The organism is Mycolicibacterium gilvum (assembly GCF_900454025.1).
Classification (GTDB): Bacteria; Actinomycetota; Actinomycetes; order Mycobacteriales; family Mycobacteriaceae; genus Mycobacterium; species Mycobacterium gilvum.
On sequence record NZ_UGQM01000001.1, the window covers coordinates 1 to 57,671 of the forward strand.

Annotated in this window: 50 protein-coding genes, 4 tRNA genes and 6 pseudogenes (1 of these 60 running past the window's edge); 35 read left to right on the forward strand and 25 right to left on the reverse strand. The window is 67.0% G+C overall.

All coding sequences use genetic code 11. The annotated features are described in order from the left end of the window. The first annotated feature begins 6 nt into the window (after positions 1-6). The 12 genes and pseudogenes from dnaA to DYE23_RS31150 form a co-directional block, all read left to right on the forward strand. Entirely contained in the window at positions 7-1,479 is a 1,473-nt protein-coding gene (gene dnaA, locus DYE23_RS00005; protein WP_041788299.1) for a chromosomal replication initiator protein DnaA, read from the forward strand. Between the two features lie 565 nt (positions 1,480-2,044). After that, the gene (gene dnaN, locus DYE23_RS00015; protein WP_115326136.1) at positions 2,045-3,241 is read left to right on the forward strand and encodes a DNA polymerase III subunit beta; all 1,197 of its coding nucleotides are present in this window, start codon (positions 2,045-2,047) and stop codon (positions 3,239-3,241) included. A gap of 33 nt (positions 3,242-3,274) precedes the next feature. Continuing rightward, positions 3,275-4,168: a phosphogluconate dehydrogenase (NAD(+)-dependent, decarboxylating) gene (gnd, locus tag DYE23_RS00020; RefSeq protein WP_115326137.1), complete on the forward strand. Its 894-nt coding sequence runs from the start codon at positions 3,275-3,277 to the stop codon at positions 4,166-4,168. 12 nt (positions 4,169-4,180) lie between these two features. Beyond that, positions 4,181-5,350 (forward strand): DNA replication/repair protein RecF, encoded by a 1,170-nt coding sequence (gene recF, locus DYE23_RS00025; protein WP_115326138.1) that lies wholly within the window; start codon positions 4,181-4,183, stop codon positions 5,348-5,350. Beyond that, complete coding sequence (locus tag DYE23_RS00030) at positions 5,347-5,913, forward strand: DUF721 family protein (RefSeq protein WP_115326139.1); 567 nt, start codon at positions 5,347-5,349, stop codon at positions 5,911-5,913. Before recF ends, DYE23_RS00030 begins: the two co-directional genes overlap by 4 nt. A 235-nt stretch (positions 5,914-6,148) precedes the next feature. After that, positions 6,149-8,176, forward strand: a complete 2,028-nt coding sequence (gene gyrB, locus DYE23_RS00035) for a DNA topoisomerase (ATP-hydrolyzing) subunit B (RefSeq protein WP_011891727.1) — start codon at positions 6,149-6,151, stop codon at positions 8,174-8,176. Between the two features lie 31 nt (positions 8,177-8,207). Further along, positions 8,208-11,291, forward strand: a complete 3,084-nt coding sequence (gene gyrA, locus DYE23_RS00040) for an intein-containing DNA gyrase subunit A (RefSeq protein WP_115326140.1) — start codon at positions 8,208-8,210, stop codon at positions 11,289-11,291. Beyond that, complete coding sequence (locus tag DYE23_RS00045; protein ID WP_115326141.1) at positions 11,292-12,251, forward strand: DUF3566 domain-containing protein; 960 nt, start codon at positions 11,292-11,294, stop codon at positions 12,249-12,251. 71 nt (positions 12,252-12,322) lie between these two features. Continuing rightward, positions 12,323-12,396, forward strand: a tRNA-Ile gene (locus DYE23_RS00050). Between the two features lie 143 nt (positions 12,397-12,539). After that, positions 12,540-12,597, forward strand: a tRNA-Ala gene (locus DYE23_RS00055). A gap of 64 nt (positions 12,598-12,661) precedes the next feature. Further along, positions 12,662-12,732, forward strand: a tRNA-Ala gene (locus tag DYE23_RS00060). Between the two features lie 80 nt (positions 12,733-12,812). Next, positions 12,813-13,151 (forward strand): annotated as a pseudogene (locus DYE23_RS31150) (hypothetical protein); the annotation flags it as partial. Here the strand turns inward: DYE23_RS31150 and DYE23_RS00070 are convergent. The 6 genes and pseudogenes from DYE23_RS00070 to DYE23_RS00090 all read right to left on the reverse strand — a co-directional run bounded on the left by DYE23_RS00070 (position 13,079) and on the right by DYE23_RS00090 (position 20,293). Further along, a complete protein-coding gene (locus DYE23_RS00070) occupies positions 13,079-13,474 on the reverse strand; it encodes a recombinase family protein (RefSeq protein WP_235660285.1) in 396 nt (131 codons plus the stop codon). The pseudogene DYE23_RS31150 and the gene DYE23_RS00070 sit on opposite strands and share 73 nt — an antisense overlap. Positions 13,475-13,741: 267 nt before the next feature. Continuing rightward, on the reverse strand, positions 13,742-15,997 hold the full coding sequence (locus tag DYE23_RS00075) for a SulP family inorganic anion transporter (protein ID WP_115326143.1): 2,256 nt from the start codon (positions 15,995-15,997) through the stop codon (positions 13,742-13,744). Between the two features lie 243 nt (positions 15,998-16,240). Beyond that, positions 16,241-16,318: pseudogene (locus DYE23_RS31155) on the reverse strand (hypothetical protein); the annotation flags it as partial. 307 nt (positions 16,319-16,625) lie between these two features. Next, positions 16,626-17,807: pseudogene (locus DYE23_RS00080) on the reverse strand (IS1634 family transposase); the annotation flags it as partial. Positions 17,808-17,866: 59 nt separating this feature from the next. Beyond that, positions 17,867-19,175: pseudogene (locus DYE23_RS00085) on the reverse strand (IS701 family transposase). 161 nt (positions 19,176-19,336) lie between these two features. After that, the gene (locus DYE23_RS00090; protein ID WP_115326144.1) at positions 19,337-20,293 is read right to left on the reverse strand and encodes a dipeptidase; all 957 of its coding nucleotides are present in this window, start codon (positions 20,291-20,293) and stop codon (positions 19,337-19,339) included. On the opposite strand from DYE23_RS00090, the gene DYE23_RS31670 reads away from it, so the two are divergent. Both DYE23_RS31670 and DYE23_RS31915 read left to right on the forward strand, forming a co-directional pair. Continuing rightward, the gene (locus tag DYE23_RS31670; RefSeq protein ID WP_115326145.1) at positions 20,292-20,549 is read left to right on the forward strand and encodes a GNAT family N-acetyltransferase; all 258 of its coding nucleotides are present in this window, start codon (positions 20,292-20,294) and stop codon (positions 20,547-20,549) included. The genes DYE23_RS00090 and DYE23_RS31670 overlap by 2 nt on opposite strands. After that, positions 20,546-20,776: a GNAT family N-acetyltransferase gene (locus DYE23_RS31915; RefSeq protein ID WP_115326146.1), complete on the forward strand. Its 231-nt coding sequence runs from the start codon at positions 20,546-20,548 to the stop codon at positions 20,774-20,776. Before DYE23_RS31670 ends, DYE23_RS31915 begins: the two co-directional genes overlap by 4 nt. A 440-nt stretch (positions 20,777-21,216) precedes the next feature. On the opposite strand, the gene DYE23_RS00110 is transcribed toward DYE23_RS31915, so the two are convergent. Beyond that, positions 21,217-22,317, reverse strand: a complete 1,101-nt coding sequence (locus DYE23_RS00110; protein WP_115326148.1) for an ImmA/IrrE family metallo-endopeptidase — start codon at positions 22,315-22,317, stop codon at positions 21,217-21,219. A 268-nt stretch (positions 22,318-22,585) separates the two neighbouring features. On the opposite strand from DYE23_RS00110, the gene DYE23_RS00115 reads away from it, so the two are divergent. Genes DYE23_RS00115 through DYE23_RS00130 form a run of 4 tightly spaced genes read left to right on the forward strand, consistent with a single transcriptional unit; the run spans position 22,586 to position 26,802 of the window. Continuing rightward, the gene (locus DYE23_RS00115; protein ID WP_235660286.1) at positions 22,586-23,290 is read left to right on the forward strand and encodes a hypothetical protein; all 705 of its coding nucleotides are present in this window, start codon (positions 22,586-22,588) and stop codon (positions 23,288-23,290) included. Continuing rightward, the gene (locus DYE23_RS00120; RefSeq protein ID WP_115326150.1) at positions 23,287-24,399 is read left to right on the forward strand and encodes a tyrosine-type recombinase/integrase; all 1,113 of its coding nucleotides are present in this window, start codon (positions 23,287-23,289) and stop codon (positions 24,397-24,399) included. Before DYE23_RS00115 ends, DYE23_RS00120 begins: the two co-directional genes overlap by 4 nt. A gap of 46 nt (positions 24,400-24,445) precedes the next feature. Then, positions 24,446-26,392, forward strand: a complete 1,947-nt coding sequence (locus DYE23_RS00125) for a tyrosine-type recombinase/integrase (RefSeq protein WP_115326151.1) — start codon at positions 24,446-24,448, stop codon at positions 26,390-26,392. Then, positions 26,389-26,802 carry a DUF6262 family protein gene (locus DYE23_RS00130; RefSeq protein ID WP_115326152.1) on the forward strand — a complete coding sequence of 138 codons (414 nt, stop codon included), beginning with the start codon at positions 26,389-26,391 and terminating at the stop codon, positions 26,800-26,802. Before DYE23_RS00125 ends, DYE23_RS00130 begins: the two co-directional genes overlap by 4 nt. A 76-nt stretch (positions 26,803-26,878) precedes the next feature. On the opposite strand, the gene DYE23_RS00135 is transcribed toward DYE23_RS00130, so the two are convergent. Continuing rightward, the gene (locus tag DYE23_RS00135) at positions 26,879-28,198 is read right to left on the reverse strand and encodes an NAD(P)/FAD-dependent oxidoreductase (protein ID WP_115326153.1); all 1,320 of its coding nucleotides are present in this window, start codon (positions 28,196-28,198) and stop codon (positions 26,879-26,881) included. Between the two features lie 105 nt (positions 28,199-28,303). Between DYE23_RS00135 and DYE23_RS31675 the strand changes: the two are divergent. The 3 genes and pseudogenes from DYE23_RS31675 to DYE23_RS30695 all read left to right on the forward strand — a co-directional run. Next, positions 28,304-28,486: pseudogene (locus DYE23_RS31675) on the forward strand (TetR family transcriptional regulator); the annotation flags it as partial. A gap of 33 nt (positions 28,487-28,519) precedes the next feature. Beyond that, positions 28,520-28,927: a TetR-like C-terminal domain-containing protein gene (locus DYE23_RS00140; RefSeq protein ID WP_235660532.1), complete on the forward strand. Its 408-nt coding sequence runs from the start codon at positions 28,520-28,522 to the stop codon at positions 28,925-28,927. Between the two features lie 289 nt (positions 28,928-29,216). After that, entirely contained in the window at positions 29,217-29,384 is a 168-nt protein-coding gene (locus DYE23_RS30695; protein WP_172527677.1) for a hypothetical protein, read from the forward strand. Between the two features lie 12 nt (positions 29,385-29,396). Here the strand turns inward: DYE23_RS30695 and DYE23_RS00145 are convergent, their stop codons facing one another. Together DYE23_RS00145 and cwsA are read right to left on the reverse strand one after the other, a co-directional pair. Next, positions 29,397-30,755, reverse strand: a complete 1,359-nt coding sequence (locus tag DYE23_RS00145) for an L-serine ammonia-lyase (protein WP_115326155.1) — start codon at positions 30,753-30,755, stop codon at positions 29,397-29,399. 17 nt (positions 30,756-30,772) lie between these two features. Next, a complete protein-coding gene (gene cwsA, locus DYE23_RS00150) occupies positions 30,773-31,174 on the reverse strand; it encodes a cell wall synthesis protein CwsA (RefSeq protein WP_011891723.1) in 402 nt (133 codons plus the stop codon). A 90-nt stretch (positions 31,175-31,264) separates the two neighbouring features. On the opposite strand from cwsA, the gene DYE23_RS00155 reads away from it, so the two are divergent. Then, a complete protein-coding gene (locus DYE23_RS00155; protein WP_011891722.1) occupies positions 31,265-31,810 on the forward strand; it encodes a peptidylprolyl isomerase in 546 nt (181 codons plus the stop codon). 51 nt (positions 31,811-31,861) lie between these two features. Here DYE23_RS00155 and DYE23_RS00160 read toward each other — a convergent pair whose 3' ends face one another. Both DYE23_RS00160 and crgA read right to left on the reverse strand, forming a co-directional pair. After that, on the reverse strand, positions 31,862-32,284 hold the full coding sequence (locus DYE23_RS00160; protein WP_011891721.1) for a PH domain-containing protein: 423 nt from the start codon (positions 32,282-32,284) through the stop codon (positions 31,862-31,864). A 157-nt stretch (positions 32,285-32,441) separates the two neighbouring features. Then, positions 32,442-32,723: a cell division protein CrgA gene (crgA, locus tag DYE23_RS00165; protein ID WP_011891720.1), complete on the reverse strand. Its 282-nt coding sequence runs from the start codon at positions 32,721-32,723 to the stop codon at positions 32,442-32,444. A 110-nt stretch (positions 32,724-32,833) separates the two neighbouring features. On the opposite strand from crgA, the gene DYE23_RS00170 reads away from it, so the two are divergent. Together DYE23_RS00170 and DYE23_RS00175 are read left to right on the forward strand one after the other, a co-directional pair. Further along, the gene (locus DYE23_RS00170) at positions 32,834-33,595 is read left to right on the forward strand and encodes a DUF881 domain-containing protein (protein ID WP_011891719.1); all 762 of its coding nucleotides are present in this window, start codon (positions 32,834-32,836) and stop codon (positions 33,593-33,595) included. A 34-nt stretch (positions 33,596-33,629) separates the two neighbouring features. Next, positions 33,630-34,334, forward strand: coding sequence for an aminodeoxychorismate/anthranilate synthase component II (locus DYE23_RS00175; protein WP_011891718.1), 705 nt, complete (start codon positions 33,630-33,632; stop codon positions 34,332-34,334). Here the strand turns inward: DYE23_RS00175 and pknB are convergent. From pknB to DYE23_RS00210, 7 genes are all read right to left on the reverse strand, one after another. Continuing rightward, positions 34,312-36,189, reverse strand: a complete 1,878-nt coding sequence (gene pknB, locus DYE23_RS00180; RefSeq protein WP_011891717.1) for a Stk1 family PASTA domain-containing Ser/Thr kinase — start codon at positions 36,187-36,189, stop codon at positions 34,312-34,314. The two genes, DYE23_RS00175 and pknB, sit on opposite strands and share 23 nt — an antisense overlap. After that, positions 36,186-37,496, reverse strand: a complete 1,311-nt coding sequence (locus DYE23_RS00185) for a protein kinase domain-containing protein (RefSeq protein ID WP_115326156.1) — start codon at positions 37,494-37,496, stop codon at positions 36,186-36,188. The genes pknB and DYE23_RS00185 overlap by 4 nt, the downstream gene beginning before the upstream one ends. Beyond that, a complete protein-coding gene (pbpA, locus tag DYE23_RS00190) occupies positions 37,493-38,968 on the reverse strand; it encodes a D,D-transpeptidase PbpA (protein ID WP_011891715.1) in 1,476 nt (491 codons plus the stop codon). The genes DYE23_RS00185 and pbpA overlap by 4 nt, the downstream gene beginning before the upstream one ends. Beyond that, the gene (locus DYE23_RS00195; protein ID WP_011891714.1) at positions 38,965-40,377 is read right to left on the reverse strand and encodes a peptidoglycan glycosyltransferase RodA; all 1,413 of its coding nucleotides are present in this window, start codon (positions 40,375-40,377) and stop codon (positions 38,965-38,967) included. The genes pbpA and DYE23_RS00195 overlap by 4 nt, the downstream gene beginning before the upstream one ends. Positions 40,378-40,450: 73 nt before the next feature. After that, the gene (locus tag DYE23_RS00200; protein WP_013470282.1) at positions 40,451-42,007 is read right to left on the reverse strand and encodes a PP2C family protein-serine/threonine phosphatase; all 1,557 of its coding nucleotides are present in this window, start codon (positions 42,005-42,007) and stop codon (positions 40,451-40,453) included. Then, positions 42,004-42,471, reverse strand: a complete 468-nt coding sequence (locus DYE23_RS00205) for an FHA domain-containing protein FhaB/FipA (RefSeq protein WP_013470283.1) — start codon at positions 42,469-42,471, stop codon at positions 42,004-42,006. The genes DYE23_RS00200 and DYE23_RS00205 overlap by 4 nt, the downstream gene beginning before the upstream one ends. A 126-nt stretch (positions 42,472-42,597) precedes the next feature. Next, complete coding sequence (locus DYE23_RS00210; protein WP_115326157.1) at positions 42,598-44,034, reverse strand: FHA domain-containing protein; 1,437 nt, start codon at positions 44,032-44,034, stop codon at positions 42,598-42,600. A 245-nt stretch (positions 44,035-44,279) separates the two neighbouring features. On the opposite strand from DYE23_RS00210, the gene DYE23_RS00215 reads away from it, so the two are divergent. The 4 genes from DYE23_RS00215 (at position 44,280) to DYE23_RS00230 (ending at position 47,109) form a co-directional block, all read left to right on the forward strand. Beyond that, positions 44,280-44,362: transfer RNA gene (locus tag DYE23_RS00215), tRNA-Leu, on the forward strand. A 242-nt stretch (positions 44,363-44,604) separates the two neighbouring features. Beyond that, positions 44,605-45,057, forward strand: a complete 453-nt coding sequence (locus tag DYE23_RS00220) for a DUF732 domain-containing protein (RefSeq protein WP_235660287.1) — start codon at positions 44,605-44,607, stop codon at positions 45,055-45,057. Positions 45,058-45,200: 143 nt separating this feature from the next. Next, entirely contained in the window at positions 45,201-46,535 is a 1,335-nt protein-coding gene (locus DYE23_RS00225) for an HNH endonuclease signature motif containing protein (RefSeq protein WP_115326158.1), read from the forward strand. Between the two features lie 226 nt (positions 46,536-46,761). Further along, positions 46,762-47,109, forward strand: a complete 348-nt coding sequence (locus DYE23_RS00230) for a hypothetical protein (RefSeq protein ID WP_115326159.1) — start codon at positions 46,762-46,764, stop codon at positions 47,107-47,109. 61 nt (positions 47,110-47,170) lie between these two features. Here DYE23_RS00230 and DYE23_RS00235 read toward each other — a convergent pair whose 3' ends face one another. Continuing rightward, on the reverse strand, positions 47,171-48,535 hold the full coding sequence (locus DYE23_RS00235) for a PucR family transcriptional regulator (protein WP_115326160.1): 1,365 nt from the start codon (positions 48,533-48,535) through the stop codon (positions 47,171-47,173). Positions 48,536-48,677: 142 nt separating this feature from the next. Here DYE23_RS00235 and DYE23_RS00240 point away from each other — a divergent pair, with 142 nt between their 5' ends. From DYE23_RS00240 to DYE23_RS00260, 5 genes are read left to right on the forward strand one after another with little or no spacing between them, the layout of a single operon-like run. Next, a complete protein-coding gene (locus tag DYE23_RS00240) occupies positions 48,678-50,129 on the forward strand; it encodes an APC family permease (protein WP_099962237.1) in 1,452 nt (483 codons plus the stop codon). Beyond that, positions 50,122-50,814, forward strand: a complete 693-nt coding sequence (locus tag DYE23_RS00245; protein WP_115326161.1) for an SDR family NAD(P)-dependent oxidoreductase — start codon at positions 50,122-50,124, stop codon at positions 50,812-50,814. Before DYE23_RS00240 ends, DYE23_RS00245 begins: the two co-directional genes overlap by 8 nt. Continuing rightward, a complete protein-coding gene (locus DYE23_RS00250; protein WP_115326162.1) occupies positions 50,811-51,575 on the forward strand; it encodes an SDR family NAD(P)-dependent oxidoreductase in 765 nt (254 codons plus the stop codon). Before DYE23_RS00245 ends, DYE23_RS00250 begins: the two co-directional genes overlap by 4 nt. After that, positions 51,572-52,555, forward strand: a complete 984-nt coding sequence (speB, locus tag DYE23_RS00255; RefSeq protein WP_172527868.1) for an agmatinase — start codon at positions 51,572-51,574, stop codon at positions 52,553-52,555. Before DYE23_RS00250 ends, speB begins: the two co-directional genes overlap by 4 nt. Beyond that, on the forward strand, positions 52,555-53,418 hold the full coding sequence (locus tag DYE23_RS00260; protein ID WP_099962240.1) for a polysaccharide deacetylase family protein: 864 nt from the start codon (positions 52,555-52,557) through the stop codon (positions 53,416-53,418). Before speB ends, DYE23_RS00260 begins: the two co-directional genes overlap by 1 nt. Before the next feature lie 3 nt (positions 53,419-53,421). Here the strand turns inward: DYE23_RS00260 and DYE23_RS00265 are convergent, their stop codons facing one another. Continuing rightward, on the reverse strand, positions 53,422-53,952 hold the full coding sequence (locus tag DYE23_RS00265; protein WP_099962241.1) for a lipoprotein LppJ family protein: 531 nt from the start codon (positions 53,950-53,952) through the stop codon (positions 53,422-53,424). 7 nt (positions 53,953-53,959) lie between these two features. Then, on the reverse strand, positions 53,960-55,837 hold the full coding sequence (locus DYE23_RS00270) for an alpha/beta hydrolase (RefSeq protein WP_115326163.1): 1,878 nt from the start codon (positions 55,835-55,837) through the stop codon (positions 53,960-53,962). Between the two features lie 60 nt (positions 55,838-55,897). On the opposite strand from DYE23_RS00270, the gene DYE23_RS00275 reads away from it, so the two are divergent. Continuing rightward, a complete protein-coding gene (locus tag DYE23_RS00275; RefSeq protein WP_099962243.1) occupies positions 55,898-56,167 on the forward strand; it encodes a YdeI/OmpD-associated family protein in 270 nt (89 codons plus the stop codon). A 6-nt stretch (positions 56,168-56,173) separates the two neighbouring features. Here the strand turns inward: DYE23_RS00275 and DYE23_RS00280 are convergent, their stop codons facing one another. Beyond that, entirely contained in the window at positions 56,174-56,593 is a 420-nt protein-coding gene (locus DYE23_RS00280) for a ChaB family protein (RefSeq protein ID WP_115326164.1), read from the reverse strand. 35 nt (positions 56,594-56,628) lie between these two features. Next, positions 56,629-56,840: pseudogene (locus DYE23_RS00285) on the reverse strand (DUF3072 domain-containing protein). A 95-nt stretch (positions 56,841-56,935) separates the two neighbouring features. Here DYE23_RS00285 and DYE23_RS00290 point away from each other — a divergent pair. Then, entirely contained in the window at positions 56,936-57,433 is a 498-nt protein-coding gene (locus DYE23_RS00290; protein WP_099962247.1) for a pyridoxamine 5'-phosphate oxidase family protein, read from the forward strand. A 4-nt stretch (positions 57,434-57,437) separates the two neighbouring features. Here DYE23_RS00290 and DYE23_RS00295 read toward each other — a convergent pair whose 3' ends face one another. Beyond that, positions 57,438-57,671, reverse strand: the final stretch of a protein-coding gene (locus DYE23_RS00295; RefSeq protein ID WP_115326165.1) for an acyl-CoA thioesterase domain-containing protein. 573 nt of this gene lie beyond the right edge of the window; 234 of the gene's 807 nt are visible here — the last part of the coding sequence; its start codon lies beyond the right edge, outside the window — the gene reads right to left on this strand; it ends in the stop codon at positions 57,438-57,440.

A 57,671-nucleotide genomic window follows, 5' to 3' on the forward strand; every position in this document is an offset into this window, starting at 1 on the left:
GTGTCGTTGACAACTGACCCCGATCCCCCCTTCGTCGCGATCTGGGACAACGTCGTCACCGAATTGAACGGCACCGGCGGCACCCAGAACGGCTCCCTCACTCCGCAACAGCGGGCCTGGCTGAAACTGGTGCGTCCCCTCGTCATCACCGAGGGTTTCGCGTTGCTGTCCGTCCCGACGCCGTTCGTCCAGAACGAGATCGAACGACACCTACGCGAACCCATCGTCGCGGCGTTGAGCCGGCAGCTCGGTCAGCGCGTCGAGCTGGGGGTGCGCATCGCCGATCCCGCCGCCGACGACGTCAACGACGGCGCCGCGGTGACAGCGTCGCCAGTGCCCGCCGACACCGACGAGGTCGACGACGATCTGGCCGCCAGGGCCAGCGCCGAGGAGAGCTGGCCCTCGTACTTCAACCGGGCCAAGACCTCCGCCGAAGACGACAGCCTGTCGGTCAACCTGAATCGTCGCTACACCTTCGAGACGTTCGTCATCGGAGCCTCGAACCGCTTCGCGCACGCTGCGTCCCTGGCCATTGCCGAAGCGCCCGCCCGCGCGTACAACCCGTTGTTCATCTGGGGCGAATCGGGTCTGGGCAAGACCCATCTGCTTCACGCCGCCGGCAATTACGCGCAGCGTCTCTTTCCCGGAATGCGGGTCAAGTACGTCTCCACCGAGGAATTCACCAACGACTTCATCAACTCGCTGCGTGATGACCGCCGTGCCTCGTTCAAGCGCACCTATCGCGACATCGACGTGCTGCTCGTCGACGACATCCAGTTCATCGAGGGCAAAGACGGCATTCAGGAAGAGTTCTTCCACACGTTCAACACCCTGCACAACGCCAACAAGCAGATCGTGATCTCCTCCGACCGGCCGCCCAAGCAGCTGGCCACGCTCGAGGACCGGCTCCGCACCCGTTTCGAGTGGGGGCTGATCACCGACGTCCAACCGCCCGAGCTCGAGACCCGAATCGCGATCCTGCGCAAGAAGGCCCAGATGGATCGTCTCGACGTGCCCGACGACGTTCTGGAACTCATCGCGAGCAGGATCGAACGCAACATCCGCGAACTCGAGGGTGCGCTCATCCGCGTCACCGCTTTCGCCTCGCTGAACAAGACCTCGATCGACAAGTCGCTGGCCGAGATCGTGCTGCGCGATCTCATCTCCGATCCCGGCACGATGCAGATCAGTACCGCGGCCATCATGGCGGCCACCGCCGAGTACTTCGAGACCAGCGTCGACGAGCTGCGTGGCCCGGGTAAGACCCGCGCGCTGGCGCAGTCCCGCCAGATCGCGATGTATCTGTGCCGCGAGCTGACCGACCTGTCACTGCCGAAGATCGGCCAGGCGTTCGGCCGCGATCACACCACAGTCATGTACGCGGAGAAGAAGATTCGGGCCGAAATGGCCGAGCGGCGTGAAGTCTTCGACCACGTCAAGGAACTCACCACACGGATCCGCCAGCGCTCCAAGCGTTGAGCCGAACCCCCGTATCCCTCACCCCGTGCGCTGCCCCCGTTGGGCGTGTCGCACGCGTGTCGCGGCCCGACTGTCATTTCGCGCTGAAAATCTTCTGTCACAGCGGTCCCAACAGCCACGCCACGGCATGTGCACGGCCCTGTGCACAACCTGCGGTCAACCCGTGCACGACGGCATCGGCATTCCCCAGCCGGCTGTCCATCCACAATTGCTCCGCAGCCGCCGCACAGCTGTCCACAGGTTGCGCACACCGCAGATGCGCCGCTGGCCTGCACGGAAGCGCCCTCATCCCCAATCTGCACAACCCCTACTACTGATACTTGTTTATCTCTCGAGAAATCCTTTAGAAGAAGGGCCCTGGGGAATGTTGTCGTTCATGGCTCTGACATGCCCCGACTCGCCCGCCTGTCAGCCCGATCGTTTAGCTTTCAAGTTGGAGCGGAAAGCTCTACGGTGGTTCAGCGGCAGCCGTTCCGGTCGTCGCGGCGCAGTTCGACCGGTGTGCCGCGGCATCTGCCGAAACCGCTGGTGAAGGCTTTGGCTTGGTGTGCATCGAAGGGACGCTATGAACGTGGCGACAACGGCTGGTCTGTCGGATCTGAAATTCCGGCTGACTCGCGAAGACTTCGCCGACGCTGTCGCATGGGTCGCGCGCAACCTGCCCTCCCGACCCACCGTCCCCGTCCTGGCCGGTGTGCTGCTGACCGGATCCGACGAGGGCCTCACCGTGTCGGGATTCGACTACGAGGTCTCGGCCGAGGTGCAGATCCCCGCCGAAATCGCTTCTCCGGGAAGCGTTCTCGTGTCAGGGCGGTTGCTCTCCGACATCGTGCGGTCGTTGCCGGCTAAGCCGGTGGACGTCAGCGTCGAAGGTACCCGCGTGTCGTTGACCTGCGGAAGCGCCCGCTTCTCGCTGCCCACCATGGCCGTCGAGGACTACCCCACCCTGCCCACCCTGCCTGACGAGACGGGCGTCGTCTCGGCCGATCTGTTCGCCGAGGCGATCGGTCAGGTCGCCGTCGCCGCAGGCCGCGACGACACGCTGCCGATGCTGACGGGAATCCGGGTCGAGATCTCCGGCGAGAAAGTCGTTTTGGCCGCCACCGACAGGTTCCGTCTGGCGGTCCGCGAGTTGACCTGGTCCGCGGGTGCCGCCGGAGTGGAAGCAGCGGTGCTGGTTCCGGCGAAGACGCTCGCCGAGGCCGCCAAGGCCGGAACCGACGGCACCGATGTGCATCTGGCCCTCGGTCAGGGTCCGACGGTCGGCAAGGAAGGTCTGCTCGGTATCCGCAGCAAGGGCAAGCGCAGCACCACGCGTCTGCTGGATGCGGAGTTCCCGAAGTTCCGCCAGCTGCTGCCCACCGAACACACCGCCATCGCGACCATCGGTGTCGCCGAGCTGACCGAAGCCATCAAGCGCGTGGCGCTGGTCGCCGACCGCGGTGCGCAGGTCCGGATGGAATTCGCCGACGATGTGCTGCGTCTTTCGGCCGGCGCCGACGACGTCGGTCGCGCCGAGGAAGATCTTCCCGTGCAGTTCTCCGGGGACCCGCTGACCATCGCGTTCAACCCGTCCTACCTGACCGACGGTCTGGGGTCGCTGCACGCCGAGCGGGTGACGTTCGGCTTCACCACCCCCAGCCGTCCGGCGGTGCTGCGTCCGGCCGGTGATGATGACGGGAGCGCCACAGGCAGCGGACCGTACCCGGCAGCCCAGACCGACTACGTGTATCTGTTGATGCCGGTGCGCCTTCCGGGCTGACCGGGTTCACTCGACACGAGAGGGAGGCTCACCATGCAGCTGGGTCTGATCGGTCTCGGCAAGATGGGTTTCAACATGCGCGCGCGGTTGCGCGACGGCGGCCACGATGTCGTGGGGTACGACCCGCGACCCGAGGTGTCGGATGTGGAGTCCCTCGAGGAGTTGGCGCAACGACTGGACGCCCCGCGAGTGGTGTGGGTGATGGTGCCCTCGGGCACGGTGACCGACAGCACGATCACCGAGCTCGCTGAGGTTCTCTCCGAGGGCGACCTCGTGATCGACGGCGGCAACTCCCGCTACACCGAGGACCAGCCACACGCGAAAATGTTGGCGCAGAAAGGAATCGGATTCGTCGACGCCGGTGTGTCCGGTGGTATCTGGGGTCTGACCGAGGGCTACGGGCTGATGGTCGGAGGCAGCGACGCCGACATCGCCCGCGCCATGCCGATCTTCGACACGCTGCGCCCGCCGGGTCCGCAGGAGGACGGGTTCGTCCACGTCGGACCCGTGGGAGCCGGGCACTTCGCCAAGATGGTGCACAACGGCATCGAGTACGCGCTGATGACCGCGTACGCCGAAGGCTACGAACTGCTGGCCGCCGAAGAACTCGTGAAAGATCCCCAGGCTGTCTATCAGGCCTGGACCAATGGCACGGTGGTGCGGTCCTGGCTGCAGCAACTGCTGGCCAAGGCTCTCAAAGAAGATCCCGATCTCAGCGAGATCAGCGGCTACACCGAGGATTCCGGCGAAGGACGCTGGACGGTGGAGGAAGCCATCCGGCTGCGGGTACCGGTTCCCGGCATCGCCGCGTCGCTGTTCGCCCGGTTCCTGTCCCGTCAGGAGGAATCCCCGACCATGCGGGCGGTGGCCGCGTTGCGGAACCAGTTCGGTGGCCACGCCGTCAAGCGCGTCAGCGAATCAGGCTGACAAGGTGTCCCCGTGTACGTTCGTCACCTTGCGCTGACCGATTTCCGGTCGTGGTCGCGCGTCGAACTCGAGCTGTCGCCGGGACGCACGGTGTTCGTCGGCCCCAACGGCTTCGGTAAGACGAATCTTGTTGAGGCACTGTGGTATTCGGCGACACTTGGTTCGCATCGGGTGGCCTCGGACGCGCCGCTGATCAGGGCGGGCGCGGAGCGCGCGGTGGTCTCGACGATCGTCGTCAACGAGGGGCGCGAACTCGCCGTCGATCTCGACATCACCTCGGGGCGGGCCAACAAAGCCCGGCTGAACCGCTCCCCTGTCCGTTCGGCCCGCGAGATTCTCGGTGTGCTGCGGGCCGTGTTGTTCGCACCAGAGGATCTCGCCCTGGTGCGCGGAGACCCGGGCGACCGCCGGCGCTACCTCGACGAGCTCGCCACCACCCGCCGACCGCGGATCGCCGCGGTGCGTGCCGACTACGACAAGGTGGTGCGGCAGCGCACCGCACTGCTCAAGACCGCATCGTCGGCGAGGTTTCGCGGGGATCGCGGGGCGCTCGAGACCCTCGACGTCTGGGACGGCCACCTGGCCGCCCACGGCGCCCAATTGATCGCTGCACGTGTCGATCTCGTCCACGAGCTGGCCCCGGAGGTCGAGAAGGCTTACCAGCTGCTGGCCCCGGCGTCACGTCCGGCTGCCGTCCGGTACCGCAGCGGCGTCGAGGTGGTGGAGGCCGAAGCCGCGGCAGGCAACAGCGACCCGGAGGTGTTCGAGGCCGCCCTGCTCGATGCACTGAGTCGGCGTCGGGACACCGAGTTGGAGCGTGGAGTGTGCCTGGTCGGACCGCACCGCGACGACCTCGAGCTGAGGCTGGGAGATCAGCCCGCGAAAGGTTTTGCCAGCCACGGGGAATCGTGGTCGATGGCGTTGTCGCTGCGGTTGGCGGCCTATGAGCTGCTCCGGGCGGACGGGAGCGATCCGGTGCTGCTGCTCGACGACGTGTTCGCCGAATTGGACAGTGCGAGAAGGCAGGCGCTGGCCCAGGTGGCGGCGTCGGCGGAGCAGGTGCTGGTCACCGCCGCGGTCGTCGAGGACATCCCCGTCGACTGGGATGCCCGGCGGATCGAGATAGCGATGACAGACAGCGACCTCGGCAGGGTTTCGGTGCTTTCGGGGGTGACGCAGTGAGCGATGACGACGACAACAACATCGGGCCACCCCCGCACCTCGAGGGACTCAAGGGAATGGACCTGGTCCGTCGCGCACTGGAGGAGGCGCGGGGTGCCGCGCGGCAGCAGGGAAAGAACGTCGGGCACGGCAGGACCGCACCGAGCGGTTCGCCCCGTCGGGGCACCGCCCGCTCACGACGTCGATGGTCGGGTCCGGGACCGGACAACCGGGACCCGCAGTTGCTCGGTTCCCTCACCGGTGATCTGGCGCGCGCCCGCGGCTGGTCGGGACGCGTGGCCCAGGGTGCGGTGTTCGGGCGGTGGCGCGCCGTGGTCGGAGATCAGATCGCCGACCACGCCTCCCCCACCACTCTCACCGAGGGCGTGCTGACCGTATCGGCGGAGTCGACGGCCTGGGCGACGCAGCTGCGGATGGTCCAGTCGCAGATTCTGGCCAAGATCGCCGCGGCGGTGGGAGACGGTGTCGTCACGTCGCTGAAGATCGTCGGTCCGGTGGGGCCGTCGTGGCGGAAGGGGCCGTACAACGTGCGGGGGCGGGGTCCCCGCGACACGTACGGCTGACCGGGATTTTCACAGTGGGCTGAGAGCCGCCAGAACACAACAGGACACTTCTCTCGCCGTCAAGACCTAACTACGACCGAGAAATTCCGCGCACGGCGCGAATAGCTATGTGGAAACACCCCCGCAGAATCGGTCCTGACGGTGTGTGAAGGTAGACTGTGACGGTGATCCGCGAGCGGTCGTCGGCTGCTCCGCAGGCGATTCCCTGCCAAAGAACCGAGGAGACGCGTCCAACGTGGCTGCCCAGAAGAAAAATGCTCCCAGTGAGTACGGCGCCGATTCCATCAAGGTGCTCGAAGGTCTCGAAGCGGTCCGTAAACGTCCGGGCATGTACATCGGCTCCACCGGCGAGCGCGGTCTGCACCACCTTATCTGGGAGGTAGTGGACAACGCCGTCGACGAGGCGATGGCGGGCTTCGCCACCAAGGTCGACGTGCGCATTCTCGAGGACGGCGGTGTCCAGGTCACCGACGACGGCCGAGGTATCCCGGTCGCGATGCACTCCACGGGAATTCCCACCATCGACGTGGTGATGACCGTGCTGCATGCCGGCGGCAAGTTCGAAGAGGGCGCCTACCAGGTGTCGGGCGGTCTGCACGGTGTCGGTGTGTCGGTCGTCAACGCGTTGTCCAGTCGGCTTGAGGCCGACGTGCGCAAAGACGGACACGAGTGGTTCCAGACCTATGACAGGTCGGTGCCGGGGACTCTGCGCAAGGGAGACCCGACCGACAAGACAGGTACCACCATCCGGTTTTGGGCCGACCCCGAAATCTTCGAGACCACCAACTATGACTTCGAAACCATCGCGCGGCGCCTGCAGGAGATGGCATTCCTGAACAAGGGACTCACCATCGAGCTGACCGATGAGCGGGTCGCCCCCGAGGAGGTCGTCGACGACGTGGTCAGCGATCACGCCGAGGCACCCAAGTCGGCTGAGGAGAAGGCCGCCGAGGCGAGCGCACCGCAGAAGGTCAAGCACCGGGTGTTCCACTACCCCGGTGGTCTGGTCGACTTCGTCAAGCACATCAACCGGACCAAGACCGCGATCCAGCCGAGCGTCATCGACTTCGACGGCAAGGGTGAGGGCCACGAGGTCGAGATCGCGATGCAGTGGAACGCCGGCTACTCCGAATCGGTGCACACGTTCGCCAACACCATCAACACCCATGAGGGCGGTACCCACGAAGAGGGATTCCGCGCAGCGTTGACGACCGTGGTGAACAAGTACGCCAAGGACAAGAAGCTCCTCAAGGAGAAGGACCCCAACCTCACCGGCGACGATATCCGGGAAGGCCTGGCCGCCGTCATCTCGGTGAAGGTGTCACAGCCGCAGTTCGAGGGGCAGACCAAGACCAAGCTGGGCAACACCGAGGTCAAGTCGTTCGTGCAGAAGATCTGCAACGAGCAGCTCAACCACTGGTTCGAGTCCAATCCCGCCGAGGCGAAAACCGTCATCAACAAAGCGGTCTCGTCCGCGCAGGCGCGCATCGCCGCCCGCAAGGCGCGCGAACTGGTGCGGCGCAAGAGCGCCACCGACATCGGCGGGCTGCCCGGCAAGCTGGCCGATTGCCGCTCCACCGACCCGACGAAGTCGGAACTGTATGTGGTGGAGGGTGATTCGGCCGGCGGCTCCGCCAAGAGTGGTCGCGACTCGATGTTCCAGGCGATCCTGCCGTTGCGCGGCAAGATCATCAACGTCGAGAAGGCCCGTATCGATCGGGTGCTGAAGAACACCGAAGTGCAGGCGATCATCACCGCGCTCGGCACGGGTATCCATGACGAGTTCGACATCTCCAAGCTGCGCTATCACAAGATCGTGCTGATGGCCGACGCGGACGTCGACGGTCAGCACATCTCGACGCTGCTGCTGACGTTGCTGTTCCGGTTCATGAAACCGCTTGTCGAGAACGGCCATATCTTCCTGGCCCAACCACCGCTGTACAAGCTCAAGTGGCAGCGCACCGATCCCGAGTTCGCCTACTCCGACCGCGAACGCGACGGTCTGCTCGAGGCCGGCCGTGCCGCGGGCAAGCGCATCAATGTCGAAGACGGCATCCAGCGGTACAAGGGTCTCGGTGAGATGGACGCCAAGGAACTGTGGGAGACCACGATGGATCCGTCGGTGCGCGTGCTGCGCCAGGTCACCCTCGACGACGCCGCCGCGGCCGACGAGCTGTTCTCGATCCTGATGGGTGAGGACGTGGAGGCACGTCGCAGCTTCATCACCCGCAACGCCAAAGACGTTCGCTTCCTGGATGTTTAAGACGATCTTCGCGATTGAGGACTGAAACCATATGACTGACACCACCCTGCCGCCCGGCGACGAGGCCGGCGACCGCATCGAGCCGGTCGACATCCAGCAGGAGATGCAGCGCAGCTACATCGACTACGCGATGAGCGTGATCGTCGGCCGCGCGCTGCCCGAGGTCCGCGACGGTCTCAAGCCGGTGCACCGCCGCGTGCTGTACGCGATGTTCGACTCGGGCTTCCGTCCCGACCGCGGACACGCGAAATCCGCACGCTCCGTTGCCGAGACGATGGGCAACTACCACCCGCACGGTGACTCGTCGATCTACGACACCCTGGTGCGCATGGCCCAGCCGTGGTCGCTGCGCTACCCGCTCGTCGACGGCCAGGGCAACTTCGGTTCGCCGGGCAACGACCCGCCGGCCGCGATGCGGTATTGCGTCACGGGCGACGCGATGGTGGCCTTGCCAGAAGGCAAGTCCATTCGCATAGGTAAGGTGCTGCCGGGAGCCCTACCGCACACTGACAACTCGATCGAGCTCAAAGTTCTCGATCGTCACGGTGAGCCGGTTCTCGCTGATCGCCTGTTCCACTCCGGCTATCACCAAACATGGACCGTGCGTACAGAAGCCGGACACTCGGTCACTGGCACGGGCAACCACCCATTGTTGTGCCTCATCGATCTCGGTGGCCTGCCCACACTGCTGTGGAAGCTCGTCGAAGAGATCGAACGCGGTGACATCGTGGTGATGCACGCCGAAAGTACGGTTGTTGAAAGAAATCGGTCCGATGAGGTCATAAACTGTGCACTCGCGAGGCTCAACGACCGCTTTCCGGACGATCCCGATGTGCGTTCGATCGCCACCGAGCTCACGGATGGACGCTTCTACTATGCGCGCGTGGCCTCCGTCAGCGACGCCGGCGTGCAACCCGTGTACAGCCTCCGAGTGGACACCGACGACCATTCATTCATCACCAACGGTTTCGTCAGCCATAACACGGAAGCCCGCCTCACCCCGCTGGCGATGGAGATGCTGCGCGAAATCGACGAGGAGACAGTCGATTTCGTCCCTAACTACGACGGCCGGGTGCAGGAGCCGACGGTTCTGCCGAGCCGGTTCCCCAACCTGCTGGCCAACGGCTCCGGCGGCATCGCCGTCGGTATGGCCACCAACATGCCTCCGCACAACCTCCGCGAGCTCGCCGAGGCGGTCTACTGGTGCCTGGACAACCATGAGGCCGACGAGGAAGCCACCCTCGATGCCGTGTGCGAGCGGGTCAAGGGCCCCGACTTCCCGACCTACGGGCTGATCGTCGGCTCGCAGGGCATCGACGACACCTACAAGACCGGGCGCGGTTCGATCCGCATGCGCGGCGTCGTCGAAATCGAAGAGGATGCGCGCGGGCGCACCTCTCTGGTGATCACCGAGTTGCCGTATCAGGTCAACCACGACAACTTCATCACCTCGATCGCCGAGCAGGTGCGCGACGGCAAGCTGACCGGGATCTCGAACATCGAGGACCAGTCCAGCGACCGCGTGGGTCTGCGCATCGTCGTGGAGATCAAGCGTGACGCCGTGGCCAAGGTGGTGCTGAACAACCTCTACAAGCACACCCAGCTGCAGACCAGCTTCGGCGCGAACATGCTCTCGATCGTCGACGGCGTCCCCCGCACGCTGCGGCTCGACCAACTGATCCGGCACTACGTCAACCACCAGTTGGACGTCATCGTGCGCCGCACCCGGTACCGGCTGCGCAAGGCCAACGAGCGCGCCCACATCCTGCGCGGTCTGGTCAAGGCACTCGACGCCCTCGACGAGGTCATCGCGTTGATCCGGGCATCGCAGACCGTCGAGATCGCCCGCAGCGGCCTGATCGAGTTGCTCGACATCGACGAGATCCAGGCCCAGGCGATCCTCGACATGCAGTTGCGGCGCCTGGCCGCTCTCGAGCGCCAGCGCATCGTCGACGATCTGGCCAAGATCGAGGCCGAGATCGCCGACCTCGAGGACATCCTGGCCAAGCCGGAGCGTCAGCGCGCGATCGTGCACGACGAGCTCAAGGAGATCGTCGACAAATACGGTGACGACCGCCGCACCCGGATCATCCCGGCCGACGGCGACGTCGCCGACGAGGACCTCATCGCCCGCGAAGAGGTCGTCGTCACGATCACCGAGACCGGCTATGCCAAACGCACGAAATCCGACCTGTACCGCAGCCAGAAACGCGGCGGCAAGGGTGTTCAGGGTGCGGGCCTCAAGCAGGACGACATCGTCAATCACTTCTTCGTGTGCTCCACCCACGACTGGATCCTGTTCTTCACCACGCAGGGCCGCGTCTACCGGGCCAAGGCCTACGACCTGCCCGAGGCGTCGCGGACCGCGCGCGGTCAACACGTCGCGAACCTGCTGGCCTTCCAGCCGGAGGAGCGCATCGCGCAGGTGATCCAGCTCAAGACCTACGAGGACGCGCCGTACCTGGTCCTCGCGACCCGCAACGGGCTGGTCAAGAAGTCCCGCCTGGTCGACTTCGACTCCAACCGTTCCGGCGGCATCGTCGCGGTGAACCTGCGTGACGGCGACGAACTCGTCGGCGCGGTGTTGTGTTCGGCCGACGACGATCTGCTGCTGGTGTCGGCGAAGGGTCAGTCGATCCGCTTCTCGGCGACCGACGAGGCGCTGCGGCCGATGGGCCGCGCCACCTCGGGTGTGCAGGGCATGCGGTTCAACGAGGAAGACCAGCTGCTGTCGCTCAACGTGGTCCGTGAGGGGACGTATCTGCTGGTGGCCACCTCCGGCGGTTACGCCAAGCGCACCGCGATCGAGGAGTACTCCGCGCAGGGCCGCGGCGGCAAGGGCATCCTCACGATCCAGTACGACCGTCGTCGTGGCACGCTGGTCGGAGCGCTGATCGTCGACGACGACACCGAGCTGTATGCCATCACGTCCGGGGGCGGTGTCATCCGGACGGCGGCGCGGCAGGTTCGTAAGGCCGGGCGCCAGACGAAGGGTGTTCGGTTGATGAACCTGGGCGAGGGCGACACACTGATCGCGATCGCCCGGAACGCTGAAGCCGGCGACAGCACGGACGAGGTCGAGACCGACCCGGACGCGACGGATGAGGAGTCGTAGGTGAGCTCTCCGAAAGAGCCCGGGCCCGCCCATGCGGGTGACGGTGCGGCCCCTGCCGAAGGTCCCGGGAACGGATCTGCGGCTCCCGGTCACGACGCCGGCGCGCGGCCTGCGCACGTCGCCGACACGACCGAGCTGCCGCCGTGGCAGCGGGGCCCGGCCACCCGGGCCAGGCAGCAGCCCCAGGCTCCGGGGTCACCTCGTCCCGACGGTCCGCGCGGAGGCAATCAGGGCGGGCTCGACGCCCGGTTGAACCGGTTCATGGCAGGGGGATCCGCCCCGTCGGGTGCACCGGACGCTCCCCCGCGCAACGAGCCACCTCGCAATGACGCACCCCGCAACGAGCCGCCGCGCAACGAGCCGGCCCCGCGGAACGACCGCACCGACGTCGTCCGCCCCGAGCCGAAGCCGCGGCACGAGGGCGGCCGGCCCGAGGGCGCCGCGTACGCCAGCGAACTGCCGGACCTGTCGGGCCCGCGGCCGCCGCAGCCGCCGCGCAAGCCCATCGAGCGACCGTCGACGGAGTCGAAGCCGCCGGCCAAGGGTTCGCCGTCACCGGCGGGGCGGGTGCAGGTGGCGTCGCGGCAGCACCGGGGTCCGGTGCGCGCCAGCATGCAGATCCGTCGCGTGGATCCGTGGAGCACGCTGAAGGTCTCGCTGCTTCTGTCGGTGGTGCTGTTCTTCGTGTGGATGATCGCGGTTGCGTTCCTGTACCTCGTGCTCGGCGGCATGGGCGTGTGGAGCAAGCTCAACAGCAACGTGGGCGATCTGTTGACCAGCGCCAGCGGAAGCTCCGGCGGGGAGTTGGTGTCCAGCGGCACCATCTTCGGCGGGGCGGCACTGATCGGCCTGGTGAACATCGTCCTGCTGACGGCCGGAGCGACGATCGGCGCGTTCATCTACAACCTCACCACCGACCTGGTGGGCGGTGTGGAGGTCACGCTGGCCGATCGCGACTGAGGTCACCACTTCGCGGTTTGGGAGACGGGTTGTCCGTGAGGTAATCTCGCTGCTCGGCCCGTGAGGTTGACGGGGCTATAGCTCAGGCGGTTAGAGCGCTTCGCTGATAACGAAGAGGTCGGAGGTTCGAGTCCTCCTAGCCCCACAGGAAGGTACGTCGATGAAGCTGGTGCTGGCGCTCGCTGCGGGCGCCGCGGTGCTCGCCTCGTTGGTCGTGTGGCGAACCCAGCACGGTGCCGAGGTCTGGCACCGACTCGACGAGACGCCTTCCTGACGGCGAGGGGCCTTAGCTCAGTTGGTAGAGCGCTGCCTTTGCAAGGCAGATGTCAGGAGTTCGTGCCTTATCTGTAGGAGAGTGAGTTCGAAGTGGGGATGACCAGCGGTGACACCGTCACGGTCATGTCCGTGACGGGGCCATAGTTCAACGGTAGAACGGGGCCTTTGCAAGGCTCAGATCGGGGTTCGATTCCCCGTGGCTCCACGAATGGAGTACAGACGAATTCATATCTGAGACCTCCTTCCCGACGAGCAAAAGTGTCATACCCGTGGAGTACCACCGGATGCGGCCTTGATCAGCACCAGGTCCGGCGCTGGCGCTCCTGGCACCGCTGGACCACCCTGGCCATGCTTGCCCACGCCTTCCTGGCGGTGGCCACCGCGATCGAACGCGACACCACGGCCACCCCGGCAGGCCTGATCGCGTTGACCGTCAACGAGTTTCGACGTCTCTTCGACGCCCTGCTCCTGGCCACCACCCACACCATCGAAACCCTGCTGGCCTGGTCACGATGGCGACGACGACACCAATACCGAGCACGCCTTTCCCACTACAAACGGCGCGAACACTCCGCCAGCGAGCCGAGGACGCCAATCATCATGCGCCCCGCCGGTGTGGAGTAGTCGATGCCGTCGGTGACCGACACCAGGGTGATGCCTCGCTCGGTCAACTCTTTGACGGTCTGAAGGACGTGAAGCATGTTGCGGCCCAGCCGGTCGAGTTTCCACACGACGACCGTGTCGCCCTCACGGACGTAGTCGAGGAGGGCAGCGAGGCCGGGCCGGTCGTCGCGGGAACCCGACATCACATCGGAGAACATCTTGCTGACCCCGGCGGTGGTGAGTGCCTCGTTCTGCTGATCAAGCGTCTGGGCCACGGTCGAGACGCGGGTGTAGCCGATGCGGGTGCCCATGGGCTTGGCGGAGGCGTCCGCGTACTGACTCATAACAGCGCCAACGCGATTATCGAGACGCCTATTTCTGCGACCAACATTCGAGACACGTCGACCTGGTCCTTCTTGGCGCTGCGAGCCGTGCAGCGCCCAGTCTCAGGTGTGATCCATTTCGAGACACGCCTGGCAGTGACTAGCAACAGTAGAAACGTCAGTCGCCTCAACTGCAAAGTCTGGGCAGAGCATCAGAGTCTGACCTGAGTTAGGACATTTTGCTTAGTGCCCCGGTTCCGGGGATGCCGAGGCGGACCAATCGTGGCGTCAGACGGGCGTCGCGTTGAGGATTTCAACGTCGACCTCGGTAACCCGTAACACCCGGCTCGACCCGATGTCGAAGAAGAGCCCGGCCAACTCGACTCGTTGCTCCGTGGTGGCGGGTCCGACGACGGGATGGCCCCTCAGAGTGTGCAACTGCTGAGCCACGTTCACCATGGCCAACTGGTCGCAGGGATCGAATCCGGCGGCGGCTGCCGCCCGGCCGACTGGGTGGCCGGCGCGAAGCGCATGCAGACTCGGCGCCGCCTGGTCAACCCATGCTGCGACCGCAGCCGGGATACCGTCGTTATGACCGGCTTCGACAAGCAACGCTTTCATCGCCCCGCACCCGGAATGTCCACAGACGATGACGGTGTTGACGTCTAACTCGATGACGCCATACGCCAGCGCCGCTTCCACCGACATGTCGGCACCGTTCGGCGGGACGATATTGCCGAGGTTGCGCACGGTGAAAAGGTCGCCCGGTCCACTGGCGGTGATCAGGTTGGGTACGACGCGCGAGTCGGCGCACGTCAGAAACAGGGCGTGCGGTCGCTGCCCGTGGCGTAGATCATCGAAATGTCCAAGAAGCAGCGGAGCGTGTCGGCGGTGATAACGCGCGATGCCCTCCAACACCGGGGCGAGTGTCGAACCGGTCCCGTCGTCGTGGTGGCTGTGGGCACGCCAGGGCAAGAGTAAGCGCGCGATTCCGGGCTGCGGCCGGCGAATCGGCGGTCCGGCGGTGGCTTCTGTCATCGCGGTCCCGCCGATCTCGTCGATGACGACGGTCCCGCCGGTCGCGCGGTGCCGTCGGGCCCAGTCCTCAATGACCTCATAGGCGGCGTGGTCGAGGAAGTCGACGGTTATCTCGACGGTGACGTGGCTGCCGTCCGGGACCGAGGCCAGCACATGCGACAACCGAGGCAACGACAGGAAGCTAAGTGTCCCTTCCAGGGTGACACGCCAGCGGTTAGAACCCTGCTCGCCGATCGGCTCGGCATGCACCGATGCGCGTACCACCCGCCACAACACCACCACGAGGGACACCGCGATGCCGAGGGCGACCCCTTCCAGCAGGTTCAAGAACATTACCCCGGCGACCGTGACGGCATACACCCCCAGGTCGCCGGTGCGGTGAGCCAGCCGGATGTGCGCCAACTTGACCAGCTGGATGCCGATCACAACCAGCAACCCGGCCAGTGCCGCCTTCGGTATCTGCTGCACCAGACCGGCCAACAGCAAAGAAAACACCATCACCCACACGCCGTGCAGGATCGCCGAAGCTTGAGTGCGCGCACCTGCGGTGACGTTGGTGGCGCTGCGGACGATCACGCCGGTCACCGGCAGGCCCCCGAGCATCCCCGACGCCATGTTGGCCGCCCCCTGACCGATGAGCTCGCGGTCCAGATTCGCCTTGCGGCCGCCGTGCATCTTGTCGACCGCGACGGCCGACAGCAGGGTCTCCACACTGGCGATCAACGCGAACGTCAGCACGGCCAAAGCGAACGCGAACCATCTGCCGTCCGGCAAGGCCGGCAGGCCGACCGCGTCGAAAATCGAGCCGTTGAATTCAAGTCTGTCGGCGTTGACCGGCGGAATCAGCGACACCAGCGTGGCGGCGACGATCGCCACCAGCGGCCCGGGCAGTTTCTGTAACCAGGCCGGCATCCACTTCCAGCCCAGCATCACCGCGACTACGACCAGCCCCACGGCGACGTCGCTGAGATGTGGGGAACGAATCTGATCCGGCAACGCCGACAAGTTGCCCCACACCGAACTCATAGACGTGTGGCCCATCAGAACGTGGACTTGCTGGAACGCGATCGTGATGCCGATTCCGGCGAGCATCGCGTGCACCACTATCGGCGATATGGCCAGCGCTGTTCGCGCGATGCGGCTTAGACCGAAGATGATCTGCAACACGCCCGCCGCGACCGTGATCGCGGTGGTGACTTTCCAGCCGAAGGTGTCCACAGTCTGGGCCACCACGACGGTCAACCCAGCTGCCGGGCCTGCTACCAGCAGCGGCGCCCCGCCCAGTACTCCGGCGATGATCCCGCCGACCACCGCGGCAATCAGGCCCGCCATGATCGGCGCGTTGGAGGCGATGGCGATGCCCAACGACAGCGGCAACGCCACCAAGAACACCACGATCGACGCCGGCACGTCGTACCGCACTACGGATCTCAGCAGGTCACGGAGCGCCGTCGGCTGGCGGACGGGTGCGTCGTCAGCTGTGGCGGTCGAAGCGGGTACGGGCATGGCAAGTCATCCTATCCGTGCGTCGTCAAACACCCAGTGTGCCGAAGAAAGTGGACATGGCAAGTCATCCGATGTACCCGACGCCCCGCTCGCCACCCAGACCCTTGCTGAGCGCGCGACGGTGCGGGCCAGACCTACCCTGATCTCGTGACCACCACGGTGCTGGTCGTCGATGACGAAAAGAAGTTGCGGCCTGAAATACCAATAGGCGTAAGCGGCGAACCAGTTGTTGTTGCCGCCCTAGAGGATCACCGTGTCGTCGTTGGAGATGCCGCGCTCGCTGAGCAGCTTGGAGAACTGGTCTCGATCGACGAAGTCGCGGCACCATCTACTGACCTTAATAGTGGATCACCTACGGCAGTGCTACGTAGACCTCACCAAGCTGGAAACGGATCCCTCACCGCATTCTGAGAGTCGCCTCTCACGGCAGGCCGAACCAGCGCTCTCGGCGCTGGGGGGCGAAGTCCCGCTTCTCGGCAGCCAGTGCGGCGGATGGTCCCTCCAGAACCCCGGTCGGTTTGGCGCCGCTCAGGAAGTTGGCGTGCACCTTGCCGACCTCGCCGCGGCCGAACTCGATGAAGCAGTCACCAGCTCCGTCGTACGGCGGCGGCCGCGGTGTCCCCCGCAGTCGCGCGGCGATGTCGTCGGCGACGACCGCGCGGGCGCGGGTCTCTTGGGCGTAGAGCGTCTTCTGATCGCGCCGCGCTCGTTTGGCCGAATACGCCCAGATCGCCCGCCACGCCCCCTGATGATCGTCGGGGTTCCACACCGGTTCGGCTCGGTGCGCGATGTCGTTGACGGTGCTGTTGGCGTGCCGAGGTGTGACGGTGTCGATGATCTGCCGATCGGTGAAAACGTCACCGTTCCAATGGAAATGCGAGGCAAGGTCGATCGGGACCTTCACGCTGCGTGACCCAACGATGAACCCCAACCCGGCCTCATCGAGTGCGGTGAGGTTCGACGCCCAGAGCATGCCGGCGTCCGCGGCCACCACCATCGGAGTATCGGTCAGGTCGTGACGTTCGGCGAAGGCGGTGATGATCGGCACCAGGGTGGTGGACTCGGCGGTGTTGCCCTCGAAACAGCCGATCTCCAAGGGGAACCCGGTGCGATCGACCAACAGACCGATGACGATCTGGGGGTCGATGCGGCGTTCCCTGGAGTACCCGACCTTGCGCAGGTCGTCTTCGTTCTCGGCCTCGAAGTACAACGTCGTCACGTCGTACAACAACAGGCTCAACCCGCCCCGGTCGGCGGCGTGGGTGAAGCACTTCCCAGCGATGGCGTCGCGGTACTTGCCGGTGTTGATCTTCACCAGGTGACGTTGAATCGTCCTGTACGACACCGTGTCTGCGCCCAGATCGGTCAGCACCCGCGCCGCGTCGACCTTGCTGGTGGGCTCCACGATCCGAGCGATCACCAACTCCCTGAACACGCCGTCATCGACCTCGTCGAAACCGAGCCAGTCATAGACCACGCCGATAATGTCGTAGAGCAGCCGCGAATGGGTCGAGGTGGTACGCCCCGGCGGCGCCGGGGCACCCTTGGGCCGGGTCGTCGCGGGAATCAGCGCACCGGCCCGCCAGTCTGCGATCCCATCGACGGATTGGGTCCGGGCCGCCACCTCGATATCGAGAACACCTTGATCCTCGGCGGCCATGCGGCGGGCCCGCTCGAGCAAGATCCCCAGCTGCGCATCGGTATGGGCTGACCCCACATGAGCCAGGATCGTCCGTTGACCTCGATGTTTACGCACGACCTGCACCGCCACCGCACCCGAGGCCGTGCGCACCCTCCGCACGTACGCCACCGCCTGAACTTACCCATTTAGTGCCCCAACCAGGGCACTAAAGCCAGGAAACCCGCAGGTCAGTCCATCGGCAATCCAAAAACCAACCGGCCGCGTCCTAATACTGCAGCCGTAGATCGGGAGCATTGGTGTTCGCGCCGTTTGTAGTGGGAAAGGCGTGCTCGGTATTGGTGTCGTCGTCGCCATCGTGACCAGGCCAGCAGGGTTTCGATGGTGTGGGTGGTGGCCAGGAGCAGGGCGTCGAAGAGACGTCGAAACTCGTTGACGGTCAACGCGATCAGGCCTGCCGGGGTGGCCGTGGTGTCGCGTTCGATCGCGGTGGCCACCGCCAGGAAGGCGTGGGCGAGCATGGCCAGGGTGGTCCAGCGGTGCCAGGAGCGCCAGCGCCGGACCTGGTGCTGATCAAGGCCGGTGAGTCCTTTGGCTGCCTGGAAGGACTCCTCGAAGCGCCAGCGCTGCCCGGCCACGGCCACCAGCGTGCGCAGTGGCACCGGGCGCGGGCTGTAGCAGCGTAGGTAGGCGTGCTCGCCGGTAGTGTCGTTGCGGCGGATCAGCAAATGGTGCACACCAGTGTCGGTGTCGTCTTCGGCCAACAGGCGAAACCAGGTCCAGGAGTACAGACGTGGGCCGTGCGCCCCGGCGCCGGCGGAGTGTTTCCGCCAGGCGTGTGCCGGGATGAGCGCGGGTAACTCGTCGACACGGATCGGACCCGCGTGGGTGGGCACGCGCCGATTGGCCGCTACAGCCAGCACGTAGCCCAGGTCATGACCACGAATGGTTGCGCGCAGGCGCGGGTCGGCGCCATAGACTTCGTCGCCGGCCACCCACGCCGCGGGAACCTTCGCGGCCACCGCGCGGTCGATCAGCGTGACAGCCAAGGCAGGTTTGGTAGCGAAACCCCGCTTATCCGCAGGGATTCCGGGCATCGGTGCACCGGTCATCGTCGTCGGCCCAGCTACGCAGAAGATACAGCGCCCGATCGATCAAGGCGTGCCCGCGCGGTGCTGCATACATCAAATACACCGCGACTTGAGAGTTCTCGATACGCCCAGCAGTGCCACTGTACTGACGTTGCACCCCGACACTGTGGATGCCCTTCTTCACGTCGCCGGTCTCGTCGACCACCAGAATCGCGCCTCGGTCGCCGAACGCATCGACGACATAGTCACGCAGATCGTCGCGGACATCGTCGGCGCCCCAGCTCGCCCGTGCCAGCAGGTGCTGTAACCCGTCGGGACTGACAGCGCCACGGTGCTCGGCGATGGTCCAGCAATTCTTGCGATCCAGGCCCGAGACCATCCCCGACATCAACTCCGCGGCATGCAGAAGTGGTTCGTAGCGACGAAATCGCGGCGCGATCCGGTCGATCACCGCAGAGAACTCCGTCTGCCACCGATCAGGGTCTACGCTGTGAACCGCGGCGCCGCGGCGTATTCGGTTGTCTTCACAAACTCTGAACAATGCCGCGGTCACCGCTCCTACCAGCGCAGACACGCCAGCATCACTAATCCCTATCTACGGCTGCAGTACTAGGCCTGCCAGGCGCGTTGCGCTACGCGATAGAAGTTGCCTCCAAGGACTGCCCGAATGTCTTCGTCGGACCAACCCCGTTCCGTGAGGTGCTCACCAAGAGTTAGAAGCGTTTCGGGTGGCATCCACTGAATCGCTCCCCACCGGGTATAGCTGGCATCGAACAGGTGAGGGTTGCGGGTGAGTTCTTCGACGAAGTCCGCGTAGTCGAAGGAAAAGTCGGTGCTGATGCCGACGTGGTCGATGCCCACCAGGTCGACGGCGTACTCGAGGTGGCGTGTCATCGCCTCCAGCGTCGGCGTGTTGGGGCCCAGGAAAATACCGACGCCGGTGATTCCTATAACCCCACCGGTGGCGGCGCACGCCCGTGCCTGGTCATCGGTGATGTTGCGCGGGTGATCCCAGACTGCCCGCATGCAGGAGTGGCTGTAAATGACCGGGCCGCTTGAGGTGTCGCACATGTCGAGCCCGGTGCGAGGGCTGCAGTGCGAACCGTCGGGAACGATGCCGACAGCGTTCATTTCGGCGATGATCGCCCGGCCCCACGCGGTGAGACCACAGTCGGTGGTGTCCAGGCAGCCATGGCCGGCGCGGTTGGCGTGGTTGTAGGTCGGCAACAACGTGCGCACGCCGAGCTCAGAGAGCGTGACCAGGTTGTCGAGGTTGTTATCGAGGGGCCGTGAGTCTTCGAGGTCGAACACCACGGCGATACGTCCAGCGCCGGTAATCGCGGCGACGTCATCGGAACTGGCCGCCAGTTCCATCGATGGGTGCGCATCGACCGCGGCACGATAGTGCGCCAGCAGCGCCATGGTGGCGTTGAAGCTGTGCGGCGAATACCCTGCATTGACGGACACGAATGCGCCGCCATCACGCTGATACCGGGTCAGCAGGTCCACGTCGGCCACGGGCTGCAAGGGCAGACAGGTGTGCTGATCCCAAAGGAGCGAGGTCATGGCTATCGATCCTGCATCATCGGGGCCGCCAATCGCCTTACCTTTTCGCACCGAGCGGCTGACCATTCGGCCCCTGACGCTAATCGACGTCGAGGCCATGCATGTCGTGTATTCCGACCCCGCGGTCACGCGGTTCATCCCGGGCGGGGTGCGCGACGCGGACGGAACGCGCCAACGTGTCATCGACTTGATCGCCCACCATGAGTGTTATGGAGTGAGCAAATGGGCTGTGACGCTGAATGATTCGGGTGTTTGATCGGTGACTGCGGGTTGCAGTTCTTGCCTGGGCGGCCGGATTTGGAACTGGGGTTTCACCTCGCTCGGGAGTATTGGGGACACGGGTGTGCCACGGAAGCCGCTTCAGCGTGCCTGGGCTGGGCGTTAATCAACCGAACCGAACGGGTCGTGGCCATCGTTGACCCCCAACACCGGACCTCGCAACGGGTTCTGACCAAGCTTGGGCATGCAGCCCGTGGGACGTGACCACATACTTTGACCGAACCTGGATCGTCTATGAGGCCACCGGTGAGCGGGAGTAGCCCAGGCCATGATGCCCAGCATCACAGTGACAATCAAATGGCGTCTCTCGCTGGAGGAGGGCTTTCGGTCAGGCCATTGCTGTGTGCGTGTCGCCAGCCGGCGGCGAGGTTGGCGGTTCGGTTCTTGGCGGAGACCTCGCAGAGGTACTGGCTGCATTGCTTGTTGTTGGTCTGCCACCGCAGTTCGGCGTACAGACGCCGGTTTCTGCGTTGGAGGACCACCCGTCCGAGGGCTCGTGCGCTGTCTCGTACCACGCGGTGATGGCGGCCGCCTGCGGCGCGGTCCTGCTCAAGAGCTTGCCCCTGCTTAGTCCAATGGACCGGCGCCCTCCACTGCTCGTCGCGGACCGGGGTGCGGTTCCAGCCCACGATCGCGCCCGATAGCTAGACCATGCTGAGGTGCCGGGCGCGGGGCCCGTTGCTTGCCGATCCGAAGAGAGCGCCGCGTTGCGCGCTGGTGAGCAGCGTGATGTCGTCGAGTTCGTTGCTGGTGTAGCCGGCGGCGGTGAGTTGGTCGAGTACGGTGCCAACGAGCTGGGGCACCTCCTCGGCCACGCCCGGGCGTGGGCCGTACATGCGGCCGGTCTCATTGAGCAGCCGGAACATCGACCGGTACTGATATCCGGACAGCACACCGCGCTCGTGGGCCCGCACGACCAGCGACGACGCGCTCACACCCCAAGTGAGACGCAGCTCGTCGAGTTCGTGCACGGTCCGCACCGACACGCGGTCCAAGTCGAAGCCGATATCGCCGATAGGTGCAAGGAACTCGGCGGCGAAACTGTTGGCCCGGCGCTCGACTTCGGCGGGGCTGACCAGTGTCATCGCGTCCATGACGAGATGACCGAGTTCGTGGGCCAGCGTCATCCGCATGCGGTCGGGCGGCCGGGCCGCGTTGACATACACCAGGTGCGGGTGATGCTCACTTGCACGCAGGGTCACCGCGTCGATCTCGTCGTCGAGAAAGTCGTCGACCACAACGAACACGCCTGCGGCTTCGAGCAATTCGGTCATGGACCGGATCGGGCCGGCGATACGCCACAAGCGGCGCAGAACCTGGGCGACGGTGATCTCGCCGAGCTCGGACGCGAAGTCGGCCGGGTCAAGATCGGGAAGCGCGAGCTTGGGGTTGATGTCGGCGTGCGACACCAGGCGGCCGATCCGCATCGCGACAAGATTCGCCCGGGCCCACACGCGGTCACGCTTCCACTCAGCCGCACTCAGGTTGGCCCGGAAATGGCTGCCCTGAGCGGGGGACCGGGTGAAGGGCACACACAACGCCTCCGGCCGGCATCCCATGGCCTGCGCGTAGTCGAGCAAGGCCTTCCCCGCCAGGGGCAGCAGTCCCGCCTCCACTCTGCTGACGTGTGAGGCGGATACCGCGGCCTCGTCGGCCAACCGCTTTTTCGACCATCCACACGACAGTCGGGTCAACTGCACCATCACGCTGTTCGCCGCGTCGTCGTACGGATTCGGTGCCGTCACAGATCGCCTCCCATCCGTCTCGGTGCTGTCTTCCGACACTAGCCCGTCGTTGCCGCGGAATCGCGTAGAAACACCGTTTGATCTGCGTTTTCCCAGTTCACACTCGCTATCCGGCGTGGGACGTGTGTGGCTGGTGTGACGATAGCCAATTTTCGGCCCGGGCGCTCGCCAAACTGCGGCCCCGTGCGCGAACGGCGTGTCTTCCAGACCAAAACCTTACCACGGTCTGCACGATTCTATGCAAGGTTTTCGGCTGAAAGGCGGGGTCGTGACAGCTCCGATGGATCAACCCACCGCACCCGAGGGTCCGGTCTCTCGCAAGGAGGCCCGGCGGCTGCTCAAACAGGTGACGGTCGGGGTGGGAGCGATGCTGCTGGCTGCGGTCGATGACTGGAATGCGTTGTCGGCGAGGCACTCCGCGCATCTTCGGACGGTGATGCAAGGGCTCGGACGCGGCGCTTATGTGGCGGCCGCCGTTGCGGCGGGCACCGATGTATGGCTGAGCACGCACGGAATGCATCCACCCGGACACACCGTCGTGAAGCCCTACCGCTGGCCCGAGATCAGCAGCCGCGGGAAGACACACATGATGATCCACCACAACGAGATGGAACCGACCACCCCGCGGCGGACCGCGTTCTTCACCCAGGACTCGGCGACCCTGGGCCTGGTCGGCGATCCCACTCATTGCGAGCTCACGTGGGACTACGACATCGTCACCGACACCCACATCCGTCGGATCTGGGTCAGCGCCCCGGGTGTCGACTGGGACCGCTTCGAGGTCCCCATGGCCAAAGTGCAGGCCCAATACGCGACGTGGCGCAATCGTGACATGAAATGGCTGCCCGGGGCGCTGCCCACTGACACCGCCGCAGCCGAGCCGATGCCGTCTCGCGAACCGCAGGAAGACCTGCGGCCCGACATCCAGGTGCGGCGGCCCCGGCGCCCCGAGGAAACCCGGGATGCCGAGTGAGGGCGGCACCGGTGTCCATCCACGGACGGGCGACGTGGACCGTGGTGGACGCATCGGGCCTACCGATCGGGGAGGTCGAGCAGTTCCTGCACTGGCTGCGCGCGGTCGGTCGTTCCCAGAACACCGTCCGCTCGTATGCACGCCACCTGAGCTTGTTCTACCGGTGGCTGGGCGCGCGCGGAATCCCCTGGGACGCCGTGGTATTCGACGCACTGTGCGATTTTGTGGGCGCCCTGTCCGCCGGTTTGCCGCCTCTGCCGACCCGCACGGGCAGCCGGGCGCCGGGAACGGTGAAGGCGGTCAGCGCGGCCGTCCGCGAGTTCTACGAGTTCCATCGTGTAGAAGGCCGCGGACCGCAGGATCTCGTGTTGACCCGCAACCCATCTCGGCTCCCGCGCCGGTCACACAACTTCCTGTCCCACATCGAGCAACGACACCCGAGTGCGGTCTCCCGGTTGACCCGGCCGGGCAAACAGCCCGCGGAGACCGTGCAGACGATCGACTTCGAGGCGGACTTCGCGACGTTGCTGGCGGCGGCGTCGACCTGCCGCGACCGGCTGCTGCTCTCCGCGCTGTATGACCTGGGGCTGCGGATCGGGCAGGCGTTGGGGTTGCGGCACGCCGACCTGGACCCGATGCGCAAGCGAGTTCAGGTATGTCGCCGGGAAGACAACACCAACGGGGCGCTGTCAAAGCAGCGCGCACAGTTCGCGGTGGACGCGCCCCGCCGGTTCTTCGACCTGTACGCCGCCTACCTACTCGGTGAGATCAGCGGCATAGACAGTGATTACGTCTTCGTCAACCTGTCCCGGCCCCCGATCGGCGGACCGCTGTCGTACTCGAACGCCTACCAGATCATCGAACATATCGGCTCGGCTGCGGGTCTCGACGGGCTGCACCCGCACATGCTGCGCCACACCCACGCCACCGCCCTGGCGAAGGCCGGCTGGACATCGGCCGAGATCGCCGCCCGGCTCGGGCAATCTCACGCCGCCAGCGCCGACGTCTATATCCACCTCGCCAGCGACGACCTGGCAGACCGGCTGCGCCGCACCGAGCGTCTGGTGTGGGCGCCACCGCAGCCCGGGGCAGGCCGTGAGAAACGTTGAATCCCAGCGAGGCTCCTCCCGGGGAGGTCGCCGTTCGCCGCTACAGGTGCCCGACGGGCCGTGGTGTCAGCCGACGTGGCAGGTCGTCGAAACAGCCGGAGACCGCCGCCGCCGGGCCACCGACCCCTGCGCCGTCGACGCATGCAAGAGCGAGCGGTACTGGCTTGGCGGCCCCCAGACCACCGGCGAACGACGCGGATTGTGCTACGCGCACTACTTCCAATGGTTCCGCGCCGGCCAGCCCGCCGACTTCACCGCTTGGGCGAACTTCGAAGCCCGGCCGGTCGGAGCCCCGCGCGGCTACCTCTCGGCCCAGGTCGTCGACTTCCGGCGGTTACCGCAGGTCGCGGCCGATGAGATCCGGTTCGTCGTTGCCACCAAAGTCCGCCGCGGCGACTGGACCCCCAACACCAGCCTCCGCCGCTTCCTCATGGTGCTGATCGACACCGCCGACGGGCGAATCACCGACTCGCTTACCGAGCGACCCACTGAGGACTGGCTTCTGCTGTGCCGGCAACATTGGCCGCACACCAGCTCGTTCGACTCGCTGTGCGCGCCCTACCTTCGGCGCTTCTTCCGGCTCCTCGACGGCGCCACCAACCCCAACCTGTGGGCCGACGACCATTGGCACTGGCGAGACGGATTCGAATTCGTCCTCGACGCAACCCAATCCGGATCGACACACACAGCCGTGGACTGGTCCACGGTGCCCCTGCCGTGGCTGCGGACTGCGGTCAAAGAACTCGCACGACGACAGCTCACCACCGCCACCATGTCGTGGGGAACGCTGACCCAGTGGGTGCGCGCCACCCGCCAACTCGCCCGGTTCCTCACCCGCGACGACGAGCAGCCGGAGCCGTGCGCGGTGACCAGGCCGGTCTTCCTTGACTACCTGGCGTGGACGCGTCGACCGGACACCGAAGCGGACTCCCGGCTCGCCAATACCGCTGCCTACCTGCTGGAGTCGCTGCACGACACCCAGATCGTGCCCGATCTCGGGGCGGCGGTGTTCCTCCGACGAGGCGAAAACGTGCACCGCAAGACCCGCAGCCCCCGCCCGTTCCCGCCGGACGTGATCGACCGCGTCGACACACTGATCGTCGACAACCCCGCAACCGACCCCACCCTGCGGTCGATGATCGCCACGACCCGGTGGGCAGGCTGCCGCATCTCCGAACTGGTCGCACTGCCCATCGACTGCCTGCACCGCTCCGACGCGGGCTACTGGATCGAATACTGGATGCCCAAAACCCGAGCATGGCGCCGATTCCCCATCCCCGACAGCCTCGCAACAATCGTCCTCGACCAGCAGACCCGCGTCCGCGACACCTACGGACCCGACGCCGAACACCTATTCCCAGGCGCTCGGTCGAACGCCGCCGCCGGCCGCACCCAACCCTGGTCGACCAGCGGCCTCCGGCACCGACTCGCCGCCCTGTTCACCGAACACGGGATCACCACCTCAACCATCACCGGCGAGCCGATCTCCGGCGGCGACGTGCACCGCTTCCGGCACACCATCGGAACCACGCTGCTCAACAACGGGTGGACCCAACAAGAAGTACGTGACTTCCTCGGCCACCACAGCGACACCATGACCTCTGCATACGCCCGCATCACCGACGACACCCTCGCCCGCAAAGCACGCGAATTCTGGGACAGCGCCACCGCCGACACGACCAACACCGATGCCGATGTTGAGCGACTCCGGGCCCGATTCACCATGGCTCTGCCCAACGGATTCTGTACTCTCCCAACGGCACAACGCTGCGAATTCCGGCCCAACCCCTGCCTCGACTGCTCCTTCCACGACCCCGGCGGCCGCGTCTTCCTCGGCGCCCACATCGCCCACCGCGACCAACTGCAACGCCTCACCGCGGACGCCCGCGAATGCGGCGACACAGCCGCCGTCGAGTTGAACACGGCGATGCTCGACAAAGTCACCAAGCTGATCAGCGAAATCGACCCGAAGACCTCGCAGGACGCCCAGTGAGCGCCGGTGACCGCGAACGCCGCACCGCCCGCCTGGGCGAAGCTGCCGCCGCTCGCACCGCAGACGCCGCAGCGCGCGCCCGCAGGGCGATCACAAAACTGCGCAACACCGGTGAACCCGTCACCTTCGTCGCCGTCGCCCGTGAGGCGAGTGTGTCAACCAGCTTCCTCTACCAGCACAGCCAACTCCGCAATGACATCACCACTCTCAGGACCACCGCCAGTGCCGCGGCGGCGACCGGAGTTAAATCCGCCGCCAGCATCGAATCGCTCCGCACCAAACTGGCAGCCGCCATCGCCCGAAACCGTGAGCTCACCGAAGAGATCGCACAGCTACGCACCGAAAACGAAGCGCTCCGCAGCCGACTCCTCGAAATCCGCACTCCCGCAGCAGCAACTTGTCCGTCTTAGCGCCGTCAGCAGCCGCCCACGGTTGGATTGCCCGCTAACGGGGACCAGTCGTGTCCGGATGGCTTGTGCACCAATCTTAGTCGCGCTGTCCGATGCGATGATTGCGGCCTCGTGAGGAACTTAGTCTGGCGCGGAACTTCTCAATCTCCGTTGCGAGTTGGGCCCTGATCTCGGCGAACGTAGCCCGCCGCTGCTCCGGGTGATTGAGAAGTGTCGTACAGGCTGCGGCGAGCAGGCGCGAGGTGGTGAACAGCTTGGTCGACTGAAGGTCGCGGTTGATCACTCGCAGCAGGGTGGCCGCGCCGTCCGGATCGTTTGCAACCCGCCGGAGGAGCTCGGTGACCAGCGGTGAAGGTGCCCCTGGTGGGGCCATCTGCATGGCGAACCAGTACATGTCGTAGGAACTGCGGTCGCGGTGCTGCCACCAGCGTTTCATCGCCTCGTCTTGGGCGGTCGCCGAGCCGGCCGATGCGCTGATGGCCGTCGACAGCGCCTTGGCCTGGCAGAGCGCGTCGGAGATGCCCTGACCGGGGGTGAAATCCTTGAAATGCCCGGCATCCCCGACCAGTACCCACCCCGGTCCGGCCGATTCCCGAAAGTAGCTGTGCCAGTTCGCCATCACCCGCAGCGGACCGTCACGTTCGGCGCCGCCCACGATGTCATCGAGCTCAGGCCAGGCGCGAATTGCGTTGCGGAAATTGGCTTCTCGATCCCGATGGAAATTGTGCGCAGCGTCATGGTCGACAGCGACCGTCGCCATGTACAGGCCCGAGTCTGTCGGGCTGGCGAGGAAGGCCAGGTTGCCTTTTCGACCGATCCGTAGTCGGGGTTCGTGCGGCCCAGTGGCAAAGTAGCCCCAGACCGGTATACGCCCCGCAGGTTTTACCAGGTACTTGTGCGCGCCCACCGACTCGGCAATCACCGACCCGCGGCCGTCAGCCCCGACCACCAGACCAGCTTCCAGTGGCCCGTGCGCGGTGTCGATACCGATGACTCTTCCGCCGGACCTGCGGGCACCGGTGACTCGGCATCTGGTTCGCACATCGGCACCGGCGTCCCTGGCTATCTGCAGCAAGGCCTGATCGAGGATCGTCCGGCGCACGTTTAGTCCCGGATGTGTGTATCGGTCATCGAGGACACCGTCGATGCGGATGTCGTCGATCACCACGCTGAATCGGTCCAACTGTGCCGCACTGCGAGCCAGCAGCGGCTCCAACGCGCCGAGTTCGTCAAGGATCGCCACGCCCCGGGGCTGCAGCACATGGGTGGACGGTGTCTCACTCGGAAAGGCAGCCTTATCGATAAGGCAGACCCGCATGCCGGCCCGCGCCAAGTAAATGGCGAGCGCTGAACCAGCACAACGCGCACCCACCACGACAACGTCGAACGATTCCATGGGCACTTCTCCGCGCGGCTCGCCTGACGAACTTACCAATGGTTAAAGTAGCGATGATCTGCAAACTTATCAATGGCAAAATCGTCTACGCAGTATCCTGCAGCAATGTCTGAAGCTGGGGAGCACCGGCACTACCACCACGGTGACCTCCGAGCAGCGGCGGTCGCCGCGGCGGTCGCCGAGGTCGAGGAAGTGGGCATTTCGGCAGCTTCGATGCGCCGAATCGCACGAAGGGCGGGTGTGACACACGCGGCCCTCGCTCATCACTTCGCCCACAAAACCGGTCTGTTCACCGCCGTTGCCACAGAAGGATTTAGGCGAATGGCGGAGGCGATCGAGCCAGCCGCATCTGGTGATCGGGGATTCCTGTACGGGGGCGCGGAGTACGTGAGGTTCGCACTCGAGAACCGTGGGTTCTACGAGGTGTTGTTCCGCCCCTACCTATGCCATCAGGACGACCGAGACCTCAAGCAGGCTCGGACAGCGGCCTTCGACATCCTCTACGGAACCGCCCGGCGAAGCCTAGCCAGTGTTTGCGATGCCGATACCCTCACCGATGCCGACGTTGCCAGCCTCGTCATCGCCGGCTGGTCGATGTCTCACGGCTACGCGACCCTCCTGGCGACCGAAAACCTCGCCGACCGGCCGTCCGGAGACATCCTTCGCGGAGTCGAGCTCCTCGCCAGGCTGGTCGGTAGTCCGCCGAACGACAACGAGGCGACGCGCTAGCTCCAGTTGTCGAGATGGACAGGGGGCTCGGCGCGACTGAACACGAGCAGCGCCGCCGTCAACGACTTCCTAGAGATAATCCGTCCACGACGACGGGCCGACGCTTCGCTGTGGGCCCGTCGTGGACGTCGACTCCACGCTCGGGCCTCCTAGAGATATCGAATCTCCTAGGCTCCACAATCTTTCCCCAGGCCGAACCTCCGCCATGTGAGGTTCGCCTCTCCCCCGTGCGGGTAGCCCCCTGAAGTGCCGCGACGACGCGGCGACCATATTCGAGGAGGGGCACGAGATGGCTGAATCCGCCGACGTGGAGAAAGAAGCCAGGGACGCGCTGCTCGAGGCGATCCGCGCGGCTACCCCGAGCGCGTCCACGACCGGGCTGCAGGAGCTGGCGACCGCGTATGCACTCACCGTCGGCGCCCGCGGTGGCCATCTTCCGGGGGTCGCGGCCTCCTAGCGGCCGCTGCGGTCAGCATTCGACGACGTTGAGGGCCAGGCCCCCCAGCGACGTCTCCTTGTACTTCTCGGCCATGTCCGCGCCCGTGTCGCGCATGGTCTTGATCGCGGTGTCGAGGCTGACGCGGTGCGTGCCGTCACCGAACAGTGCCAGGCGCGCGGCGGCGATCGCCTTCACAGACGCGATCGCATTACGCTCGATGCACGGGATTTGGACGAGCCCGCCGACCGGATCGCAGGTCAGGCCGAGGTTGTGTTCGATCCCGATCTCGGCGGCGTTCTCCACCTGGGCCGGCGTCCCGCCGAGCACCGCGGCCAGCGCACCGGCCGCCATCGAGCACGCCGATCCGACCTCGCCCTGACAGCCGACCTCCGCGCCGGAGATCGACGCGTTGGCCTTGAACAACTGTCCGATCGCTGCGGCGGTCAGCAGGAACTCGACCACCCCGTCCTCGTCCGCCTCCGGGACGAACCGCCAGTAGTAGTGCAGGACAGCGGGAATGATGCCGGCAGCGCCGTTGGTCGGTGCGGTGACGACCCGTCCGCCCGCGGCGTTCTCCTCGTTGACCGCCAGCGCGTACACCGTCACCCAGTCCATCGCGTACAGCGGATCGCTGCGGTCCCGCTCCAGCGCCTCGGCCAGCACGTGTGCCCGTCGCTGGACGTGCAGGCTGCCCGGCAGGGTGCCGTCGGTGGCCAATCCCCGAGCGACGCAGTCGCGCATGGCCGACCAGATCCGCAGCAGGCCAGTTCGTAGCCGTGCGCCGTTACCGAGGGCCTGCTCGTTGGCGCTCACCAGATCTGCGATGCGGCAACGATTCTCCTCGGCGAGGCGGACCAGCTCGGCTCCGGTGTGGAACGGGAACGGAAGCGCGACCTGCTCCGGCGCGTCCTCCGCAGCCTCGTCCTCGTCGACGACGAACCCGCCGCCCACCGAGTAGTAGACACGGCGCAGTACGGGGGCGCCGATGGAGTCGAACGCGGTGAAGACCATGCCGTTGCTGTGAAAGTCCATGGCCCGCAGGGACAGAACGATGTCGGCCGCCGGGTCGAACGCGATCGCGTGCTCCCCCGCCAGCAGCAACTGCCGCCGCTCCCCTATCTCGGCGACGCGGTGTCGCGCCTCGTCGGGGTCGACGCTCTCGGGGTCGGCGCCTTCGAGCCCCAGCATCACCGCACCCGGGGTCCCGTGTCCCGCGCCCGTCGCGCCGAGTGACCCGTACAGCTCCACCTGTACGCCGGCGACGCCGGCCGGCGACCCGTCATTCTCCAACAGGCCGACGAAACGCCGGGCGGCCCGCATCGGTCCCACGGTGTGTGAGCTCGATGGGCCGATGCCGATCGAGAAGAGATCGAACACCGAGACCGCCACGGTCGTAACCCTTTTCGTTAGGGCTTCGGGGTGACCTCGACGCTGGGCGGCAGCGGCGAGGGATCGGGTTGAGCGGATCGGCGCAGGATCGAGAACGTCACCGCGCCGCCGGCGAGCACCGCGACGGCGACGCCGGCCAGCAGCAGAGGGCGTACCCGTCGGCGCGGCTTGCGGGCGTTCTGCACGACCTCGGGCAGGTTCGCGACGACCTGCTGGGCCGCGGCGAGCTCCGTGCGCAGCTGACGGGCCACCTTGCTGCGGCGGTACCGGTCCCCGGCCCACGAGGCGGACGACCGCGCCGACTCCACGCCGAGTCCCACCGCTCCCCTGGTGACGTCGACCGGACCGACGGTCGAGTACTTCAGGCCGCGGCTCAGCCGCTGGCGGGGGGTCAGGCGTTCGCGGGTCGTGGAGCTCATGTCCCACCTCTTTCTCGATGGACGGATGTCGCGTGTTCAGCCTGCCATCTGCGCCGAGCGCACGGTGCCCGGTTGGCCCGCAGACCGCGCGTGGCAGACTTGATTCCCGTGACGAGTCCCATTCAGACCGCGACCGCAACCCTGCACACCAACCGCGGCGATATCAAGATCGCTCTGTTCGGAAACCACGCCCCCAAGACCGTGTCCAACTTCGTCGGACTGGCCCAGGGCACCAAGGAATACAGCACGGAGAATGCGTCGGGTGGCTCGTCGGGGCCGTTCTACGACGGCGTGATCTTCCACCGCGTCATCGAAGGCTTCATGATCCAGGGCGGCGACCCCACGGGTACCGGCCGCGGCGATGCGGGCTACAAGTTCGCCGACGAATTCCATCCCGAGCTGCAGTTCGACAAGCCCTACCTGCTGGCGATGGCGAACGCCGGGCCGGGCACCAACGGTTCGCAGTTCTTCATCACCGTGACCGAGACCCCGCACCTGAACCGTCGCCACACCATCTTCGGTGAGGTCGTCGATCCGGAGTCGCGCAAGGTCGTCGACGCGATCGCCACCACGGCGACAGATCGCAGCGACCGTCCGGTCGAGCCGGTCGTCATCGAGTCGATCACCATCTCCTAGCAGTGATTCGGGTGTAGTTGGTCAACCTCACGTTGACCAACTACACCGAAATCACCCCGGGCCGGGGGCGAAACCGGCCTCGGTCAGTGCGTCGAGCACGTTCAGCGGGTCGGTGGACAGGTCCCAGCGACTCAACACGTAGAGCTTGTCGTCGGTCGTGTCGATCTCCAGGAGCCGGACTTTGCGTCCGATCCGGCGGAACTCCGTGATCCGGATGCGCTTGATGTCGGCGGTCGTGATCCGCCGCGCTGTGAACCACCCGCGGTAGACCAGAGCGTCATCGGAGATTGCCAGCTTCGGCCGGGCCCGCCACGACATCAGTGCAAACACAATTAATCCGACCGCGGCAAAACCGATCAGGATGCGGCCGGGAGCGTCTGTGACCAGCGTCACAGCGCCTACAGCGAGCACGACACCCAAGATCGCCTGGACGACAAGTCCCGCCGTCTGCGGCTGCCAAGAAGTTTGCTGCACGGGTTCTTCACACCCCTCTACCGCGTCAAACGGTGGTTATCCACAAGTGCTATCCCCAATGGGGATGAATCACATCCGTGTGATCCGGTGACAGCCTGGTTGCGGCCAGGAGAACGGCAGGCGTCCAAGATGAATTCATCCGGGGCACCGCGCCCGGTCACCGCCAGCGCATCGTGAGCAACAGCCCCGTGATCATGAAGGCAAACGCGATCGCGTAGTTCCACACGTTCAGGTCGGCCATCCACTGCAGGAAGCCCGGGACTTCGGGCCCACTGCCGGCGAGCTGGAACACGATCAGCCAGACCAGACCGATCAGCATCAGACCCACGAACAGCACGACGAACCAGGTGCTCGACGGGCCGGCCTTGACCTTGACCGGAGTCCGGCTCACCGGGTTGATGGTGAAGTCGTTCTTCTTACGGACCTTGGACTTGGGCATGCTTACCTTCGGACGTTCGGCGCCGCGGCTGGAGCCGGTGTCGTGAACGACCGGTCAGTGCGACGATGTGTAGAGGAAAGCCTAACGCAGGACAGGAGTGGCACCTCCCGATGACCGACCGGCGCGAACTTCCGCGGAAACGCTCCGTGTGGCGTTTCGGCGTCCCGGTGGTCTGCGTGGCGGCCGGCCTGCTTCTCGGCACCACCTACGGGGTGTCCGGTGGCGACGAGATCCGCCGTAGCGATGCGCCCCGCCTGGTCGACCTCGTCCGGGAGGCCCAGCAGTCCGTCGACCGGTTGAGCGCCGAGCAGGGCGCACTGGCCCTGCGGTTCGACAACCACCACGGCGGCTCGCCGGGCGCCGCCGCCGCACTGACCGCCATGACCGACCGCGGCAACGCCCTCGCCGCCCAGGCCGGGCTCACACCGCTGCGCGGACCGGGCCTGGTGGTCACCCTCAACGACGCGCAGCGCGACGCACAGGGCCGGTTCCCGCGCGACGCCTCCCCCGATGACCTCGTCGTGCACCAGCAGGACATCCAGGGCGTCATCAACGCGATGTGGAGCGCGGGCGCCGAAGGGATCCAGGTGCAGGACCAGCGGATCATCGCAACGTCGGCGCCGCGGTGTGTCGGCAACACGCTGCTGCTCAACGGCCGGACCTACAGCCCGCCGTACGTGATCTCGGCGGTCGGAGATCCCGGCGCGATGCAGGCCGCCCTCGCCGAGTCCCCGCTCGTCACGCTCTACAAGCGCTATGCGGTCCGATTCGGCCTCGGGTACACCGAAGAGACTCGCGACGTGGAGCTCGTCGGACATTCCGAATCGGTCCGGATGAAGTTCGCCCAGCCCATGGGCCCGCTCGGCTACTGAACCGCGCCGTACCCCTGGCGGTAACCTGTGCAGAATGCAGGTCCTCGTCGTCGACAACTACGACAGCTTCGTGTTCAACCTGGTCCAGTATCTGGGTCAGCTGGGCGTCGAGGCGAAGGTCTGGCGCAACGACGACGAGCGCCTCGTCACCGACGCGGACATCGCGGAGGTCGCCGGCGACTTCGACGGTGTGCTGCTCAGCCCCGGACCCGGTACGCCCGAGCGCGCGGGTGCCTCCATCCCGCTGGTGCACGCGTGCGCCGAAGCGGGCACACCGTTGCTCGGCGTCTGCCTGGGCCATCAGGCTATCGGCGTCGCGTTCGGCGGCACCGTGGACCGGGCACCGGAGCTGCTGCACGGTAAGACCAGCACCGTGCACCACGCCGACGAGGGTGTGCTCAAAGGCCTACCGGATCCGTTCACAGCGACGCGGTACCACTCGCTGACGATCCTGCCGGAGACGGTGCCCGACGAGCTCGAGGTGATCGCGTGGACGGGCCGGGGCGAGCGCAGCGACGGGGGAGAGCAGCGCGGGGTCATCATGGGCGTGCGGCACCGGGACCTGCCGATCCACGGCGTGCAGTTCCATCCCGAGTCGATCTTGACCCAGGGCGGTCACCGGATGCTGGCGAACTGGCTCGGCGACTGCGGCGACGCTCCCGACGAGGCGCTGATCCGGGCGCTCGAGGAGGAGGTCGAGACCGCGGTCGCGGCGGCTACGACGCGAAATTCAGCGTGATCGTCGCGCCGTAGTTCACCCCGGACCCGGCCGACGGGCTCTGCCGGACCACGGCGTTGGTGCGTTGACCGCTGTTCTGCACGTCGCCGCCCTTGTCGAGGACGCCCGTCCATCCGAGCGCGCGCAGCCGGGGTTCGGCGTCGGTCCAGAACTGGCCGGTGAGGTCGGGCATCACGAACTGGTTGCCGCGCGACACCTGAATCTGGATGACCGAGTCCTGCGGCACCGTCTGGCCCGGCGCGGGCTCGATACCGACGACCTGGCCGGCCGATACGGTGCTGTCGACCTCGACGGGCACGGCCTTGGTGAAACCGGACGCCGACAGGATCTGCTGACAGGTCTCGACGGTCTGCCCGACGCACTCGGGCACCACGGCCGTCGCCGGACCCTTGCCGATGACGACGGTGATCTCGTTGGTGATCGCCGAGGTCTGGTTCGCCGGCGGCACCGTCGACAGCACGCGGTCCTTCTGCTCGGGCAGCGAGGTCGACGTGGTCTGCCGGAACCTCTCGAAGCCGGCGTCGGTGAGCCGCCGGACCGCGTCGGCGTAACTCAGGCCCGAGACGTCCGGCACTTCGCGCTGCTCGGGTCCGGTCGACACGTTGAGGGTGATCTCGTCGCCGGCGGCGACCGACGTGTTCGCGTTGGGGTCGGTGTCGATGACGTGGTCGGGCGGCACCTCGGAGTCGGGTTTCTGCTGGGTGCGGATCGAGAAGCCACGATTCTGCAGCGTGGCGATCGCGTCGGCCGAAGCCTGCCCGCTGACGTCGGGCACCTGGACCTCACGGGTCTCGCCGCCGAACGCGTTGATGCCGATGGTGACCAGGACCGTCAACACCGCCAGCACGGCGACCGCGATGAGCCAGCGGCCCAGGGAACCGCCGCGCTCCCGTTCGTCGTATCGCGGCTGGTGCGGGCCGACGGGGTCGACGGGCTCGGTGCGCAGGTGCGCCGGCGTCGAGGCCAGCAGCGACGTTCGTTCGGCGTCGGTGAACACCTTCGGGGCGTCGGGAATCTCGCCGCTGTGGACCTTGACCAGGTCGGAGCGCATTTCCGCGGCCGTCTGGTAGCGGTTGTCCGGGTTCTTGGCCAGCGCCTTGAGCACCACCGCGTCGAGTTCGGGGGAGATGCCGGTGTGCCGCTGCGACGGCGGCACCGGGTCCTCCCGGACGTGCTGGTAGGCGACGGCGACAGGTGAGTCACCGACGAACGGCGGCTCACCGGTGAGCATTTCGTAGAGCACGCACCCGAGCGAGTACACGTCGGAGCGGGCGTCGACCTTCACCCCGCGCGCCTGCTCCGGGGACAGATACTGCGCGGTGCCGATGACCGCGGCGGTCTGGGTGACGGGATTGCCGGCATCGGCGAGCGCGCGGGCGATGCCGAAGTCCATGACCTTCACCGCGCCGGTCTTGCTGATCATGATGTTCGCCGGCTTGACGTCGCGGTGGATGATCCCGTGCTGGTGGCTGAAGTTCAGCGCCTGGCACGCGTCGGCGATGACCTCGATCGCCCGCTGGGGCGGCATCGGCCCGTCGCTGTGCACGATGTCGCGCAGCGTCACGCCGTCGACGTACTCCATCACGATGTAGGGCAGCGGGCCGGTGGGCGTCTCGGCCTCGCCGGTGTCGTAGACCGCGACGATCGCCGGGTGGTTCAGTGCCGCGGCGTTCTGTGCCTCCCGACGGAAGCGCAGATAGAAGCTGGGGTCGCGGGCCAGGTCCGCGCGCAGCACCTTGATCGCGACGTCGCGGTGCAGTCGCAGGTCACGGGCCAGATGGACTTCGGACATGCCGCCGAAGCCGAGGATCTCGCCGACTTCGTAGCGGTCAGAAAGGTGCTGTGGGGTGGTCATCGCAGTATCTGTTCTGAAACGTGCAGCATCACCGACGGCGATGCGGTGTCGACGGGTCCGGATACCCGATTCTGGCCGGGTTCATCGGGTTTCACCGGAGCCGCGGCGCCGGGGGTTTTCGCGGGACCTTCACCGGGCGCCGCGGGCGGGCTGCCCGGGGTCTCGGTGACGGTGTTGGTGGTCCGGTTCGGGCTGTTCTGCTGGTCCTGGTGGTTGAGGACGATCAGGATCGCGATGACGATCGCGAGCGCGCCGAGCACGCCTGCGGCCCACAGCAGTGCGCGCTGACCCGACGAGAACGTGCGCCGCGCGGGCGGGGCGGAGCGGTGGTGGCTGCCGGTGGTTCGGGTGCGTGAGGTCTGGGCCGGGGCGCGGCCGGTCGCCTCGGCGGGTGGCCGGTTCTGGATGGCGGGCGGTACCGCGGCCGGGGCGGCGCGCCCGATCGACGGTGCGGCGTTGGGCCGGGGTGGCCGGCGTCCGGCGCGCACCGCGGCGACGGCGTCGGCGAACGGGCCGCCGGACTTGTACCGCATGCCGGGGTTCTTGACGAGGGTGATCTCGATGAGCTCGCGGACGTTCGGCGGCAGGTCGGCGGGCAGCGGCGGAGGGGTCTCCTTGATGTGTTTCATCGCGACGGTCAGCGCGCCGTCCCCGGTGAACGGCCGCTTGCCCGACACCGCCTCGTAGCCGACGACGCCGAGGGAGTACACGTCGCTGGCTGCGGTCGCGTCGTGGCCGAGGGCCTGCTCGGGGGCGATGTACTGCGCGGTGCCCATCACCATGCCGGTCTGGGTGACGGGTGCGGCGTCGACGGCCTTCGCGATGCCGAAGTCGGTGAGCTTCACCTGGCCGGTCGGGGTGATCAGGATGTTGCCCGGCTTCACGTCGCGGTGCACCAGGCCGGCCGAGTGGGCCACCTGCAGAGCGCGGCCGGTCTGCTCGAGCATGTCCAGCGCGTGCCGCAGCGACAGTCGGCCGGTCCGTTTGATCACCGAGTTCAGCGGTTCACCGTTGACGAGCTCCATCACCAGGTAGGCGGTGCGGCCCTCGCCGTCGATGTCGGTCTCGCCGTAGTCGTAGACCCCGGCGATGCCGGGGTGGTTGAGCATCGCGACCGTGCGGGCTTCGGCGCGGAAGCGCTCGACGAACTCGGAGTCGGTCGAATATTCGGCCTTGAGCACCTTGATGGCGACGCGGCGACCCAGCCGGGAGTCGACACCCTCCCAGACCTGGCCCATGCCGCCGGTCGCGATCAGCCTCTGCAGGCGATAGCGACCCGACAGGGTGACGCCCACGCGGGGACTCATGAGGCACCTCGCAGTGCCGCCGCGATCGTCGCGCGACCGATCGGCGCGGCCAGCGCTCCACCGGTGGCTCCGAGGCGGTCCCCGCCGTTCTCGACGAGCACCGCCACCGCGACTGTGGGTGCCTGCGCGGGCGCGAAGGCGATGTACCAGGCATGCGGCGGCGTGTTGCGCGGATCCGTGCCGTGCTCCGCAGTGCCGGTCTTGGATGCGATCTGCACGCCGGCGATGGCTCCCTTCTGCTGAGTCACCTGCTCGGCGGCGACCATCAAGTCCGTAAGTGTATCCGCGACCTTCTCCGGTACCGCCCGGCGCTCTTCGGTGGGGGAGGTGGTGGCGATGTTCGCAAGGTCGGGACCCTTCAGGCTCTCGACCAGGTAGGGGGTCATCGTGACGCCGTTGTTCGCGACGGTCGCGGCCACCATCGCGTTCTGCAGCGGGGTCATCGCGACGTCGCGCTGGCCGATGCTGGTCATCCCGAGGGCGGCGTCGTCGACGATCGGTCCGATGGTCGACTCGGCGACCTGCAGCGGAATCGCCGGGGGAGCGGTGTCCACCCCGAACCCGACGGCGGTGGAGCGCAGCGCGTCGGCGCCGGTGTCGATGCCGAGTTGGACGAACGCCGTGTTGCACGAGTGTGCGAACGCATATTCCAGTGTCGCGGTCGGGCCGCCGCCGCACGCGGTGCCGCCGAAGTTCTCCAGCGTCGCGGTGCTGTTGGGCAGCGGGATCTGGGGCGCCGCGGTCAGCTGCGTCTGAGGTGTCGCACCGGCCTCCAGCGCCGCCGCGGTGGTGAGCACCTTGAACGTCGACCCCGGCGGGTAGGTCTCGGAGATCGCACGATTGAGCAGCGGCGAGTCGGGGTTGTCCCGCAGCGCCTGCCATGTCTGGGCCTGCTCGTCAATGTTGTGCGATGCCAACAGATTCGGGTCGTACGAAGGAGCTGACACCATTGCCAGGATCTTTCCGGTCGACGGTTCGAGGGCGACGACGGAGCCCTTGCACGGCCCGTTGCAGCCGTCCTCCATGGCATCCCACGCGGCCTGCTGAACGTCAGGGTTGATGGTCGTCGAGACGTTGCCGCCGCGGGGATCGCGGCCGGTGAAGAAGTCGGCGAGCCGGCGTCCGAACAGCCGCTCGTCCGACCCGTTGAGAATCGTGTCCTCGGCGCGTTCGAGCCCCGAGCTCGAGTAGGTCAGCGAGTAGAAGCCGGTGACGGGGGCATAGGCCATCGGGTTCGGGTAGACGCGCAGGAAGCGGAAACGTCCTTCGGTGGACACCGAATACGCCAGCAGTTGGCCGCCGGCCGAGATCTGGCCGCGCTGGCGGGAGTACTCGTCGAGGAGGACGCGTTGGTTGCGCGGATCCGATCGCAGTCCGTCGGCGGTGAAGACCTGCGTCAGAGTGGCGTTGGCCAGCAGCACGACGATCAGGGCCATGATCATGACGGAGATGCGGCGCAGTGAGGTGTTCATACCTTCTGGATCACCTCGGTGCTGGCCCCGGCGATGCTGCCCGGCGGCAGTGGCCTCGTCTGGATCGGTTTACGGGCGTTGTGGGAGATGCGCACCAGGATGGCCAGCAGCAGGTAGTTGGCCACGAGCGACGATCCGCCGTAGGACATCCAGGGGGTGGTCAGACCGGTCAGCGGGATCAGCTTGGTGACTCCGCCGACGACGATGAACAACTGGATGGCGAGGGTGGCGGCCAGACCGGCGGCCAGCAGCTTGCCGAAGCTGTCGCGAATCGCGATCGCAGTGCGCAGCCCGCGGATGATCAGGATGGTGTAGAGCATCAGCACAGCCGAAAGACCAACCAGCCCAAGCTCTTCCCCGATGGCGGCGATGATGAAGTCGGTGGACGCGGCCGGCACGGTGCCGGGTTGCCCGTTGCCCAGGCCGGTGCCGAAGATGCCGCCGGTGGCGAAACTGAACAGCGACTGCACCATCTGATAGCCGGCGCCGTCGGGGTCGGCGAACGGGTCGCGCCAGGTCTGCACCCGGACCCGCACATGGTCGAAGAGAAAGTAGGCGGCGATGCTGCCCGCCGCGAACAGCGCGAGTCCCAGCACCACCCAGCTGAAGCGTTCGGTCGCGATGTACACCATCACCAGGAACGAGGCGTAGAGCAGAAGCGATGTGCCGAGGTCTTTTTCGAAGATCATCACGCCGATCGACGCGATCCAGGCGGCCAGCAGAGGAGCGAGATCGCGGGGCCGGGGCAGATCCATTCCGAGGACGTGGGTGCCGGCGCTGGTGAACAGGCTGCGCTTGTCCACCAGGACGGCGGCGAAGAAGACCAGCAGCAGGATCTTGGAGAACTCAGCGGGCTGAATCGAGAAGCCGTGGAACTGAATCCAGATCTTGGCGCCGTTCTGCTCGGACATCGACCGCGGCAGCACCGCGGGAATCGCGAGCAGAATCAGTCCGGTCAGCCCGCACACGTAGCCGTAGCGGGACAACATGCGATGGTCGCGCAGAAAGATCACCACCGCCGAGAACCCGAGCACACCGACGAGCGTCCACAGCATCTGCTGATTGGCCGAGCCACCGAGGCCCTGTGAGGTGTTCTCGCCCTGGGCGAGGTCGAGGCGGTGGATCATCACCAGGCCGAGGCCGTTGAGCAGTGCGACGACCGGAAGCAGCAGCGGGTCGGCGTACGGCGCGAAACGGCGGACGGCCAGGTGCGCGCCGGTGAACAGCGCGAGATAGGCCACCGTGTACTGGGCGAGATCCCAGTGCAGGCCCTGCTCCTGGTTGGCTTCCACCAGCAGCAGCGCGATCGTGGTGAGGAACGCCGCGAAGCCGAGCAGAAGCAGCTCGGCGTTGCGGCGGTTGGGCAGGGCCGGGGTCACCGCGACGGGAGCCTGCGGCTGGGTTGTCATTCCTCGACTCCCGCTCGCTCCGGTCCTCGCTCGTACCTCGCTGCGATCCTCACTCGCGCTCGTCTTCGGGTCGTCATGACACTTCCCGGCAGTTCGTCCCTGGTTCGGGCGGGGGGGGCGGCAGCGCGGTGACGGTCGGTGACGGGGACGGAGGCGGGGGCGGGGCCGAACCCGACGGTGACGGAGCCGACGACGTGCGCGGCGGAACGGGTGCCGGCGTGCCGGTACGCGGATCCGGGCTCGCCGCAGGCGATTCCGGCGGGGTCGTCGTCGGGGTGGACGCGGGCGGCGCCGGCCGCGGCAAGGACGCGCCCGGGGAGGGCGCGGGCCTGGGGCTCGGGGTCGGGGTCGGGGTTGTGTGCGTGGCGCACACCGGGAGCACGGAGCTTCGGGACAGTTCCTCGATCTGGCCGATCGCCTGGTCGAGAGATCCGGACGGGAGACCGGCGATCACCTGCGCACGCTCGGAGGGGCGCATGTCGTCGACGCCGAGGAGACGGCAGTCGCGGGGCTCACCGGACTGGTCGGCGCTGATGAGGGAGAGTTCGTTGCGGTTGTTCAGACATCCGAGGAGATAGGGCTCCTGCAAGGAGACTCCGAGAAAGGAGCCCTGAACACCTCGCATGATGGAGACGGTGCCGTCGTTCTCGCTGACGTAGTAGTTGTTGCGCACGATCTCGCGTCCGACAGCCAGCCCCGCCAGCACCACCAGGACCAGGACCGTCGCGGCGATAATGGGACGCCGCCGTGACCGGGGTCGCGGCGGCGGTTCTTCGGGTTGGGGCACAACGCGTTTGGCGGCGTTGCGCTTCGGATTGAACGCCGAGGCGCGCCCGGCCGCGGTGTTGGGCGGCGCCGACTGGTCGTCGTCCCCGGACACCGCACCCGCGAGGATCGGCTGGGTCTGCCCGTAGTCGTAGTCGACGACGTCGGCCACCACCACGGTCACGTTGTCGGGCCCGCCGCCGCGCAGCGCCAATTCGATGAGACGGTCGGCGCTTTCGGTGACATCGTCGATCTGCAGCGCCTCGGCGATGGTGTCCTGGCTGACCGGGTCGGACAGACCGTCCGAGCACAGCAGGTAGCGGTCACCGGCACGGGCTTCCCGCATGATCAGCGTCGGCTCGACCTCGTGACCGGTCAGCGCGCGCATGATCAGGGAACGCTGCGGGTGGCTGTGTGCTTCCTCCGCGGTGATCCGGCCCTCGTCGACGAGGGTCTGAACGAACGTGTCGTCCTTGGTGATCTGCGTGAGCTCGCCGTCCCGCAGCAGATAGCCGCGGGAGTCACCGATGTGGACCAGACCAAGACGGTTGCCCGCGAACAGGATTGCCGTCAGCGTGGTGCCCATGCCCTCGAGCTCGGGGTCGGCTTCCACGTGGGAGGCGATCGCGTTGTTGCCCTCACGCACCGCGGAGTCGAGCTTGCTGAGCAGGTCGCCGCCGGGCTCGTCGTCGTCGAGGTGCGCCAGCGCCGCGATCACCAGCTGGGACGCGACCTCCCCGGCGGCATGACCGCCCATCCCGTCGGCGAGGGCGAGCAGACGCGCACCGGCGTACACCGAGTCCTCGTTGTTGGCGCGCACCAGGCCCCGGTCACTGCGGGCTGCATATCGAAGAACGAGTGTCACGGGCGCAACTCGATCACCGTCTTGCCGATTCGCACCGGGGTGCCCATCGGAACTCGTACCGCTGTCGTCACCTTCGCCCTGTCGAGGTATGTACCGTTGGTTGATCCTAGGTCCTCTACATACCATTCCGGACCTCGTGGCGAGAGCCTGGCGTGGCGCGTCGAGGCGTAATCGTCGGTCAGCACGAGGGTGGAGTCATCGGCGCGTCCGATCAGCACCGGCTGGGTGCCCAACGGGATGCGGGTGCCGGCCAGTGCGCCTTCGGTGACGACCAGCTGGCGCGGCGTGGTCCTGCGGCCCCGGTGGGGGAGCAGCGATCCACGCAGGGCCAACCCGCGGCGAACCATCACCGCGCCGGTCGGCGCGTAGATGTCGGTGCGCAGGATGCGCAGCACCGACCAGATGAACAACCACAGCAAGAGAAGGAAGCCGACACGGGTCAGCTGCAGAACAAGCCCCTGCATCTGACGTCCTCTCCGTACCCGGTCATGCTCCTCGCGCAAGCGCTCGTCGGTCTTTCGGCAGCGCCACCATACTGGGGCCGCGGTCGACGTGACGTCTACACCACCGCTTCCCTCAAGCGCCTGTCCTCAGTGAACGCGGACGATGATCTCGGAGTGTCCGAGCCGGATGACGTCGCCGTCGGCCAGCTGCCACTCCTGAACCGGAGCGTTGTTCACCGTGGTGCCGTTGGTGGAATTGAGGTCTGACAATAGCGCGACCTGACCGTCCCAGCGGATTTCCAGGTGACGACGGGACACACCCGTGTCGGGCAACCGGAACTGCGCGTCCTGTCCGCGACCGATCACGTTGGCGCCTTCGCGCAGCTGGTAGGTGCGGCCGCTGCCGTCGTCGAGCTGCAGCGTGACGGTCGCACCGGCGGGGTAGTCGCCCTGCCCTGCGCCGTAGCCGCCGTAACCGCCCTGCTGGCCGGCGGGGGCGCCGTAGCCCTGGTCGCCATAGCCCTGCTCGCCGTAACCCTGCTCGCCATAGCCCTGGTCGCCGTAGCCGGCGGGCTCGCCATAGCGGCCGTAGTCGGGCTGGGCGTAGTCCTGACGGCCGTAGGACTGCTGGCCGCCCGGGGCACCGTAGCCGCCCTGATCCGGGTAGCCGCCCTGGTCCGGGTAGGCCGGGCGGGGAGGCTGGCCGTAGCCGCCATCGTCGGGACGACGGCCGTAGTCGTAGTCGCCGGCCGGACCGCCGTAACCAGGGGCGCCGCCGGGAGGCGGACCGTAACCGCCCGGGCCCTGCCGGTAGCCCTGGTCGGGGTATCCGGGGGGCGGGCCGTAGCCGGCGGGCGGACGCTGCTCGTAGGACTGCGGGGGATAGCCGCCCTGGCCCTGGTAACCACCCTGATCCTGGTAGCCGCCCTGCTCGGGGTAGCCGCCGCGGGGTGGGTAGCCCTGGTCCTGCGCGGGGTAGCCGCCCTGATCGCCGTGGGGGTAGCCGCCGCGCTGCTCGTCACCGCGGTTCTCGGGACGGTTGTAGCCGCCCTCGTCTTCGGGGCGGTTCTCCGGCGGGCGGTTGTAGTACTCGTCGGGCCGACCCTGTCCTGGGCCGCCTCGGTAGCTCGGATTGTCGGTCATCGCTGGTACTCCTGGTTCTGCCTGGGACGTAGCGTCTCGAGATGGTGGAGCGGGTTCGACTGTGGTCGCGTCGGGATTGACCGCGCCACGCGCGCGAAACTGTCCGGTGTGCAGGTTGGGCGACTGCTCGAATCTGACAACCACATCACCATACGTTTGCCATCCCTGCTCATGGATGTATCCCTCCAAGTGCTTGGCGAACGTAGTGGCGGTGATGTCCGGATCGGCATTCACCTTCTGAAAGTCAGGCACACTGAGGGTAATGACGTAGTCGTTCGGTACCAAAATGTGGCCACCGTGGACTTTACGGGCGTTCGTCTCGGCTTCGCGGCGCAGAAGTACCTCGACCTCGCGCGGAACGATCGATCCGCCGAACACCCGGGCGAAGGCATCACCGACCGAATCCTCGAGCTTGCGCTCGAACCGGTCGACCAGTCCCATCGCCCCGCTCGCCTCCCTCGTTGGGTGGGTGAATTTTGCCCACGCAACATCGCACCGGCGCGTCGACCGGCAGCAATGCTTCATGCATGCTATCGGCCCGCTGTGCCCGAGCGGGACCAACAGTTCTGTGAGAATCGCATCGGCGCAGGTCAGGGTTCCGCAGGCGGCCGTTTTGGAGATCACGGGGGTGCGCCAGTACGGTTGTGAGGCCGGGATGCCTGCGTGATAGGCTCCCTCGGTCATTCGGGCGAGTGGCGGAATGGCAGACGCGCTGGCTTCAGGTGCCAGTGTCCTTCGGGACGTGGGGGTTCAAGTCCCCCTTCGCCCACACGAGACAAAGGTCGTGGACTCTTCGGAGTCCGCGACCTTTTTCGTTGAGGCGGTTCCTTCCGAGCTCTGAAGTTGCTTCTCGATCGCGTGTAACAGCGGTGCGTGCGAAGGCGACACAGTGGCGGTAATTCGAATTGGGGGATCTGAGGGGGAATGGTGAAACCGCGGGAAATGACGTTCGCGTCCAGGCGTGCAATCGCCGGCTTCGGAGCGGCGATGCTCGTTGGTTTGGCAGCAGGAATGACGACGCCGTCCGCATTCGCGACACCGGTGGACGACGCCTACTTGGCGGCAATAGAAGCGGAGAGTGTCCCAATTCTCGGCCGGGACTATGTAGTGGCGCTCGGCCACGCCATCTGTGACACCGCGGTGCAGAACCCGGCGATGCAGCTCGTCGATCTGGTGCTCAGTGTGGTCGGCAATGAGAACAAACCAAGTCCGTACACCCTCGAGCAGGGCATGGTCATCGCACGCGCAGCACTGGGGAACTACTGCGCCGGTGCCGCAGGCAGTCGAGGCGACGGCGCGCCCGCGGTGGTCCCGCCGGTAGTGGCACCGGTTCCAGGACCGGCCGGCTACCCACCGTCCGTCCCGGATGTTGCGGATGCGCCCAGGCTGAATCTCGGCTGCACCTGGGTGAACGGATACACCAAGAAGAACGGGACGCGCGTTCGCGGGCATTACCGGTGCTGACGTAGGACGGGACTTTCGCGAGACTGCACAGACGGTTGTCGGCGGGCCGATTTCACAACCGTGACGGCAGTCTCGCGAAAGTCGGGACCCGTTGACTGCCAATCGAACCCGAACTTGTCAGACCCTTCTGCCACACTGGGGTCATGCGGCCAGGCAGCGCACCGTCTTTCATCCCGAGCCCGCCTCGGGAAGCGCGGTTGGAGGCCCTGTTCGACGAACTGTCCGAACTCGCCGGCCAGCGCAACGCCATCGACGGGCGCATCGTCGACATCGTCGCCGAGATCGACGGCGATCAACTCTGGGGTGCCACCGGAGCCCGTTCGATCGCGGCGTTGGTGGCGTGGAAGCTGGGCACCTCCGCAGGAAACGCCGAGAGAATCGTCGCGATCGCCGACCGGGCCGCCGAGTTCCCGCGCTGCACCCAGGCATTGCGCGAGGGACGCCTTTCTGTCGACCAGGTCGGGGTGATCGCCCAGGGCGCCGGTCAGGGCTCTGACGACCACTACGCACGGTTGGCGCAGAATGCCTCGGTCAGCCAGTTGCGCACCGCGATCAAACAGGAACCCCGACCCGAACCCGAACCGTCCGCCGACGACGGCGACGGCGACGGCGATGACCACGACCTGCCCGACCTGCCCGACCTGCCCGAGGACGATGAGCCTGAACCACCGCCGCTACCGACCGCCGAGATCACCACATCCTGCGACGCCGACTACACCTACTGGCGGATCAAGCTGCCCCATGAGCAGGCCGCGACGTTTCAGGCCGCCCTGCACTCACACAAAGACGCGCTGATCGCCCAGTGGACCCGCGACCACGCCGACAGCGACGCGGGCCCGCACCGGCCCCCGCTGCCCAATCTCGCCGAGGCGTTCCTGGCGCTGGTCGAGGCCTCCTGGGACGCCGAAGCGGTGCGCCGCCCCCACGGCCAGCACACCACCGTCGTCGTGCACGTCGACGTCGAATCCAAGCTGGCCGCGCTGCATCTGGGCCCGCTGCTGACCGCCGGGGAGCGCCGCTACCTGAGCTGTGATGCGACCTGCGAGGTGTGGTTCGAACGCCACGGCCGCCCGATCGGCGCCGGACGAAGCACCCGCACCGTCAACCGCCGCCTGCGACGCGCGTTGGAACACCGCGACCGCAGTTGCGTGGTCCCCGGCTGCGGGGCCACCCGAGGCTTACACGCCCACCACATCGTGCACTGGGAAGACGGCGGAGACACCGAGCTCGACAACCTCGTGCTGGTCTGCCCGTACCACCACCGCGCCCACCACCGCGGCATCATCGTCATCACCGGACCCGCACACCAGCTCGCCGTCACCGACCACACCGGCCGCGCCCTGCACTCCGCAACCCTGGCCCGCCCACCAACCCAACCCCCACCCGCTGTCCCCGCCTACCGAGGACCATCCGGCGAACGCCTCTACTGGAAGTGGTACCACCCCTACCAACCACCACCAACGGCTGCCGCCAACTGAGTCGGTGTTCGGCGGCGCGTCAACGCCGTGATGACCAGGTCTTGCGCGGACCAGGACATGGGCGGATCCCCGAGTCGGTAGGGCCGAACAGTCATGGTGTGCCGACGTCGTCGATAGCCAGGTCGAAGTGTCGGGTGGTGATTTGGACACTTTGGCGCGTAAATACGGGCACTCCGGAGGTTCGGAGACAACACGATCCGCGAGGTAACGGGCGTTAAAGTGCGATATGGCGTTCGACAAGAAGAGGCAAGCCCCGTTGGGCAATTTCCTGTCTCCACCGCAGAGTAGTCAGCGTCTGTCGGGCGAGGCCGTTCGCAAATCGCCGGAAGAAACGATAGTCATCGAATTCGATATGGCAGGTCGGACCTACCAGGTTCGGATGAAGAAGACCCTGGCAACGGCGCATGGTTTCGGGAACTATTGGACCCAGATGGTGACCGAGGAAACGGATCTTCTCACGGGACAACAGATTATCGTGACTTGGTCACACATCGGTGTCATCCGCTTGATCGATCAGCCACCGGCAGCCCAACGCCTCGGGCAGGGGGCGCAGAGAGCAACGAGGCCGAGTTGAACGCGGTTCGACGCTGTCGGCGCTGACAGCACGCACGTTCGGATCAACGCGTCGGCCCCCCTCACTCGCCCCGATCGGCCGCCCACATCCCGATCACGAACGCCGTCAAGTCATTGTGCTGCAACGGGTCTCGACCGGTGATCTCCTGAATCCGCCCCAGCCGGTGCCGCACGGTGTTGGTGTGCAGAAACAGTTCCTTCGCGGTCTCACTCAGCGATCCGTTGCACGCGACGAACGTTCGCAGCGTCCGGACGTGCTGCGTGCCCCGCGAGGTGTCCAGCTCCGCGAGAGGGTCGATCAACAGCTGCCGGAAGGGCGCGAGCTGGGCAAGCGGCAACTGCTCGAGCAGGCTCTCCAGCGTGCTCAGCTGATCGGGCCCGACCCGGCCGCCCCGGTGCTCGGCCAGTGTCAGCGCGATGCGGGCCTGCGCGATCGCCGACCCGAGATCGGCCAGCGTCACCGGTGCCGAATGTCCGGTCGGCAGCGCCAGATCGTCGGGCATCTCCACCGCACCCGCGGTCAGCATCATGCACAGATCGGGAGCGTCACCGATGAGGGCGCCCGGGAAGGAGATCGACAACAGCGCCCCGGCACCGGCCGGCCACGCCGAGCACGCGATCTCCCCGGCGAAACCCGGCCACTGCACCAACTGGCTCAGCGCATCAGGCAGCAGCATGCGTCGTTCCACCAGAGACAGCAGCTGACCCACCCGCTCCCGGGTCAACGCCGCTTCGATGTCGCGCTCACCCTGCGCCGCCCGCACGAACCGGGCGATCAGGTCCAGCAGCGCCGGCTCCGGCCGGTCGCCCCGTCCCATCCACACCAGCGCGCCGAGGCCGGGCACCGGAACCGTCACCGCAGCTTCGTCGCCCTTTGCGGCCCCCTCGGGCTCCAGCAGGAAGTAGCACCCCAGCACCTGCCCGGCGGCGTCCAGCAGCCGACGGGGTGAGTCGTGCCGACGCAGCGACAGCAGCAGTTCGGGCACCAGCGCGTTGGTGGCCCGGGCGACGGCGATCTCGGTGCCGAGCCGCGATTCGGCGACGAACCGACTGATCACGCTGAACGGCACGCTGGGCGGGGCGACCAGCACGGGAAGACCGGCCCGACGGCAGGCGTCCAGCAGCGCGGCGGGGACGTCGTCGTGGCCGTCGCCGACACCGAAGCACACCCCGGCCGCGCCGGCGCCGGCCAATGCGTCGACGAACGTCGAGCAGTCCTCGGCGCTGTGCAGGCTGATGCCGACCGTGCACACGAGTTCGCCGCCCCGCAGATACCGCGACGGGTCACGCATCTCGGTGGTGTGCACCCAGCTGACCTCGCGGTCCAGATTGCGGTCAGCGGGATCAGGGCCCGACACGCTCAATTGCGCCGCCTCCAGAAGGTCGCGCAGTGTCGGCGCAGCCGACTCCGCGCGGTCCTCAGACACCCCGCGAGCGTAACGCGGTCGTCACACGGGAGAGGGTCGCCGTTGTGCGATTGTTCAACGGCGGGCCCGTGCGGCGGTGCGATCCTGACGTGTTCGCCGTGAGCGCTGGCGTCGGGAAACGCTTCGCGTGATAGTTCGAGCCATGTCGTCATTGGTCAGCCCGGCTGAACAGCAGCCACAGTTGCGCCGCGAATTCTCTCTCGGATCGGCGTTCGCCTTCGCGTTCGCGTTCATCTCGCCGATCGTCGCCCTCTACGGGATCTTCGGTCTCGCGCTGTCGGCGGCCGGACCGAGCTTCTGGTGGGGCTTCGGGCTGGTCTTCGCCGGCCAGTTCCTGGTGGCGCTCGTGTTCGCGACGCTGGTTTCGCGGTGGCCGCTGGAGGGCTCCATCTACCAGTGGTCACGACGCCTGCTCGGCACCACCTACGGCTGGTTCGCCGGTTGGGTCTACATGTGGACTCTGGTGATCGCGATGGCGACCGTGGCGCTGGGAGCGGCCGGATTCACCGCGAACATCGTCGGCATCGAGGAGCCGTCCGGCGGCACCCTGGCGCTGATCGCGCTGCTGATCCTGCTCGCCGGCACCGCGGTGAACCTGATCGGACGCCAGGCCCTGAAGATCTTCATGATCGGCAGCATCATCGCCGAGGTCATCGGCTCGGTGGTGCTGGGTACGTGGCTGCTGATCTTCCATCGCAAGAACTCGATCTCGGTCCTGTTCGAGGGCGGTGGCGCCGACGTCGATCTCGGTGCCTACCTCGGCGGTCCGTTCCTGCTCGCGGTCGCGTTCATCGGCTGGTCGTTCGTCGGCTTCGAGAGTGCCGGTTCGATCGCCGAGGAGGTGCACAACCCGCGCCGCGATCTGCCCAAGGCCGTGCTGTTCTCGCTGGGCTTCATTGCGCTCGTCGTCGGTTATTCGGCGCTGGCGATCATCCTGGCCATCCCCGACCTGGACGCGGTGGCCGAGGGTGCTGTCGCCGATCCGGTGTACGACACGCTGACCACCGCGCTGGGCGCCGGCATCGCCAAGCCCGTCCAGGTGATGTTCGTGATCGGCTTCCTCGCGAGCTTCCTGGCGTTGCAGACCTCGGCGTCGCGGGTCATCTGGGCCTACTCCCGCGACGGGGCGCTGCCCGCGGCGCGCACGCTGGTGCAGCTGCGCGGCAAGGCCCGCATCCCGACGGCCGCGATCCTGGTGACCACCGTCATCGGAGCCGCGCTGTTCCTGCTGAGCATCGTCGCCGGCGACATCTACTCCCTGATGGTGAACTTCACCGCGGGCGGCTTCTATCTGGCGTTCCTGTTCCCGCTTGTCGGCTTCCTGGTGGTGCTGCTGCGCAAGGCCTGGAAGCCCGGATCGTTCTCACTGCGCGCCGCGACGATGCCGGTGGCGGTGGTCGCGGTGGTGTGGGCGGTGCTGCAGTTCCTCAACATCGCCTGGCCGCGAGTCGCTTTCGAGCAGCGCTACCTGGACTGGTCGGTCTGGATCGGTGTGGTCGTGCTCGGCATCATCGGTGCGGCGCTCTTCGCGAGCGTGAAGTCCCGGATCGTCGCGCCCCAGGATCGCGACGAGCCGGTACCGGCCGATGACTGACCGGCCGGTCGCGCTGGTCACCGGCGGCGCCAGCGGGATCGGCGCCGCGGTGGTCGACGCGCTCACCGCGCGCGGCTATGCGGTGGGCTGCGTGGACCTGCACCCGGGTGCCGCCGAAAACACCGTGGCCGCAGACGTTTCCGACGCCGATGCGGTCGCCCGCGCGGTGGCAGAGCTCCGAGACCGGTTGGGGCCGGTCAGCGCCGTGGTGACGTCGGCGGGCTACTACGAGATGGCGCCGGTGTCCGAGATCGGCGAGGACGCCTGGCGCCGGATGCTGCGCGTACACCTGGGCGGTCTGGTGAACATCGCACGGGCGACCCTGTCGGACCTGACCGCGACCGGTGGCGCGCTGGTCGCAGTGGCCAGTGAACTCGCCGTCGGTGGCGGCGACGAGGACGCCCACTATGCCGCCGCCAAGGGAGCGATCCTCGGACTGGTGCGCAGCCTGGCCGTCGAGACCGCCGGCAGCGGGGTTCGGATCAATGCGGTCGCCCCCGGACCCACCGACACCCCGCTGCTGGCTCCCGACTCGCCCTGGCGCGCCGCCGAATACCTGCAGACGCTGCCGCTGCGCCGGCTCACCACCCCGGTCGAGGTCGCCCGCAGTGTCGAATACCTGGTCTGTGACGCCACATTCAGCACCGGCGACGTCGTGAACGTGAACTCGGGAGCGGTGATATGAGCACCGACCTGCGTGACCGGGTGGCGCTGGTGACCGGTGCGGCGCAGGGCATGGGTGCCGCGCACGCGCGCCGGCTCGCGAAAGCCGGTGCCACCGTGGCGGTCAACGATCGCGAGGACAGCGAGGCGCTGTCCGCACTGGCCGCCGAGATCGGCGGCCTGACCGCGGCGGGCGACGTCTCCGATCCGGCGCAGTGCCGAACGATCGCGGACCACGTGGCCGCGACCGCCGGCGGTCTCGACATCCTGGTGGCCAACCACGCCTACATGACGATGGCGCCGCTGCTCGAGCACGACGCCGACGACTGGTGGAAGGTGGTGGACACCAACCTCGGTGGCACCTTCTTCCTCGTCCAGGCGGTGCTGCCGCACATGCGCGCGGCGGGGGCCGGCCGCATCGTGGTGATCTCCAGCGAATGGGGAGTGACGGGCTGGCCCGACGCGACCGCGTACGCGGCCTCGAAGTCGGGGCTGATCTCTCTGGTCAAGACGCTGGGCCGCGAGCTGGCGCGCGAGCACATCATCGTCAACGCGGTGGCGCCCGGGGTGATCGACACCCCGCAGCTGCAGGTCGACGCCGATGCCGCCGGTGTCGCGCTCGAGGTGATCCACCGGCGCTACGCCGAGGCGATTCCCGTCGGGCGCATCGGCACCGGTGACGAAGTCTCGGCGGCGGTGGAGCTGCTGGCCGACTTCGACGTGGAAGCAATTGTGGGACAGGTGGTCTCGTGCAACGGTGGATCGACGCGGGCGCGGGCATGAACGAGGAGTCATCAGTGCAGAACGACCCACGGATGCAGTCGGCGTCCGGTGTGCTCGGCCAGATCGACGCGCAGCAGGTACCGCGCTACGCCGGGTTCGGCACGTTCGCCCGGCTGCCCCAGCGACACGAGGTCACCGAGCACGACATCGCGGTGATCGGGGTGCCGTTCGACAGCGGTGTCACCTACCGCCCTGGCGCGCGTTTCGGTCCTGCGGCGATCCGGCAGGCGTCGCGTCTGCTCAAGCCCTACAACCCCGCGCTCGAGGTCGCGCCGTTCGCGACCGCGCAGGTGGTCGACGCCGGCGACATCGCGGCGAACCCGTTCGACATCACCGAGGCGGTGGACCAGATCAGGGACGGGATCCTCGGGCTGGTCACCCGCGCCGACCAGCGGTTCGTGCTGCTCGGCGGCGACCACACCATCGCGCTGCCGGCACTGCAGGCCGTCAACGAACTGCACGGCCCGGTTGCGTTGGTGCACTTCGACGCTCACCTCGACACGTGGGACACCTACTTCGGGGCGCCCTGCACCCACGGCACGCCGTTCCGTCGCGCGTCCGAGCAGGGGCTGATCGTCAAGGGGCACTCCGCCCACGTCGGCATCCGGGGCTCCCTGTACGGCGCGGCCGATCTGCTCGACGACGCCGAACTCGGCTTCACCGCGGTGCACTGCCGCGACATCGATCGCATCGGGGTGGACGGCGTCATCGAGCGGGTGCTCGAGCGTGTCGGCGACCACCCGGTGTACGTGTCGATCGACATCGACGTGCTGGACCCGGCGTTCGCGCCCGGCACCGGTACCCCGGAGATCGGCGGCATGACCAGCCGGGAGCTGGTCGCGGTGCTGCGGGCAATGCGCGCGCTGAACATCGTCGGCTCCGACGTCGTCGAGGTCGCGCCGTCCTACGACCATGCGGAGGTCACCGCGGTGGCCGCCGCGAACCTCGCCTATGAGCTGATCAGCCTTATGGTCGGGTGATGGACGCGTTCGCCTGGCCCGCCGGAAAGACCGCCGCTGCGGCCTTCACCTTCGACGTGGACGCCGAGTCGGCGGTGCTGTGGGGCAACGAGAGTGTCGGCGCACGGATGAGCGTGATGAGCCACCAGGCCTACGGACCGCTGGTCGGCATCCCGCGGATCCTGGATCTGCTTGAGGAGCACCAGATTCCGTCGACGTTCTTCGTGCCGGGGCACACCGCCGACAGATACCCCGAGGCGGTGCGCAGCATTGTGGCGGCGGGTCACGAGATCGCCCACCACGGCTATCTGCACGAGCAGCCCACCGCGCTGACGCTGGAGGAGGAGATCGACGCGCTCGACCGTGGTCTGGCGGCGCTGGCCGAGGTCGCCGGGGTACGTCCGCTCGGCTATCGGGCGCCGATGTGGGATCTGTCCTGGCGCACGCCGGCGCTGCTGGCCGAACGCGGATTCCTGTACGACTCAAGCCTGATGGACGCCGACCATCCCTACGAGCTGGCGGTGACCCCGGGGGCTGCGCAGTCGTTGGTCGAGATCCCGATCCAGTGGGCGCTCGACGACTGGGAGCAGTACTGCTTTCTGCCCGACATCTCGGGCAGCGGCCTGATCGAGAGCCCGCGCAAGGCTCGCGAACTCTGGCAGCTCGAGTTCGACGCGCTGCGCCGGGTCGGTGGCTGCTGGGTGCTGACGAACCATCCCTTCCTGACCGGCCGTGCGTCGCGGGCCGCGGAGCTGGGGGAGTTGATGCGCTACGTCCTCGACCACGACGACGTATGGGTGGCGTCCCTCGGTCAGATCGCCGAATACGTTCGCGCGCTGGGACTTCCGCCCCGCTCGATCACCCCGCCCGACGTTCCGCGGTGACGGTCAGCCGCCGCGGATCTCGTCGGTGATCTCGACGCCGGGTGTGTCGCGGTGGTCGTTCATGTTGCGGCACTCACCGTAGATCTGGATGCCGCCCCGTTCGGGGTTGTTTCCCGGTCCGATCGACGCCCACACGCCGCCCCTGTGGACGACCTCTCCGGCAGGGACGTAGCCGGGCGGCGGTCCCGATTCCCAGCCGGGCTGCGCGGCAACGGATGTCGCAATCTCGGCGCTGCGGTTTTCACCGGACGCCGTGACGAACGCGAGCTCGACCTTGGCCCGGTACGGTGGGTCGCCCTGGTCGTTGCACCACTCCCATTGCAGGTTCGCATAGGTGACGTCGAGATCGGCGGCCCGCACGATCTCCTTGGCGGCGTCGACGACCTGTCCGCGGGACTCGTCATCGGACAGCGTCGGCGTGTCCGGTTGTTCGGGCTGGGACGGGGACATCGCGGAGCATCCTCCAATCGGGGCGACCACGGTGGTCAGCACGGCGAGTGCGGCCGCGGCGCGGCGTTTTGTTGTGAGCGTCATCGGTCGGTCATTCTGCCGGGCGGTTCCATTCCGGGTCCAAGATCACCGGAGTCTCGATCTGCACCTGCGGCAACGGGACCTCCCCGACGAACGGGAGGTCGACCTGTCCCGGTGTCGCGAGCGACATCTCGGTCCGCGGCGGAGCCAGCAGGCCGAGTTCACCGAGCCTGTCGCCGTTGCCGGTGACGATCTCGGCCATGCTGCGCAGCGACTCGCTACCGGGGGTGTAGTAGTACGAGTGGTCGCCGGGATCGATCATGTCCGCGCCGGGGACCTCGGCGCGAAAGCGCGTCGCGCCGAAGTCCTCGAAGGCCGGGTCGGCGCCGAGGCCCGCCGACGGGCCGGCCATCGAGCCCAGCGTGTCGTTGATCTCACCGGGCAGTGCGTTGCCCATCTGCCCGAGCCAGCCGACCGGATCGGTGGAGGCGTCGCCGATGTAGACCCGGTCGCCGTCGACGCCGAAATCCGCGGCGCTCTGCGCGACGTCGGTACCGGGGCTGCCGAGCAGGACGGCGTTGTCGGCCTGCATCCCGCTGTGGGCGAAAGCGTCTGCGACAGTGGTGGATCCGTAGGAGTGTCCGGCAACGGTGAGATGGTGCGGGACGCCGGCGTCGTGGGTGACGGCGAGGCTGTTGACGTCCCAGGCCAGCGCGTCGCCGCCGGTGCGGGCGAGTCCGGTGGTGGCGATGTTGGGGTCGGTGAAACTCTCGGGCGTGTTGTAGCCCATCCAGGAGATCACGGCGGTGGGGTTGTCGGGGTCGACCTGCAGCGACTGGTTGTACAGGTTGATCGCATCGTTGTGGCCGTCGGAGAGCCAGCCGTCGCGCACGCTGGCGCTGGTGCCGGGCACGATCACCGCGGTGTTGGCGGATCTGTCCGGGTTGCCGATCGACACCGCGGCGCGGCCCTTGCCGTCGAAGGCCTGCGGGTCGTAGGACCACAACATGGTGGGGCGCCAGTTCTTGTCCGCCCGTTCCGCGGCCCCGATGTCGCTGTAGCGCCGGTCATCACCGCCCGGCCCGGGCAACGAGTTCTCGCCCGTCATCTGGTGGATCAGACCCTCCTGGGTCTCGCGGGCGTTCTGGTAGCGGGTGACGTCGCCGTCGGACAGGCCGAAGCGCGCGGGGTCCGCCGTGACGTCGTCGGTGCTGACGCCGTGGGCGGCGACGACGGACTCCACCCTGTCCAGGTCGTCGTCGAGTACCGCGACGTTGACCTGATCGCGCACATCGGCTGGAATTCCGTTGAGATTGCCCAACATCGGGGGGTGCTGGGCGATCAGCCCGTCGCGCTGCTGCTGGGTCAGCCCGTCCCACCACTGTTGGACCTGGGCGGGATCGGTGTCGGGGGACGGAATGTGGAGCTGCGTGCCCCCGATGTCCACGGGTGGATTGGGGATGTCGACGCCGGCGGCCTGGTCGATGGCCGCGGCGGTGTTCTCGTCGAGATCGGTGAAGAGTTGCAGCATCTTCTGCAGGAACGCGGTGAGATTGCGCGCGATGCTGTCGAGGAAATCTCCGATCAGCCACTGCTCGGGGGTGACGGTGCCGTCGTCGGCGACGGCGAATCCGAATCGCTCGGTGGTGGCCACGAGGTCCAGCAGCGCGTCGCGCAGCGCGGCCATCTGCAGGCCGCCGCTGCGCAGCGCCGACTCCAGGTGGGCCAGTCGCGCGGCGGTGCGCTCCTGCCGGTCGGTGTCCCGCAATCCGGTGGCAAGCGCTGCGGTCGCGGCGTCACCGGACCAGTGGCCTTGCAGGAACGACAGCATCTCGCGTTCGCCGGTGACGATGGCCTGCAACGAGCTGTGCTTGCCGCGCATCGCGTCGGCGGCGTCGACCAGTCGGGCGGGCTGCGATTCCCGCACCGTCGACACCGACACGGCCATGACCCCTCCTGTTCGCCGCATCGATAGTTCCATACCGACAACCGGCGTTACCCTGGCCGCGTGAGCAGCACACAAGTCTCCGGAGGAGTGGTGCACGAGCTGCCCGCGGATCTGCGGGCAGCGCTGGCGGGTAATGCGACCGCCCTGGCGGCCTGGAACGACATCACGCCTCTGGCCCGCAACGAGTTCATCTGCTGGGTCGAGGACGCCAAACAGGACACGACGCGTGAGCGACGGATCCGGCGCACTCAGGAGGAACTGGAAGAGGGCAAGCGACGGCCCTGCTGTTGGCCGGGATGCAAGCACCGCGAGCGCACCGGCAAGGCGTAGCGCCGGCTAGCGGTTCCGCGCGGTCTCGCGCCGATTCGCCTTCATGATCGCGGTGACGAGTTCGTCCTTGGTCATGGTGGAACGGCCGCGGACGTCGAGTCGTCGGGCCACCTCGAGGAGGTGCTTCTTCGTGGCGTTGGCGTCCACACCTTCGGCGCTCTCACCGGCCGGGTTCGGGCCACCGCTCTCGCTGCGTTCATCCGAGGGCCCTCGCTGGTCCTTCTCCTCCCAGTGGTCGCCGACCTTCTCGTAGCTGTGCTTGAGCGCGGCGTAGGCGACCCGGTGTGCGCGTTCGCCTTCGCCGTACTGTTCGGCCGCGGCGTCGTGGGACTTGGTGAAGGTCCGCTCGGCCTTTTCGTCGGATTTCTGCAGGGTGCTCGGCAACTCGCTCTTCTTCGCATCCCCGGATTTGGTCGTCTTCGGCACCGGAGCCTCCTTCGTCGCTGAACGCGGAATACCCGCTATTCGCCGCGTCCGGTCCGCTGCTGGAGTTCGTCGATCAGATCGGAGGCCTCGGCCTTGGTCGCATCGGCGGGTGCTTCCACGCCGGCCTCCCGGGCCAGCGTCTGCAGATAGCTGCGTTGGGCGCCGGTCATGGGTTCTTCGCCGGTCACCCACTGCGAAGTGTCCTTCTCGGCGTTCTCAAGGGGGCCTGTGTCGTGTTGTCGCTCATGCGCCGTGAATGCCCATCGCACGGATGTTCGAAACACAGGGGTGGGAAGAGCCACCCGGCTGACGCAGCGTCCGACGGCCTGCCAGTATCGACGCGTGGGTAAGAACGAGCGCGGAAAAATCGTGATGACCGACGACGAGATCGCCGAGTTCATCGAACGCAGCCGGACCGCCACCATGGCGACGGTGCTGCCGAACGGACGGCCGCATCTGGTCGCCATGTGGTACGCCGTCCTCGACGGGGAGATCTGGTTCGAGACGAAGGCCAAGTCGCAGAAGGCCGTCAACCTTCGCCGGGACCCGACGATCACGGTGATGATCGAGGACGGGCTGTCCTACGACACCCTGCGCGGCGTGTCCATCGACGGGACTGCCGAGATCATCGACGACCCGGAGACCAATCTGCGCGTCGGCATCAGCGTCTGGGAGCGCTACACCGGCCCCTACACCGACGAGATGCGCCCGTTCGTCGAGCAGATGATGAACAACCGGATCTCGGTGCGCGTGATCCCGTCGCGCAAGCGCAGCTGGGACCACCGCAAGCTAGGCATGCAGGGCATGCCGATATCGGGCAGTACCGCGCAGTACCTCTGAGCGATCAGTTGAACGCGCGCGGCGGACTGAACCCCGGGTTCGCCAGCGCGGTGGCGGTCGCGGTCCCGAGTGGGCCGGTCTCGTCGACGACGATCGCGGTGCCGGTCGCGACACCGGCGTCGCTGTCATGGGTCAGCGCCGCCAGGCCCAGGTACGGCCCGTCGGGCAGCCGGCTCAGCGTCAGCGTGTAGTCGGCGTTGATGAACGGCAGCCCGTCCTCGCCGAAGTGGGTCAGCGA

Bases quoted from the DNA above. Each gene is read 5' to 3' on its own strand.
- dnaN (WP_115326136.1), top strand. From the start codon at position 2,045: ATGAACGTGGCGACAACGGCTGGTCTGTCGGATCTGAAATTCCGGCTG.
- gnd (WP_115326137.1), top strand. From the start codon at position 3,275: ATGCAGCTGGGTCTGATCGGTCTCGGCAAGATGGGTTTCAACATGCGC.
- gyrA (WP_115326140.1), top strand. From the start codon at position 8,208: ATGACTGACACCACCCTGCCGCCCGGCGACGAGGCCGGCGACCGCATC.
- DYE23_RS00070 (WP_235660285.1), bottom strand. From the start codon at position 13,474: ATGAGTCAGTACGCGGACGCCTCCGCCAAGCCCATGGGCACCCGCATC.
- DYE23_RS00075 (WP_115326143.1), bottom strand. From the start codon at position 15,997: ATGCCCGTACCCGCTTCGACCGCCACAGCTGACGACGCACCCGTCCGC.
- DYE23_RS31670 (WP_115326145.1), top strand. From the start codon at position 20,292: ATGGCTATCGATCCTGCATCATCGGGGCCGCCAATCGCCTTACCTTTT.
- DYE23_RS00090 (WP_115326144.1), bottom strand. From the start codon at position 20,293: ATGACCTCGCTCCTTTGGGATCAGCACACCTGTCTGCCCTTGCAGCCC.
- DYE23_RS00135 (WP_115326153.1), bottom strand. From the start codon at position 28,198: ATGGAATCGTTCGACGTTGTCGTGGTGGGTGCGCGTTGTGCTGGTTCA.
- DYE23_RS00140 (WP_235660532.1), top strand. From the start codon at position 28,520: ATGGCGGAGGCGATCGAGCCAGCCGCATCTGGTGATCGGGGATTCCTG.
- DYE23_RS30695 (WP_172527677.1), top strand. From the start codon at position 29,217: ATGGCTGAATCCGCCGACGTGGAGAAAGAAGCCAGGGACGCGCTGCTC.
- cwsA (WP_011891723.1), bottom strand. From the start codon at position 31,174: ATGAGCTCCACGACCCGCGAACGCCTGACCCCCCGCCAGCGGCTGAGC.
- crgA (WP_011891720.1), bottom strand. From the start codon at position 32,723: ATGCCCAAGTCCAAGGTCCGTAAGAAGAACGACTTCACCATCAACCCG.
- DYE23_RS00170 (WP_011891719.1), top strand. From the start codon at position 32,834: ATGACCGACCGGCGCGAACTTCCGCGGAAACGCTCCGTGTGGCGTTTC.
- DYE23_RS00175 (WP_011891718.1), top strand. From the start codon at position 33,630: ATGCAGGTCCTCGTCGTCGACAACTACGACAGCTTCGTGTTCAACCTG.
- pknB (WP_011891717.1), bottom strand. From the start codon at position 36,189: ATGACCACCCCACAGCACCTTTCTGACCGCTACGAAGTCGGCGAGATC.
- DYE23_RS00185 (WP_115326156.1), bottom strand. From the start codon at position 37,496: ATGAGTCCCCGCGTGGGCGTCACCCTGTCGGGTCGCTATCGCCTGCAG.
- pbpA (WP_011891715.1), bottom strand. From the start codon at position 38,968: ATGAACACCTCACTGCGCCGCATCTCCGTCATGATCATGGCCCTGATC.
- DYE23_RS00195 (WP_011891714.1), bottom strand. From the start codon at position 40,377: ATGACAACCCAGCCGCAGGCTCCCGTCGCGGTGACCCCGGCCCTGCCC.
- DYE23_RS00205 (WP_013470283.1), bottom strand. From the start codon at position 42,471: ATGCAGGGGCTTGTTCTGCAGCTGACCCGTGTCGGCTTCCTTCTCTTG.
- DYE23_RS00210 (WP_115326157.1), bottom strand. From the start codon at position 44,034: ATGGGACTGGTCGACCGGTTCGAGCGCAAGCTCGAGGATTCGGTCGGT.
- DYE23_RS00220 (WP_235660287.1), top strand. From the start codon at position 44,605: ATGACGACGCCGTCCGCATTCGCGACACCGGTGGACGACGCCTACTTG.
- DYE23_RS00225 (WP_115326158.1), top strand. From the start codon at position 45,201: ATGCGGCCAGGCAGCGCACCGTCTTTCATCCCGAGCCCGCCTCGGGAA.
- DYE23_RS00230 (WP_115326159.1), top strand. From the start codon at position 46,762: ATGGCGTTCGACAAGAAGAGGCAAGCCCCGTTGGGCAATTTCCTGTCT.
- DYE23_RS00240 (WP_099962237.1), top strand. From the start codon at position 48,678: ATGTCGTCATTGGTCAGCCCGGCTGAACAGCAGCCACAGTTGCGCCGC.
- DYE23_RS00245 (WP_115326161.1), top strand. From the start codon at position 50,122: ATGACTGACCGGCCGGTCGCGCTGGTCACCGGCGGCGCCAGCGGGATC.
- DYE23_RS00250 (WP_115326162.1), top strand. From the start codon at position 50,811: ATGAGCACCGACCTGCGTGACCGGGTGGCGCTGGTGACCGGTGCGGCG.
- speB (WP_172527868.1), top strand. From the start codon at position 51,572: ATGAACGAGGAGTCATCAGTGCAGAACGACCCACGGATGCAGTCGGCG.
- DYE23_RS00260 (WP_099962240.1), top strand. From the start codon at position 52,555: ATGGACGCGTTCGCCTGGCCCGCCGGAAAGACCGCCGCTGCGGCCTTC.
- DYE23_RS00265 (WP_099962241.1), bottom strand. From the start codon at position 53,952: ATGACGCTCACAACAAAACGCCGCGCCGCGGCCGCACTCGCCGTGCTG.
- DYE23_RS00270 (WP_115326163.1), bottom strand. From the start codon at position 55,837: ATGGCCGTGTCGGTGTCGACGGTGCGGGAATCGCAGCCCGCCCGACTG.